Genomic DNA, 57,671 nt, shown 5'->3' on the forward strand with positions numbered 1-57,671 from the left:
TCCAGCTAAAAGTTACTAATTAGTATTGGCAGGGCCTCCGGCGACGGATGTTTCTCATTGCCTGCCGCAGGCTTATGCACAGGCGATCCTGTGACTCGCTGCGAGAACATCCCTGGCTCAGAAGGTCACAGTTCCACCTGTGCCTGGGAAATAGGCGTATGTCTGTAGGTATATAAACAATTTCAAGCAGCGCTATGATTGCAGAATTACACCGACTTTCCCCCTCGGTGTCGCCGAAAGCCGTTGGCGCAAATAACGTGACCGAAACATGAATGCCGAATCAGCGCCCAAGCTCCCTGGGTACAACCTCATTAGTCTCTATCGCGAACAGAGTTTTGCTCCAGTAAACAAAGCCTCCCCGTGGCAAAAGGTTGTGACTGAGGTAAAATAGCCCATCTTTTGTCGGCGGCATCTCATACTTGTATGACTCCACAGCGGATCTACCTCTTAAGCACAGCCTTTTTTGCTGCTTGCTGCTGCCCCGCCGCCGGCTCGCATTCTCCCGGAAACAGGCAGATAACAATAACCCCGCCTGCCGGACTTAGCCTTAAACCCTACACCCAGAGGAATACTCGTCATGAGTCTTGCTGATTCCGTTCTAGCCATAAACAATGATCTGCCTATCCGCACCGACAAGCCGGTTCACAGCGGAAAAGTGCGCAGTGTCTACTGGTTGACCGAGGCCGACAGCGCCAGATTGATCCGCGAAAAGGGCTATGATGTGCCCGCCGATACTCCGCTGGCGATCATGGTGATCTCGGATCGTATCTCCGCCTTCGATTGCATCTTCCACGGCGAAGAGGGCCTCAAAGGGATCCCGGGCAAAGGGGCGGCACTCAACGCCATCTCCAACCACTGGTTCAGCCTGTTCAAGGAAAAGGGGCTGGCCGACAGCCATATTCTCGACATTCCCCATCCTTTTGTTTGGATAGTGCAAAAGGCTCGCCCGATAAAGGTGGAAGCCATTATTCGCCGCTATATTACCGGCTCCATGTGGCGCGCCTATCAAAAGGGTGAGCGGGTATTTTGCGGCATCACGCTGCCGGAAGGATTACAAAAGGATCAGCAGTTACCCGAGTTACTGATCACCCCATCGACCAAGGGGATACTCAAGGGGATCCCAGGGATACCGGAGCAGGATGATGTCAACATCAGCCGCGCAGATATCGAAGCTAACTTCGAGGCCTTCGGCTTTGAAAAGCCTGAAGATATCGATCTGTACGAAAAGCTGCTCAAACAGGGATTCGAAGTCATTTCCGAGGCGCTGGCACAGCAAGATCAGATCTTTGTCGATACCAAGTTCGAATTTGGCTATGTCACTGACAAACAAGGCCAATCCAAGCTTATCTATATGGATGAAGTGGGAACCCCAGACTCTTCACGTATTTGGGATGGCAGCGCCTACCGTGACGGCAAGATCCTCGAGAACTCCAAAGAAGGTTTCCGTCAGTTCCTGCTCAACCACTTCCCGGATCCGGATATCCTGTTGAACAAGGACAGAATGCCGGAACGTGAAGCCCTGGCCCGCGACAACGACCTGCCACTGGAGGCCATGATGAATGTCTCGCGTACCTACACAGGTATTGCCGAGAAAGTCACCGGAGCCAAGATTACTCTCTCGGATAATCCCAAGGCAGAAATTATCCGGGTACTCAAGGAACAATACGACCTGGTGAACTAAGGCATTCTGCCGCGGCTGCGACTCAGGCCTAATCCCATTAAGCATAAAGCCCCGACAGGGGCTTTATTTGTTCAATGATTGGAATTTTAGCCGAATCGGCTCCCGCGAATATCTCCCCTGAACGCCAAATTTGTACCTGGCCAAGACTGGCTTAAACTTAAAGAAGTGGCCAAGGCCGAGTAAAAGGAGATGCATCATGCGTACCCGACAAATCCTCTGTCCGGTCGACTTCTCTGAAGAATCCGAACACGCCCTGGAATATGCCATAGAGTTGGCGGCGCTCTATAAAGTAAAACTGAGGCTGCTGCATGTGATAAGCAAAGCCTATGGCGAAGACATTACCACTCTCCCCCATCACGAAGAGAACTTCGGCATAGTGGCCTTGACCCAAGCGCAGCTGCAACAACATATGCAGGCCTATGCTTCGGAAAAAATCCAAGCTCTGTTGCAACAGTTGCATCCAAAGCAGCAGCTCGAGGTGCTTATCCGCCGCGGCAGCGCTGCCGGCCAAGTCCTCGAAGAGGCCGAGAGCGCCAATGTCGGCATGATAGTGATCGGCTGCCATCAACGCACTGCGCTGGCCCATTGGCTGCTGCCCAGTGTCGCCGAGGAGATTATCAACAAGGCCAAGTGCCCTGTGATGGTAGTGAAGTAGTCTTATCGGCTCAGAGCTTCACTTCACTGTAGGTAGTCCAGGCCAGTAAATTACCCATCTGCGGCACTATCCAAACCGCTGTTTTGTGATCCTGATAGACCCGGAAGTAGTAGATCTCCTCATCACGGATATCGTCTTTACGGATCTCGCGGTAGAAGTGCATCGCTGAGTCACTGACATTGTCCGGCTTGATGAGCTCTTTCTGGTTCACTTTCACCTGGAACACATCCACCAAGGTGCCGGAGATCTCGGTGCGGTACTGGTGAAAATGGCCCCGTAGTTGATACTTTATCGGTGTGGTGATGCAATCCTGATCGGTAACACAGGCCGATGAATAAAACTGCCCCGAGTCTTTACTGTCGTAAACCAGCGATAGGCTGAGATCGGTACGCACCAAGAGTTCACCGGCAACCGGGAAATAGATATCCGCATGGTAGTTGTGCTCCACCAACTCGGCATTGTCTACCGCTGGCGGCAGAATAATACGGTTGTAGCGGATCCGTCGCTCCATCTCCTTACTCAGGGGCACAAACTCCTTCATGCTGAGACCGGCAGGTTTGGGATCTATGGCGGTGATATTGATGATACCATCGCCGTCACAGCCGGTTTCATCAGCGCTGGGACAGATGGCAAAAGAATAATTACGGCCATCCGAGGCGGCATAAGCGCTGAAATGCTTCAATCCGGGGATAAGATTTCCCTCAGGCGCCAGATGCTTTTGCCACATGGAAGGATGCAGTTGCTTGGCCTCATCACTGTAAAACAACTGCGCCGAGGCCAGCGTGCCCCCTACATTCAAGGGCAACTGCTTGTCGGCCCGCCAATGGCTCACCTGCTTGACCATCTGATGATAATCGCTGTAATACCAGAAGAAGCCCACCAGCCCCAACAGCAATAAAATCCCCAGGAGTTTTATTTTCAGAGACACACTCACCAAGGCAGTGCGGATGGCTTCACCATCTGAGATAGCCAGCATATGCACATGGGACTGCTCGGAAATATTTAGCTGATAGCCACGGCGAGCAACCGTCTTGAGTTGAATTTCGGGATAGGGTTCCAGCTTCTTTCTAAGAATACTAATGCACTGAGTCAGTGAGGTCAGCGCCACCACCCGCTCCGGCCACCCTACGGAAAGCAATTCTTCTTTTCCGAATACGGTTCCCGGGGCCGACAACAGGTGAGACAATACCTGAGCCTCAGAAAACGACAGGACGATTTCTGAACCATCGCGTTGATCCAGCAAGTGTTTTGCCTTGGTATCCAACGCCAAATAGGGAGTCAGCTGTTGCATTGTCACTCCGAAAAGTCACTCCATAAAATTTGACAGCTCCCGTTAATGGAAGCTTTAGGATAGACTATGAGTTTAACCTGAGTGCAACAGATAGAATGTGACAGCTATATCAATTAACAATTTGTTTTTGTTAAACAAAAAATATCTAATACAGCAGACTCCAATAGCAAATTTACAGTGGCCGACGTTGAAAACTGTAGCGGCACAGCCAAGATAACAACAACAGCCAGCCAAAGAGTATTCCCAGCAACCAAGGCCAGGTCGGTCCCCCTATGACCAAGCCCAAAAAACTTTGATTGAGCAAGCGAAACACACTGGCCGGATTCAGCAGCATCAGCCATTGCAGGCTCTCCTGACCAAGGTTATCGGCCGCCACCACAGCCAATACCAGCAAAGCCAAATCATAGAGCAGCACCAACAGCAACCAAAGCAGCATCAGCAGCGCCAGCGCCTGAGCCTTCTGCTTAACCTGCATACTGATCCAATAGCCTAAAAGCATAAACACCAACCCCAGTAACCAAGCGCTGGCCAGTAAGAGGGCAAGGGCCGCGGGCAACTCTACGCTACGGTATTCCTGAGCCAGCAGCGGCAGCAGCCCCAGAGGCAAGCCAAACCCCAGCAGCAAAGCCAGCAACAGGGCGCCGCCCTGCCCCATCAGCTTGCCGGCCAGCCACTGACTACGGCTCAAAGGGTAAGTCAGCAGTAATAACAGGGTGCCTGCTTCGGCCTCCCCCACCACGGCATCGAAACTCAATAGCAGCGCCAGCAGCGGCACCAGAAAAACGCTTAAGGTTAAAAGAGAGTTGAACAACTGCGGCAACGCCTGCCAACGAAATTCACCGCCTAAGGCCCCGGCACCGAAAATAACCGCAGCCGCCAACAGGGCAAACAAACAGCAAGCCGTTTGCAACCAGCGGCTCCGCAGACAATCTTTGAACTCTTTGGCGGCAACGATAAATAACGGGTTGGAGCGCTTGAACTTGAGCGCTTCATTTTCTCTGACCAATTGCATCAGGCGGCCTCCCCGAATCTTTTAGGCGCGACATTCCGACGATTTGAGTCAGACGGTGCCATAAAATGATGAAACAGTTCACCGAGCGAGGCCGGAGGCAACTGAAAGTCAAAGCAGCGGTATTGCTCCGTCAGTACGGCTATCGCCTCCGGCACGCTGGCCTTAGCCAGTTTCAACCGGCCAGCGGAAAAACTCGGCCCCAGCACAGGATCGCCACTGAGTTCCAGCCGAGATGGCAATAGGATCTCCTGTGGTAAGTCTGCCTCTTGCCTCAGGTTATCCAGGCTTCCCAGCGCCCGCATCCGGCCATTTGCCAGCATGAGCGCCAAGTCAAGATGCGGCTCAACCAAAGCCAGTTCATGGGTGCAAACCACTATGGTGCAGCCCCGCTGTTTCAGCGCCGCCAATTGGGCATACATAAGCGCCGAGGCCGAGGGGTCCAGACCCACTGTCGGTTCATCGAGCAATAGTAATCTGGGGCGGCTCAGTAGCGCCTGCGCCAACCCAAGTCGCTGTCTCTGGCCCTTGGAACACTGTCCCAACCTGCGTTTCACCAAACCATCCAGTTCAAACTCGACCAACAGCTCTTTGACTCTGTCTGCTCCTATGCCTTTGAGCCCGGCGAAATAATTCAGCAGTTCGCCCAAGGGCATATTGTCATAGAAACTGACGTTCTCCGGCAGATACCCCACCTGCATTGGGCTTTCACCGGCAGCCTTACCGAGAATCTTCAGCTCGCCACCGGCGGGTTTCAGTAGCCCCAGCAGCAGTTTGATCAGGGTCGATTTGCCGGCACCATTGTGACCCAGCAGCGCCAGCAACTTGCCCTGGGGCAGCTGCAAACTGATATTCTCCAGCACAGGCCTGTCGCCACGGACATAGGCCAATTGCCGACAATCAATGCTGGGCATAGCGCTTCTCCTCATCACTCAGTTGCGAATTGGTTGTTATTTCTTGCTTCGTCTGAATATCAATGGGCTGCAGCAAAGGAAAACTGTCACGAATGCCGATATCCTCGGCCAATGCCAACTGGCGCTGCAGCCAGCGCAGCAAGAGCACCACAGGGCTGTCCATCAACCATCTGGCCTCTGGGTAGATCCAAAACAGCCTGTCCAGGGCATCGTTGGGCAGATAGGGAGTATCACCTATGCCATCACCATCGAGATCCCAGCCCTGATAGCTGCTCCAATAGTTGCCCTGTCCCTGAAGACTCCACTCCTGCGATTTACTGCCGACATAACGTACCTGAGTCAGATTGTTTTCTATGTTGTTGCGCCACAGGCTATTACCTTCACCGCCCAGCGCGACACTAATGCCGGTATCGCTGTCACTGAAATAGTTATGACTGATACGGTTGTCGGCGGCGCCATAGATAAACAGCCCCTTGCCTTCACTGGCGATGGAGGGGTCGCCTTTGGGGTTGTGAATAGTCGTCACCCGGTTATGGTGCACCTCGCTCTGCTGGGTCACATTGAGCAAGATACCAAAATCGATTGCGGCGCTGACTTGATTATGTTCCAGGGTGATCCCCTTGGAACTCATCAACGCATAACCTCCCAGTAACCATTTGGCACTGTTATTCCAGGCGCTGTCATTGCGGGTATACATATAGTGAATACCATATTGCTGGCGGCTGAATTGATTGTGGCTGACCCGGCTGGCGTCGACGTTTTCCAGATAGATACCGTCGCGCACCGACGCTATCTGATTGTGGTGCAGTTCCGGGGCCTCAACATACTTGAGAAAGATGCCGTCACCTCTGTCCAGCAGATAACGCTTGTCGTCTCCATTTATGCGGCAGTTTTCCACTACCGGGTGTTTAAGCTGCTCGCCATGAATGCCAAAACCAGGCCCCGACAGTTCAAGCTGCAGCAAGAAGACATCATCGGCGCCCGGCAACAGACGCACCCCGGAATCATGTTCATAGAGATCGCTGCCCCAGTTACGTATTTCAAGCCCCTGCAAGCGCACACCTGCAGCCTTGATGGTCACGGCGCTGCCTTTACCACCGGCATCAATTATGGTGCCGGGCTCGCCGACAATAGCGATCGCCTTATCGATTATCAGCGGCCCCTGATATTCAGCGGCAGAGAGAGTCAGTACCTCGCCTTCACTCAGTGCATCTATACGTGCCTGCAGCGGGTTTTGGCTGCCAAGGCAGCCAAACGAGAGCAACATCAGGGCCAGCAGGGTGCGTAACATCAACCTCAGTTGGCTCCTTCCAGCAGTTCCAGGGTGATCTCCTCATAGGCCAGTACCCTACCCCCCCAGGCCTCGGCAAAGGCCTGCGCCGCTTCCTTGGTTGAAAATGGTGCAACCGCCGGTCCCATCACTCCCTTCTTGCTGGTGCCATAGACATACCAAGCTGTGGTGGCATCGATAAAGGCGTTGTCATCCGGCTGTTCCCAGTCGGTAGTGCCCATGTCATGGACAAACATAGCCTTGATTCGGCGCTGGTTTTCCGGTTGCAACGCAAAGCTGAACATGTCACGGCTGGAGCAGAACTTGGGCACGGCATCACTGTCTTTGAGCATAAGTTGCCCCTTGGGCCCAGGGTATTTGGTGATCATCATGCCGCACATATGGCACTTGTCATGCTGTTCCAGATGCTGTGCGTGAATGTCCTGATTGTGGCTCTGCGCCGGAGAGCATCCGGACAGCCCCATTAACAGGATGGGAATAGCGATAGCCAAAAGTGTCTTTTTCATCTTTCTCTCCAATCAATAGATTCAACACCTCGCCGGGGCCTTGCAGGGACAACCCATTAAGCGAGGGTTGAAAAAAATCATTCGAGTCGGCTGCGGGCGTTGGCAATGGCATATTGCAACGCCTCACGATCCAACTGCTGATTATTACTGTCGAGCAGCAGCTGCCAATGGCCTATAGCCTCGGCATATCTTTGGTTAAGGAAGGCATCATTGGCCAGCAACAGCCGGGTGCCAGGATCGGCGTTATCCAGCGCCAGGGCCTGTTCGACCCATTCTTGAGATTCCGGTAGCCACTGGCGTTGATCTCGGTAATAGGCGGCTTCGGCCAACTGCCCCAGTAAGGCGGCGCTCTTGCCCTGAAGCTGCAACTGCTGCTTCAAGGTGGCCACCGCATCCAGATACATGCCACCGCGCACATAGGCCTGGGCCAACTGTTGTATCAGGTCGCTGTCTTGTGGCGCATCGGCACTGGCGCGTCTGAGCCGGACAATCTCGGCGGCCAGCAGATAGTCTATGCTGTCGTCGGCCTCGGCCAACTGCCAATCCTGGTAACGGCCGGTATAGGAGTAAGTCCCAAGACTCAGACCTATGATCAGCAGCGGCAGCAAGCTCCAGTGCCATAGAGCCGGTACGACCCTGTCTCCGCGGCAGGTTTGCCACTGATAAAGGGCAAACAGACTCATAAATGCCAGACTCAGCAGGGCCAGTCCCAACCAGAGCAGGTTAGCCATAACGCCTCCTGTCAACCGTGTCCAGGCATTGGGTGCTTACTGTCTTTACCCGGCTGCTCGACCTTGACCAACTCGACTTCAAACACCAGAGTGGCCTGCGGCGGGATCACCCCGGGTGCCTGCTCGCCATAGGCCAGCTTGGCAGGGATAACGAAGCGGAACTTGGAGCCTTCAGGCATTAGTCTCAGGCCCTCTTCCCAGCCAGGGATCACTGTCATCAGCGCAAAACGGCCTGCGGCCTTATTGGTACTGCTGTCCTCAAATACTGTGCCGTCGATAAGCTTGCCGACATAGTTGACTGTCACCACATCTTCAGGATTGGGCTTCTTGCCCTTGCCCATGCTCAGCACTTCGTACTGCAGGCCACTGTCGGTAACCTTAACGCCGGACTTTTTCTTGTTCTCGGCCAGGAAAGCTTCGCCGGCCTTGAGGTTGTCCTCAGCCAGTTTATCGAAACGGGCCTCTCTTTCTTCATTGAGGGCGATGGCTCTTTGGTTGAGCAGATCCAGTATCTGTTCATCTGTCAGTTGCTGCTTGTCTTTAAGAGCATCGGTAAAGCCGGTAATCAGCAGCTCCATATTGACTTCGGCGCCCAGCTCCAACTGTTGGTAAACCTGGCCCGAAATATAGTTGCCCACTGAGGCACCCAGAGCGTAGGAGGTCTTGTCTGTCTCTGTCTTCAAGTCGGCCGCCAGCGCGGGCAAGCTCAGACAAAGAGAGAGGGAAATCGTAGTAGCAAGTTTTTGTAATTTCATGGTTTTCATCCTGCAATTTCTAAATTCAATGCCCAAATAATTTATTCTCAAGGACGCTCTATCGGTCGTCCCGAGATACGCCAGCCATAGATACCATCCGGCATCTGCCTGACATCGGTATAACCCAGTTTCATCACCTCTCTGGCGGCCACATTACTGGCAGTACAGAGGCGGTTGGCACAGTAAAACACCATGGTGGTGTCCTTGTTTTCCGGCAACAAAGTTTTCCAGTTATTGACGTTGAAGTAGATGGCGCCGGGAATGAAACCATCACCCCATATCTCCAGGGTGTTGACGTCATAGAAGATCACCCCTGGCTGGCTGAGCAGCATCTCGGCCTCACGCATGGAGATCTGGTTGAGTACCTCTTCGTGGTAGGGAGCCGGAACCAGATCTCCGCCACCGCCGGCCAGCACAGTCGGTGCCGCAACCATAAATGCCAGTGGCAGCAGGGACTGTTTCAGCGCCTGTTTCAATGAGAGTCGAACTCGCATCTTTATCCTCCATTAAGGGCTCCGGACAAGCGCCCGGAGCCACTATTACCCGTTACAGCGAAGCTGTCTTGGTGCCCTTGCCATCGGCAATGGCTTCAGCCTGAGTCACGTAAGTAACTGCTGCATCCATACGTTTGCGGGCGTAGCGAGGAGCGTGAACGCCCCAGGAACCGTCTTTACGTACGAATTCAACAATGTCGCGAGCCTTGTCGGTCAGCAGCAGAACTTGTGTCTTGTCTTCGATAGACAGCTTGTTCTTGGCAACTTTGCGATCGATTCGCTTGAGCGCATCTTCCACTTTAGCCAGGCTGTCTTTGACAGGAGTCTGCCACTTCATGACCTTGCCATAGATCTCTTTCTGATCCTTGAAGTGCAGGCCCTTGCTCAGCTCGGACTGGAACTGGCTGTGGCAACCCTTACGCTCAACCACATCGTGGTCAGAGATAGAGGTACGGGCACAGGTCCACATCAGGTCGAGATAGCCATGACCATTCTCATCCTGAGCCACGGTCCAACCTTTGGTGGTAGACTTACGAGGTTGACCTTCAGGTGGATTCAACGTCTTGCGATCCGGGCTGACATCAATCTTCCACAGGTGAGACTTACGCACTGCGTCGAAACCGGCCATATCCGGGTATTGAATCGCGGTGAAGTTTTCACAGCTACCCATGTTCGGCATGTGACAGCTGGTACAGCTGTTCTTGGCGTGAGTGCTGGTGTTGGCAGCCATTTCGGCCTGAACCTGGTGACAATCAACACAATCTTTCTTGATTGCAGGCTTGGTATAACCGGATTTCCAGTCGTTACCTGTTACTTCGTGTGGATCGTGACAGGTAGAACAGCGCATGCCCTTGTCATAGTGAGAAGACATGAACATCTGTGAACCTTCAGTACCACAAGATGGACAAGAAGACTTCATCTTGACGTTGAAAGCATATTCCAGCTTTTCTTTGCCTTTTTCAGTCTCGGCCAGCTCGTCGATATAGTTGAAACGCTGGTGACAACGTTCACAGTTGGAAGGCATGCCGCCGCCGTTACCACCGTCCAGGTGACCACCGGCGCCGTGACACTCTTCACAAGCAATACCGCGGCTGATGGTGTGTTCCTGCAGCTTCTTGGGATCGCCAAGAGCATCCAGGTATTCCTGCTTGTTCTTGAAGTCAAACTTGAAGCTGTGGCAAACCTCGCAGTAAGAACTGGCAGGCTGGAACAGGAACTCTTTCTTGTACTTGGCACCGTAGGAGGTCATGCCCCACTGGTGAGAACCACTGGCGCCGAAGTCTTCCATCTTGGTGGGGAAGTCAGGGATAACCTTTTGGATCTTCTTGGCCATTTCCGGAGTCAACCATTCGGCCCAACCACGGGAAAACTGGTTACCACCGGCAACCATGGTACCTGTACCGTCTTTCAGCAGACCGCCTTCAATATGGTAGGAACCACGCACCAGGAAGCTATCGATATAGCCATACTTGGTTCTCGGCGTACCCACAGTGGCGTAGATAGCATCCGGAGTGATACCGTCCGGTAATATGGAAGCATCAGAACCATAAAGCTTTTTCTTTAAGTCATTATCCACTTCCGGATGTTCACCGGGGAAACGTATGGTCTTGGCGTGACGGGAGCGCTGCCATTTCTCATACTGCACCGCGTGACACTCACCGCACTTCTCAGGGCCAACAAACTTATTGGGGAAGTCGAGAATAGACTTGGCCGCCAAACGATATTGCACCGCAGAGGGACGCCCCACCCGCTTGCTGTACTTCTGGCCATTACCTTGGTCCATGTATTCTTCACCGCGGTCACTGACCTTATACATACCAATGAGGCGGCCTTCTTCCTGATACTTGAACACAGGGTGATTCTGGAACAGGTAATCGAACAGTTCTTTTTCCTGAACGATATAATCCTGCAGTGTCTTGACGCCGTTTACCTTTTCCATGCCGTTGGGATTAGCGATCACTTTTTGTGCCGACTCTCCCATCTGCTTATTGCCGTGACCTGGTTTATCTGCCGCGAGCGCACCAGCCCCGCTGACGGCAGTTAAACAAAACAACATACTGAGTGTTGTCCTTTGTTGCCATCGTCTCATCATATACTCCTGAATTTGTCGTCGGTTATTTCACAAACGAACTTGTTATTGCCGGCTTGACCGGTCACGACTCATTCTTCATATGTGCAAGGACAAAAATCTGCGCCAGAGCACAGCCCGCCCCAGCTTGAGAACTCAAGAAAGCAACACCTTATATTTTCCTTTTAAAACAGTAGCTTTAATATTTAACAGTAAAATTATTCAGTTCTTTTTTTGAGCGTTTTATTTCTCAAAAAACCTCAAAACCCCTGCTGAAAATTGAAAAATGCCGCGCCGGCAAATACAGGCAAATAAAGGCGTGACAGATCACAGAGCCAAAGGAGTAATAACCCTAGTCTCAGTGCCATAGATCCATTTCCGGGAAATCCCGGCATAACAAGAGAGCGGCCATGTTTTCCATCACCATGTTGCCCGAACTGGGACACTTCCTGCTGATCCTGAGCGGCAGTTGTGCCTTGTTTGGCACCTTGCTTGCGCTGCTCAAGTATCGCGACCCTCGGCTAGAATGGCCGCTGCAACCGCTGCTGCTGGGGCAAGCGTTAGGGCTGACCGGCGCCGTACTCATGCTGGCACTGGCGTTTATCCTCAACGACTTCTCTGTGGCTTATGTGGCCAACAACTCCAACTCGGCCCTGCCGCTGTTTTATAAAGTGGCCGCGGTTTGGGGTAGCCATGAAGGGTCTTTGCTGTTTTGGATGACAGTAATGGCATTATGGGCCTGGCTGGGACTACAGAGGCGCTCGCAAGATCACAACTATCTGTTGATGCTGCACGGCAGTTGTTCGGCGATTCTCAGCGGCTTTATCTTCTTTATGTTGCTGTATGCCAACCCCTTTGCCCGCCTGCTACCGGAAGTGCCGATAGAGGGACGCGATCTCAGCCCCATGCTGCAGGACATAGGCCTTATCCTGCACCCGCCGCTGCTGTTTCTTGGCTATGCAGGCCTTGGGATCTGTTTTTGTATCGCGCTGGCATTGCTTGTCAGCCAAAAGTTCAGCGCCGCCCGCCTTGACAGGCTCAAGCGCCATCTGCTGTTAACCTGGGTGTTTCTCACTGCAGGTAACGCCCTGGGCTCCTGGTGGGCCTATAACGAATTGGGCTGGGGCGGTTGGTGGTTCTGGGATCCGGTGGAAAATGCTGCCTTTATTCCCTGGCTGGTGACCACAGGCGCGCTGCACTGCCTGCAGATCAAAAACCACAATCCCTTGGCCCAGCTCTCAGCCCTGGCGCTGGTGCTGCTGGGCTTCAGCCTGTGTCTGCTGGGCACCTTTATTGTGCGCTCCGGCATTATTCAGTCTGTACATGCCTTTGCTGCCGATCCCGAGCGTGGGATGATCATTCTGTTGTTGTTGCTGCTCTACGGTGGCGCCGGTTTCAGCCTGTTTGGCCTCAGATGTCGCCATCACTGGCAGCCGGGCAAGCTGACACCACTTGGCCGGGACGGTCAGCTGTTGCTAGGTAGCCTGATCTTGCTGACCATGGCGCTGACTACCCTGCTGGGCACCCTTTACCCGCTTTTCTATCAGGCACTTGGCCTAGGAAGCCTGTCGGTAGGGGCGCCCTACTTCAACACCCTGTTCGTGCCCATGTTGGCACTGCTGCTCTTACCCATGGCAATAAGCACCCTGCCCCATATGGCGCCGGGGCGCCTAGCTCTGTTGGCCCTGATCACTATAGCTGCGACCGCACTGGCACTATTTTTCAAAGGCAGGCTCACCCCCTGGATGCTGGCGGGCGGTGCCATGAGCCTGTTTCTGCTCTGCACTCTGCTGCTTTATCTGTTGCCACTGGGTGACACTGCCGGCAAACGCCGCAATATTCCCATGCTGCTGGCTCACACCGGCCTTCTTGTCAGCATCATAGGCGCAACCGGAGTCAGCTGTTTTGAGCAGCACTCGCTGCTGCGTATGGGGCCGGGCCAAGGCAGTATTCTGGGTGACTACACCTTTATCTATGAGCAAACCCGCTTGCTGGACAAGCCGGCCTATCGCGGAGAGCAGGCGGTAATTCGGGTTGAGCACAATGAGCAACTGCTTACTTACCTCTATCCGGAGCGGCAGGAATTCAACTCCAACGGCATGTCGCTGTCCCAGGCGGCCATCTACCGTGGGGCCTTTGGCGATCTCTATGTCTCCATGGGCACCCAACTGAGCGACGAAGAATTTTTGGTGCGCCTCAGCATCAAGCCACTGGTGAGTTGGATCTGGCTCGGCGGTGCCTTGATGGCCATTGGTGGCCTACTGGCCCTAGGTAGCCGACGTCAACGCCTGCCGAAAACCGATTTATTAACCGCCTCAGGGAGACTTCAACATGATTAAGCTAATGCTGCTTGGATTATGGCTCAGCTTTGCTTGCGCCGAAGCCCAGGCGACCGACATGGATATCGCCCGCCTCAGCATAGATATTTCCAAGGAGTTGCGCTGCCCCATGGCCACCAACCAAAACCTGTTTGAGTCGGAAACCGCCATTGCCAGTGAGCTCAAGGCACAGATCTACTTGATGCTGCAGCAGGGCAAGAGCCGGGAGCAGATCCTCGACTTTATGGTGGAACGCTATGGCGAGCAGATCCGTTATCAACCCTCGCTGAACGCAGGCACAGCACTGCTATGGCTGGGACCTGTCATCTTGTTACTGGTATTGCCCGGCATGCTGCTGTTTTTCGGCCGCAGCAACAATCCATCCCCACACGATCAGGAGAATCCATCTTGAGATCTTACTTGCTTCTATGTCTCGCCCTGTTGCTGCCGCTATCGGCCCAAGGGGGCATAATGCAGCACAAGGCTTATCACACAGGGGAACCTGTACCAAACAAGCCTATGATTATGCGTGAATTTGTTGAAATGCAGCACGCCAGAAAGGTAGCAAAGGTGACCTTTGCCGATCTACAGGGTAATCCCAAAACCTTGGCTGAATATCAAGGACGTTTGGTGCTGCTGAATCTCTGGGCCAGCTGGTGCCCGCCCTGCCTGCGTGAGATGCCGGCACTGGCCAAGCTGCGCAGTAAACTGCAGGGCAGCAGTATTCAGATAGTGCCGCTGTCGATAGATGAAGATCCGGCTGCGGTAACCCCTTTTCTGGCCAAGCATGAGCTCAAGCTGGATGACAGCTGGATAGACAGCAAGAAAGAGATAGAGAAGATCATGCCGGCCAATGTGGTTCCGGCGACTTATATTTTTGATCCCAATGGTAACTTAGTCGGTTTTATCCGTGGCTATCTGGACTGGGATGACCCGGATATCGCCGACTATCTGTTGCGCTTTGCCGCCAAGTATCAAACGCTGGCCCAAAGTAAAGCGCTGCAGTAAATAGTGCAACCGTCCCGGAGCATCTCCCCAAGTCACTCCGGGCCACCTTAGGCAAATCTCTCCGCCATACTTTTTGCCCGCTTTCCCGTCACGCACGCCTCTTTTGTCGGGAAAGCCTTTTTCTCAGAAATGATCGAAACTCACTTCCACCGGAACCCCCTCAATCGCCAAAGGCAGATGCTGATGCAAAGCAAGCGTAACCTTGAGTGCCGGTTTGTCCCCATCAAAAGGACCGGACAGCTGCTTGGGCACCTTGCCCACTAACTGGGTCGGCTCTTTAATTTCGGCGCGGATTAAGGTGCCATTGGGCAGTTTAACGCTGGCCAACTGCCCCTGAGCAACATAGTCAAGATACTCGGGCGCCAGATAGCATACCACCACAGGCTGTGCCCGCCCCGACAGCCAAAGCATAGGCTGCTGCTCGGCTATGGTTTCCCCTTGTTGTACCAAAACATCGGCTACCCGGCCGGCAAACGGCGCCTGTATGGTCAACTGCCGCCGTTTGGCCTGCAGTTCTGCCAGCTTTAACAGCAGGCTGTTGCGACTCTGGGCTATCACCCCCGCCTCCCGCTCCTGCTGCTGCAACTGCCTTTGCTGCAACAACTCGGCCCTGGCCTGCTCCAGGGCCATTCTGGCACTGGTATGGGCTTGCATCACCGCCGCCATATCCGCAGTGGGAACAACCCCCTGTTTACGAAATGACTCAAACTGTGACAATAATTCATCCTGACGCTTTACTCCCTGTTCAGCTACCAATATCCGCTGCTGCAATTGTCCCAAAATAGCCTGATCCTGTTCCTGCGATGCTGGTGTCAGCTCGGTTAACTGGCGCTGCAACTCTTCAATACTGGCGTCCAGACCGGCATCGGCTATGCGACCAAGCACCTGACCTTGCTCCACCTCAGAGCCCGGCTGCACCGAAAGCTCCAATAATCGCCCCTTCTGCATAGCCCGCATCTCCAGCGGCTCTGAAGTCAAGATTCCCGGCGCCAGCACAAATAAACTCGGACGCAGCAACACCCAAAGCAGCAAGACCACAGGGGCGATAACCAACAACAGCAGCAGATACCAACGCCATTTCATTCCGCCCCGTTTCGCCGGGGCATAATCCACCTTTAAACCTTGATCCCGTGTAGGTTGTTGCGCCTTGGCGGCCGCTTGGTAAGTCACTTTCACTAAAATTTTCTCCCACGTTTCAGCACCCACCAAGGAGCCATGGAACTCTCTTCATGTGCGCGTCTAACCGCTTCATTAATCAAAGCAAACAAGCTGACACTGCGCATAAACAAGGCATAGAAAGGATAAAGGGGCAACCAGAGCAGCAGCCTTAAATCTTGCCGCGGCCGCTCGGAAATCGCCAACAACACCAGCAGATAGAAAAACAGCAAAAAAGCCAAATAGGCCAAATAGATAGTCAGCGTAATTGTTGCCAAAAACTGCCAGGGGTACGCCAGCGCTACCCCTAAGCCGTAAAGCAGAATGACAAAGGGCATCAGCACGTTTTGCATAACACCGTAGATCAGCGTAAAGACGAAGGTAGCGCCTCCCAGAAGCCTTGGGGAAAAAGCAGGCCAGTGCTTGCGAAAGTAGAGAAACAAGAGATCCCCATCCCAACGCAACCTTTGCCAGACAAGGCTCTTGAGATCCATGGGTGCATCGGTATGCCCAATCGCCAGCGTAGCAAAGGGAATGCGCCAATTGGGGTGACGACCGAAGTACTGTTTTAATCTCAACGTCAGATCCAGATCCTCGGCAGTATGAGTATCCCAGCCGCCTATTTTGATCAGCACGTCGCGACGAAAGGCGCCGAAGGCCCCAGAGATATTATTGAGCAGATTCCAGTGTCCAAGGCCCGTCTTGCCCCCCTGCATGGAGATCAAATATTCTATCGCCTGCATCCGGGTCCACAGCGAATCATTGACATTTCGTACCCGCAAAGCGCCGCCGACGGCCGGCACATTGGGATCGACGAACAGGGGCACGATTTGAGAAACCATATCATTGTCGAACGAGGTATCGGCATCGGCATTAATCACCAACTCACCGCTGGCTCTGGCCAGACCGGCATTTGAAGTCGAAACCCGCCCGCCACGTTGCCACTTTGGCAGCACAATAATCTCCCGCCCAGGGCGACGACATTCAGCTGCGGCGGCTTTGGCAACTGCAAAAGTTTCGGCGTTTTGTACCGCGCCATCAACCACGGCAATGATCTCTATCTCCCCTGGATAGTCCTGTTCAACCAGGGTGACTATGGTTTGCCGCACCGCTTCTTTCTCGGCGTAGCAAGCAATGATGCAACTGACCTTGGGCCGATAAGCCTTTTCAGCCTTGGGACAACGGAATGTTCGCCAGTGCCAACCGATGACGCCTGAAACCACAATTAACATCAATGGTATTTCATAGAGGAAAATCATCGGCACCAGCCAGAGAAATAGACTGACGTCTGTGGCAAGCTTGTGCCAAATATCCAGACTCATAAACGCCAGAGTATTGAACTCACTCACCGTCCAATACCTCTGCCTGTTGCAGACGACTGGCCAACCAGGATTCAACTTCAGTACCAAGCTGCTGATCCGGCAGGCTGATCGCCTTGAACCTGAGTCTCAGCTCCCCTTCAGGCACGCTGTCATTGAGCCGCTGCAGTTTTTGCTTCAATGCAGGTAACTGTGACTCGCCGGTGTAAGGCAATAGTAATAAGACCCCTTGATCATCATGGCTATTACAGGCGTCCGTTACCCGCACCAGACTCAATAAGCGCTGCTTGAGCGCATCAAGCAAGGCTAGAGCGCGGGTTTCTCCGCTGCTGGCCAGATCCGGCGCCAACGCCTCCAGCTCCAATACCAGCAACAGATGCTCATGACCATGACGCAGCGCCAGCTGATTGTGCCATTGCAGCAACCAGAGGAAATGGGCCCGACTCATCTGTTCGCCAAGCGCGGCAAACAGTTGTTGCTGTACGCCATGGCGCACCAATTCTCTTCCCTGCTCCGCCAATTCATAGTCAGCAATACGATGTATGCTCAACTCGTCCGGTTGATGCCCATTACCACAGTGCAAACAAACTGCCTCGACTTTAGCTTCCAAAAACAAGCTATTACAACTATTACAATGCTGGTTTTCTATCGGTCGGTCATAATCGACACCTATATGCCGCAGCCGCTGCAAACAGTTGGGACAACAGAGTCCGCCACTGCGACTGAATGCTTGCTGATTGTCCACATGACCACAGTTAAAACAGTGCAAACTGGTCTGCATATCTATTTCTATGCTGCGGCACTGGGGACAGAGATCGATATAGTTGAGGTGCCCTGAATGACACTTGCAGCACAGTCTAATCCTGTCTCTCAACTTGGTGGATGCCAGCCAATGCCGGTTCATTAATTTATTTAATAGGATCTGACTTTCCTTCGCTGAACCAGTCAATAGCTGCAGCAGTGGATACTCATAAAGATGTGGTTTTTCCGGCGTAGCCACAGGTTGCAAGCGATACTCAGGAAATAACCACATAAAACTCAACAGCCGATAACTGACATCATCCTGGCTGGGTAACTTAATTAAGCTCTTCCTTTGCCAATAATTTTCAAGCTCTTGTTTAAAGTCAGACTGAAATAAACCATTGGCCAGGTATTCAGATAGAGGGCTTGGCGTTACTACCTTAATCATGGCCATAAAAGTAGATGGCTGTTGCCTCAACAGAATAAGCGCTTGGTCCTGAACTTCAGTCGGCAGGTTCAGGCAGATAGCATCATAAGCAAGACCGGTATCCAAGAATGCAAAAACATCATTAAACACTTCAAAATCATTGCTATATAATTCTTCACTTCTATCACCGACCCAACAAGGAATGGCCTGCGCCTCAACATGGATATCTGCTCTGGTAATAGACATATAAATCCCGACAATGACAAACCCGCCAATGAGAGATGTAAAAAATTATTGGCGAAGTTTTTACGAATTGATTAGATATAGCTGAACTTCAATAATTGGAGATTATATAGACAATGAAAAAAAACGCCAATATTTTGACAAAAAACCGAATTTGCCAATTCTTCAAATCAAACTATCTTACAAATAATTATATTTAAAAATAAATTTATAAAACGTAATCAATTTAAAAAAGCAACATACTTACTTTTACTCCTCAAAAGTATCAAGCTGTATCTATTAATTCAGTTTCAAAACCATCCACTTTTATATCCTGTTGTTTGCCACTGATGGGATCAATAAAGCGCAACCGACAAGCCATAAGTTTGAGGGGCTTATTGAAATTGTCTTCGCTCCTGGGCTGCAACTCAGGGTAAAACCTGTCGTTCAGCAGTGGCATTCCAAGACTCTGCATATGCAGCCTGAGTTGGTGAGTCTTGCCGGTAATTGGACTCAGATTGAACAGCCCCATATCGCCATTAACGGCGATGAGACTGATTTCCGAGTGACTGTTGGCCTCCCCCTCGGCCAAGCGCATGATAAAACTGGGCTCGCCCTTGATGAGGCGATTTTTCACTGTCCAGTGCAGCGGCAGGCTAAGTTCACCAGTTGCCAATCCCGCCTGAAGCTCTGGCGTCAGCCGCGCCAGCGCCTGGTAGTCCTTGCGTATCTGGCCTTCACGGAACAGCGCATGATAGGCATGCCGGGTTTCGGGATCTGTGGACATCAGCATGACTCCGGCCGTTTCTCTGTCCAGCCTGTGCGCCGGCGCTATGGTTTCTATTCCGGTGCGGCGCCTTAACCTGTGCACCAGGCACTCGTTGACATAGTTGCCGCTGGGAGTCACAGGCAAAAAGTGCGGTTTGAACACCAGAATGCTGTGTTCGTCCTGAAACAAGATCCGCTCTTCAAAAGGGATCCGGGTTTCTTTGGGGACTTCACGGTAATAGTAGACCCTGGCGGTAGGCCGATAAGGGGTATCAGCCTGGATAAGCTCACCATTTTGCCAATGCACCTTGCCGGTTGCGACCCGCTCACGCCAAACATCGGCATCAATGCGGCTGAAATGGTCGATAAGAAAGGCCAAAACAGTGGCTTTGTCGGTCACATCCCTTGGCAAGACTACATAGGAGGGCTGTGCGGCTCTGTCTGTTTGACTCATAACTCTTCCGGCAAAATAAAAAATGGCGACTCGGGCCGCCATTCTACTCTATCTGCCTCAGATTATTCGAGGCGAGTACACTCAAAGCTGCTGCTGAACATGGGACTTAATCAACTTGAGCACAAAGTCCATGGTCTTGTGGCAATCAGGTTGATTCAACAGCAGCTGTTTGTCCTTGTTGTATAAGGGCAAAACTTCCAACCAACGCTGACTCACCCAAGCGGCATCATCCAGATGCACTTCTGATGAGTAGAGCCCGCGCAAGTCCGGGTTGACCTCATAAAACTGCTCCAGCGCCGCGCTGATAAGGGTGAACTCGCCCCGAATAGGCTCCTCGGCCCAGTTGGGACAATCCATTACCTCGGCCAGCCAGCGGCCATCTTTTTCCTGTTTGGCGGACAGGACTTTGACCCTTTGCTTGCCTTCCAGGGTGATACTCAGCGAGTCATCTTCCAGCTGATTGAAGTCGATGAGCTCGCAGCGAGTGGCAATGGGGAAACTGGGCGGCATGGCAACGCTGTTACGCATTCCGAAAGCCAGCGGATATTTCCCCTTCAGGACATCGGCCACCATGCTCAGGGTAATGGGGTCAAGGATCCTGATCTCAAGCCGTCCACCTGGCAACAACAAGGCATCATAGGTCAGTAACGCCATTTCCTGTGTATGCATAGCAACCTCCTTCCCCTCGGGGAGTGAGCAACCGAAAGCGAACCTGAGGTTCAACATTCGTTTTAAAGTCTAGCAGTTGCTGAAATTTCATCCATTGGCAATTTAGGCTAGTCCTTAGGTCTGCTAATGAGTTAGACAGGCATTGAGTGGGTTTTGTTGCAAGCGTATTTACAGAAGCTCCAACCTTTGGGCTATTTTGCCGCCGAGAAATACCTCGGCAAATTCGTCAGCCAATCTGTTACTGATATCGGCGGCGCGGCGCCAATATTGAATTCGACTGGCACTATCCAAGGTTTCAAAGTCCTTGCGATCTGGAATTTTGCCATAGGGTAACGAAGCGACAAACTCCTCAGTGGGCGCCAACAGCAAGGCATTGTGATAACGGCGCTTGGCCCGGCGCCATGGCAAGGATTTATCGAACCATCCCGGCGCCATATGGGGATAAAAATGCGGATACAGGGTCAACCCCGGCGCCTGTGACAGCGGCAGGTCGAAATGGTAATCGGTGATGCCGCCATCATAGAAGTGCCCGCTGGTCACACCGCTGATTTCGGTTACCGGTGACAGCAGCAGTGGAATAGAACCTGTAGCCAGCAATACGGCTTCGATATTGTCACTGCTGAGCAAGGCGCTGTCTCCCGGGAGATCTTTCAACTGAGCGAAGGGAGAACCCTCTATGGCAGAGGCAAATACCAGACGCTCAAAGTGCCACCCCAAGGTGCGGCGACTGACAAGGTTGGTCATGGCGGTAGCGCCCAGACCTGCCGCCAGCGCCAACTTGCTGCCGGCCCGGTTCAAGTGACGAGCGCGGCACACCACTATGTGACTGCGAATATGCGGCTGTTTGAGGATCTCTTCGGTGCCGCTGGTGCCTAAAATCCCGCTGACTATACCGCGGACCTGGCGGCTGACCTCTTCCCGACTCGGACGGGTTTCATAGCGCTGGCCTATGTAGAGCTGTTCCAGCCTTTGATAAGCCGCCAGCGGATCTGCCTGAGCCAGACAGGCCAAACGCCAGGCGCCGGATGAAGCACCAAAAGTGTAGAGCGGAGTCTGCCTCTGTTTGAAAAACTCACCAAACAGGTATTTATCTAGCCCGGCAATCCCCAGCCATTTGGGACCACCGGATGCCGCCAATAGTTGAGTAAAATGCTCAGGATTTAATCCCTGTTCCATCAATGTCTGATGGGCGTCTGTACCGGCAAGAAATCGCAAGTTAGCCAAAAAGTCACTCCCTGAGCCGCAAAAGTCACAGGCAAGATACCGCAGCCTTGCACGGCAGCCAAGTTTGACTCAGTATTTCCCTCTCCTCCCGACGGCTCCGAAAACGGCCGGGATAGCCCTTGTTTAAATGTCCAAGAAAATGTTCGAAAGACAGATTTGAAAGTAGAGATAGTCATAAATAGGCTGTTAACTCAAAAACCACTGTATAAATAAAAGCAAAACAGCCAATTAACCCCCCAAATAAACCCAATATCAGCACCATATCGCCAAAATAGGCAGCTCCCCAAACAACCAAGTTCAGGGAAAGATTTTCTCGAAAAAACCAAATGTTTCTAGAACGCTGCGCTCTGAGTTATCACTTTTACGTCTAAATGCATCAATTGTAACAATGCTAATATCCGCGCAATAAAAATGCTGTTTTGAATCATTCAAGAGGTCGTATGCGCTTAGCTCTTATTTCACTGGCAGTAGCGAGTCAACTGACTGTTCCTGCCGTCTTTGCTGCCGAAGAGCAGCCCAGTATCGAAACCATCTCGGTCATAGGTTCACGTATCGCCCTGCGGACCGCCACCGACAGCGTGGCACCGGTCGATATCATTACGGCCGAACAACTTGAAGCCACTGGCATGACGGAAACCGCCAAGGCGCTGCAGTTTGCCGCACCCAGCTACAGCTTCCCCTTCTCCTCGGTCACCGATGGCTCAGATGCCGTGCGTCCCGCCAGTCTGCGCGGCCTATCACCGGACCATACCCTGGTGCTGGTTAACGGCAAACGCCGTCATGGCTCGGCACTGGTCCACCTCTCAGGGACTGTGGGCAAGGGCTCGTCCAACGTCGACTTGAACGCCATCCCTATGACGGCCATCAAACGCATCGAAATTCTCCGTGATGGCGCTTCGGCCCAGTATGGCTCTGACGCCATCGCCGGGGTGATCAACGTAGTGCTCAAAGACAACAGTGAAGGTGGCATGGTATCGGCCCAAGCCGGTCAAACCTATCAGGGTGATGGCGAGCAGTGGCGTGTCGGCCTCAACCACGGCCTCAGCATAGGTGACACTGGCTTTGTGAATCTGTCGCTGGAAGCGCATCACAAGAACAGCACCAATCGCGCCGGTTTGGATCCGCGCCAGCAATATCCATTGCTGGCCGATGGCAGCCCGGATCCCCGCGAAGAAACCGTTAACCGCAAGAATCACCATGTGGGTGACGCCGAATATGACAACCTGGGGTTGTTTCTCAATGCCGCTCAGGAGTTTGCCAATGACAGCAAACTGTACGCCTTCGGTGGCTTGAGCCAGCGCGAGACCCGCTCAGGCGCCTTCTTCCGCCGTCCACTGGATAGCCGCAATGTTGCCGAAATCTATCCCGATGGTTTCCTGCCGCAGATAACGCCCAAGATCACAGATCAGTCTCTGCTGCTGGGTTATGAATTTAACCTGGGCGAGTGGCAGTTGGATGCCTCGGCCGGATACGGCAAGAACCGCTTTAAGTACCGGGTTGAGAACACACTCAACGCCTCTTTGGGCCCCGGCAGTCAAACCGAATTCGACGCAGGCACCCTGTCCACCGAAGAGTGGAACCTGACTCTGGATGCCTCACGTTACTTCGACTTTTACAATGACTCAGAGCTCCTGGTCGCTGTAGGCACCGCCTGGCGCCAGAACGCTTATCAGGTGGAAGCCGGAGAGCAAGCCTCTTATGTCAATGGCGGTTATCAGAACAAGGCCGGCGGCAGCCAAGGCTTTGGCGGCTTTACCCCAGAATCGGCGGTAGATGAGGATAGAGACAACATAGGTGTCTATCTCGAGGTGGAAAACCAACTGACCGACGACTTCTACTGGGCCGCCGCGGTGCGCTATGAAGACTATTCCGACTTTGGTGACAACACCAGTTGGAAGCTGGCGACCAGATACGATCTGACCGACAACCTGGCACTCAGAGCCACTGCCAACACCGGCTTTCGCGCCCCCAGCGTGCAGCAGTTGTACTTCACCAATATCTCGACCCTGTTCAACCCGGATCCCGTGACAGGCCAGCTGGTACCGACCGAATCGGGCACCTTCAACAACCTGTCTTCCGTGACCCAGGCGCTGCAGGTAGGCAAGCTGCAACCCGAGTTGTCAGAGTCCTTCAGCCTGGGTTTGGTGTACACCAATGATTCCGGTCTGGCGGTGACTCTGGATGCCTATCAGATCAGCATAGATGACAGAATCGTGCTCTCCAGCTCACTGACACCGGCCGACTCCCAGGTGGTGGCAGATGCACTGGCCGGTACCAACGCCGAGTCGGCACGCTTCTTTATCAATGCCGTAGATAGCCGCACCCGAGGTGTGGATCTGGTGGTGACCCAGGACTTTGATCTCGGCAGCTACGGCGATCTGCGCGCCAGCCTGGCCTATGCCTATAACGACACGGAAATCCGCGATATCCATCTGCCAAACCTTCTGGATGGCCTGGAAGATCAGCTGTTTGACCGTATAGAGCAGACCCGGATGACCAAGGCCAATCCAAAGAACACAGGTAACTTGGGGCTGACCCACAGCCTGGGCGACTTCAAGACCAACCTGCGCCTGAGTTACTTTGGCCCCTACACCATAGGTTACTCCCGTGAAGACGTGGAGTACGACGGTAAGTTCACCGTGGATCTGTCGCTGACCTATGCGGCCACAGATAACCTGAGCTTCACCGCCGGGGTGCAGAACCTGTTCGATACCTATCCGGAAAAACGTCCGGATGACAACAACTTCAACGGGATCTTCGTCTACCCCTTGACCAACACACCTTTTGGTTTCAACGGCGGTTACTACTTCCTCGAAGCCAGATACAGCTACTGATTTACCGGAAAACACATTTGCAGGGAAACATATTTGCAGGGAAACACAGGGGCCGGCGATATCGCTGGCCTTTGTGCTTTTTGGCGCTGATGCCCCCTAATATCGGCCGCTTGGCAGCTCAGCCTGTCAGGCGCCTGCTGCTTCTCAAAGAGATCAAACTTCCAACAGGAATGCTATTATACTGAGCCAACCCCTTTCCCCAGAAGATACAAAATGATAGTGGATACTCTGGCCAACCGTGGCCATTACCGAGTGCTGGGCCCACGTATTCAGGCAGCCCTGGATTACCTGGCCGCAACAGACTTCAGCCAACTGGCCCCCGGCAGCTATGAACTGGATGGTAAAAAGCTGTTTGCCATAGTCAACGATTACCACACCAAGCCCAGAGAAACCGAGCCATTCGAGGTACATAGACGCTATCTGGACGTGCAGTATGTGGTCAGTGGTGAAGAGGAGTTTGGCTACCTGCCGCTGGGAGCCCAAACGCCCAGTCGCCCCTATCATGAGGCGCACGACTATGCCGAGTTTGATTATCAATCCAACCGCGAAGCCGCGGCATTTATCCCTTTGAAGGCCGGCATGTTTGCCATCTTCTTCCCCGGAGACATGCATATGCCGGGCACGCTGGCCAAGGCCGTTGCTGTCCGCAAGGTAGTCGTAAAAGTACTGTTGGATTAGAAGAGCACTTGCAGTAAAACGCCCGCGATTGCGGGCGTTTTTGGGTCAGTGGTTTACTTATCGTTCTGGGTTGTGGGCTTGCAAAGCATCTCCTCGGCGCCATAACCCCAGGTCACCCTGGCCTCGCCCTGATGCTCCCAGAAGCTGTAGTCACCGCCCTGATACTTGGCGCCGCTGCCGCTAGGCACACTGAACATCAAAATGCTTCTGTCGCCGCGCTCGGCAATCATGGTTGCCGGCTCTGTCTCGAAGAAAGTAGTCACCAACTCATTGGCCGGGTTGCCGTCACAGGCAAAGAATACCGGGCCGCTAGACGCCACCAAATGATAACGGGCCTGCAGTTCTACTATCCGTCTTTGATATGAGTCCTTGGTACATTGCAGCTTGTCTTCATTCTTCCAACATTCGTTACGGCCCTTGATCCAGCCGCGCTGCTCGGCCTTGAGCAGGGGTGGCTGTTCATTGACCGCCTTGTCACTGGCCTTGGCATAAACTTCGGCCAGCTGCTGATCCAGCTTGGCAAGCTCGGGTTCCTGACAAATAAGCATCTCTATACTGGAAGCCCGCTCGCCCAAGGCGTTGCAATCAAATGTCGGCAGTTCCCGCTCTGTTGCCTGGGGCGAGGTTGAGCCATCACCTGTAGCCAATGCGGCGGCAACATCCTGGCTGTTATCCAGTGCCTGCTGCCCGCAGCCACTGAGCGTCGCCGCGGCGACCAACGCCAGTACAAGTCCTGCCTGTGAAACTGTCCCGAAACTCATTTTTGCTCCTTAATCTTCTCGCTAGATCTACTCGCGGCTGCCAAAGCCTTTGCGCAAACTAATGCCTAAGCCTAGTCTAAAACCCGTCGCCTGTCCGCTGACTGAATTAAATGTCAGATCAATGAGTTGACTATTAAGCCTTATCGACAAAATCCTGCAATGCCTGCAGATTGGCAATTTTCAGCAAGGCGCCCTGTTTTATGACCAGGCCCTTGTCGATAAGCTCTTTTACCGCCCTGCGATAGACCCGGCCAGAGGTGCCGAATCGCTCCGCCTCCTGATCCGGGCTGCCACAGGAACCCAGCATCACCTCTTCGTGTTGACGCCTGAGCAGATCGAAAGCGATGTTATAGCTGATGGGGTGCAAGAGCCTATTGGTGTAGATGTCCAGCGAGTCCTGATAATCCCAGGCCAGGGCGCTGGCAAAAAAGAGGGTAAATTCGGGTTGTTGCAGCAGCATCTGCCTGACTTTCTTCAGGCATAACTGGCGGATTTCCATCGGCTCTTCGGCCACCACACTCCACTGACAACTGGCGGCGGTAAAGAACTCCATCTCACCGAAAAGGTGCCAGTCGCAATCCAGCTCCCCCAATTGAAACCTGCGACCGTTGACGGCGCAGATATTCATCGACACCCGGCCTTCGGGCACCAGGCACATATGGGTCAACTCCCGTCCCTGAGACAAGAGATCTTCACCGGCCTGCAGCAATTGGCTCTGGCCGCAGCACTCGAGCATGGCGTCGCAAAACGCCTGGTGAGACTGCTTTAGATGCGCACTGAAACGCCCGGTGCTGTATGGTTGCAGCTGCATAACAACAAGATCCCGTAAAGATGATGGCTCATGCTAGCCCATCAGCCTTACGGGCACAAACTTCAACAGCATAGCGCCTCCAGCGCCGCCAAAGACGCCAACTTTTCCCCCTGCATCATGGCGCTATCTGCGTCGACATACTGGTTGATGCCCTGTTGCACATCTTCACCATACAAGACCACATTGTTGAGCACCGCGGCCACTTCCAGGCCTCTCAGGCGGCCAAGCGTCAGCAGCGCAGCAGTTTCCATGTCGGCCCCCAAGACTCCGAGTCGATGCCAATGACGGCAAATCTCCAGCTCATCATCCCGGTAAAAACTGTCGTGTGAACGCACTATGCCGGAGTGGAAGCGGCAATCCCGGCGCTGCAAATAGGCCGCCATGGCATTGATAAGCTGCCGACTCGCCAGCGCCGGATAGCCGGGCGGCGCATAACAGCCGGAGCCACCGTCATCGCGCACTGCGGCCTCCACCAGAATCAATTCGCCCAAGGCTATCTGCGGTTGCAGCGCGCCGGCGGATCCGACCCGAATGACACGGCGGGCGCCACACTGATACAACTCTTCCAGGGCGATGATCGCCGATGGTGCGCCTATCCCTGTGCTGCAAACTGTGACAGCCACGCCTTGGTAAAATCCGCCCATGCTGCGAAACTCACGGTTCTCCGCCAGCAACCGGCCATCGTCCAACAACGCGGCAATCCGATTGACCCTTTGTGGCTCACCACAGAGGATAACCCGCTCACTCACCTGCGCCGGAGACAGACAGATATGCGGCTGTTTATCGGCACTCATCAGCAAGCCTCCGCCGGACGACTGCCATTGTCTTTGGCGGTACGCATCCACTGACGGGTGCCGTTGGCGGCAATAAACAGCAGGATGATGTATTCAATCGATAGGGCATAAACCCCTTGGGCGGCATAGATGCCGACACTGACCACATTGATAAGTACCCAGAGGATCCAGTTCTCGACATATTTTCGGGTCATCAGAATTTGCGCCACCACAGACAGCACTGTCATCACTGAATCCCAGAAGGGGAAGGCATCCGGCTCCAGCACAGGCTGGGCCAGCCCGGCACCAAACAGGTTGAGCGTATCGACACTGACCTGGGCAAAGAGAGCAAATACCGGGTCGATATAGACAGTCATCAGGCCGATGCCCAGCACTGAAACCGCCGCGGTAAAGGCCAGTTTCTGCTTCGACAGCCAACGCACCTTAAGGGTGTCGCCGGTTTGCTGATCCGGCCGGGTCCAGGCATACCAGCCATAGAGATTGGCGCAGAAGAAAAACAGCTGCAGCAGCAAAATGCCGTAGAGCTGTATTTGATAAAAAATAATCGCAAACAGAGTTACATTAACCAATCCAAACAAATAGTTAATCGTTTTTTCCTGGCTGGCGAACCAGATACAGAGCAAACCAAATACTGTGCCCACGGCTTCAATCCATGACATGGCATAGCCACTGCCAATAGGAATGTTCACCAGGGTATTATTGATATCAAACCAGGCGGCAATATCCATCATCTATTCCTTGCATTATTGTGTTTTGCGCCCATGTAAGCAGATGGCAAAGCTCAAGTTAAGGACATTTGTCCACCTTGGCTGATTTAAGTCACAGCACACAATTATTTGATCTCTTCAGCACGGCGTCCATGCCGGTCACAGAGGTTCACAATAGAGTTTTTCCACTTTTGGGATTCGCTTTTTTCGATTCGGCAACATTGGGCGCCATGTAACATTTTGGTTAATTCACTCAAGTCAGATGTGACTCAGTTCACTTTCCCCTGTTAGGTATCCCGCCATTATTCGGACATACCTTGGAAGCACTTACCCAGCTATGAAAGATATAAAACGACTGGACTATGAATTAATGCAGGTGCTTATCGCCATAGATGAGCATAGAAATTGCCAAAATGCAGCCCATGCATTGAGGATTAGCAATTCTGCTATGAGCAGGTACCTCAAGCAGCTCAGAGAAATTTTTGATGACACCCTGTACATCCGCCGTGCCAGTGGTTTTATTCCCACCCATAAAGCAAGTCAATTACTGCCCATGATTAGGGAGTTGTGTCAGCGCTATCAGGAGTTGGAAAATCAGTTCACCGAGTATCAACCGGCCAAATCACGGGAGCACTTTGTTATTTCCGTTTACGATGACTTCAGTCCGATTATTCACAAAATACTCAATAATAAGGTGCGCCCTTTCGCTCCAGATATGAGTTTTGATATTCGAATTCTTTCCCACGAATACACCACAGAACTGGAAAACGGCAATATAGATATTGCCGTAATGTCAGAAAGTTACACCGGCGCCCATTTACAGGGCAATCTATTTGCCGAAGTGAAAAACTTGTATTTATTGGGCAACCGTAAACATCCTTTCTTGCAGGATAATGTGCAGGTGACTTTGGAAGACCTGTTCAAATACCCTTATTATGAGATGGATAATTTCTGCGATTTACCCGAACCTTTAATTGTCTCGGCAGCCAGACGGCGCAACCAGGATTGTGTCATTGCCGGCTCTACCGGGAGTCTGGCCAGCCTCGCCTGTGTACTGCTGGATATGCCTTACTACTCCATATCCTGCAATCTATTTACCACAGATTATATCGCCAGCTTTCCCAATCTTATTTATAGAAAACTGCCCCTCGAAATAAGTCAGACGCTTTTAAGCGAAATAAACACCAACAGAGATATAGGCCATTATGTCGTGGTCAGTGATCTAAATAAATCACAGGCCAGAGACTGGCTTAAGGAGGTATTGATCAGAGAGCTGAAAAGCGAATGGAATAGGGGAAGGTGCAAATAAGTCCTCGTGGCCTTCTCTTTTGTAGAGAGCGGCTTACACAGCAATTGGCGTTCAAGGCATCTGACTGAAGGCATGCCGGGGCCTGTCAAAGTCGGATAACGCAGAAAGCCGATTACTGTGAAAGCCCCGAAGGGCACACATGAGGCTTGTTCGCACCTTCCCAGGAAAACCCAACTCATAACAAAAAGTCTCCCGGAATGAACAATGGCAAGAGTTCGCTCTTGTCAGGGGGAGCTATTACCTAAGGGATAACAAGATGAAACCAAAAATACTGAATATGGCCACATATTCGGCAGGGTTGGCTGCGCTCCTTTGTCTGCTGGGACAAGGGGTTCAGGCGGCAGACAGCTGCCTGAATTGTCACAGTGATCAAGCCAAATTACAGACGCTGATAAAGCAACATCAGTTGGAAAAAGAGTCGCTCTCCGTCGAGCAACAATCTCTGCAACTTTTGGTAAGCCAAACAGATATGGGCAGCCATGCCGAACTCGGCTGTCGCGACTGCCACAGCAAGGCCGACAAACCAGGGGGCAGAGCCTGGCACCCAGGCGTTCTGGCCGATCCCAGTGCCGATGGCGGCAGTGTCTGTGGCGACTGCCATGGTGAGGAGATGATTACCAACTTCCGCCACTCACTGCACTTCACTGTCAATGGTGTCGCCAAGGGCTTGATGGAAAGATTGCAGCAGACCCCAGAGCGGGCCCAGTTGTTTGAACAGATGCACAACGGTGAAGAAGGCTGTGCCAGTTGCCACGCAACTTGCGGCCAGTGCCATGTCAGTGCTCCCGACTTCGCCGGTGGCGGCCTTTTGAACAAGCACGCCTTTATCGGTACACCGGATCCGGTCAAAACCTGTGAAACCTGTCACTATGAAAATGCCGAGCAGCACAAAGAGCAAGATGTGCACGTCACCAAGCACAATATGAGCTGTATCGACTGTCACAGTGCCCAGCAGGAATTCCACGGTCGGGACATCAAGCAGATCCCCGAAGGCAGACTCTACAGCGAAGGCCCGGACAGCAACAAAACCGGCCCTTACGAGCAGACTCAGAAACGCGACATTATCGTGGTGAAATGTGAAGACTGCCACCAGGATAAAGTCGCCGATCACACCGAACTTCTGAGCGGTAAGGCATCGCCCATAGATCACAATGCCAAGCTGAAGTGTACCGCCTGCCACACCCAGCCCTACAGCAACTGCTTCGGTTGCCACCAGGACGACACCTTGTCTGTGGGCAACTGGCAGAGTCTCAAGACAGCCGAGACTCCGGAGCAGAACATCAAGCTGGGGCTCAGCATAGCCAATGATAAAAACAGCAAGCTGATCCCGCTGAGCCATTCGGCCGGGATCAGTATCGATGCCGGGGTCAAGGTGGATCTCAAAGATCCGGCCACCAAATCCTATTGGGTGCCCTTTTCTACTCACTTTACCGCCAAGAACCCTCTGGCGACCAAGCAGGCACGCGAAAGTGGGCGCATGTGTGAAAACTGCCACAACACTGATGAGGATATCTTCCTCAAAGAAAGTGACGTTCATCTGGGAGAGACAGATCCCGTCTCCGAAAGCCAATGGATAGTCCCTAAAGAACGTTTACCCAAACACTGAGCCCAGGAGCCGAATATGAAACATAAGATGATAATCAGTTTACTGCTGTGCGGTCTTGGCAGTATGCAATACGCGCAGGCCCAGGAAGGCGCCTTTCAGACCTCAGGAGTGATCATGGGGCTGAGCAACTATCTGTGGCGCGGCCTGACCATCAGCGACGACAAACCCTCACTGCAGGCCGATATCATGTTGGAACATGAGACAGGTTTCTATGCCGGGGTCTCCTTTGAAACCTATAGGTATCAAGGCGATGAAGGCATAGAAAAAGACTATGAAATCGACTACTACGCGGGTTACTACCTGACGGTCAACGACGAATTGGGCTTTGGCTTCAATGCCATGCGTTACACCTATGGCGACAGTCACTCCAATCTCGAATACACACTGTCCATGGACTACAACAGCTTAAACTTGGCGCTCAACTATGATCAGGACTTTGAAACCTGGTACAGCGAGGCCAATTATGCGCTGCCGCTGGCACAATATGGCGAGCTGGTGATCCATGGCGGCTATTACTTCGATGCCGAAACCATGGGCTTTGAAGATAAGGGGGAACTGCAAGACAGCGCCTACGATCTGGCGCTGCGCTACAGCTATCCCCTGTTGTCACAGTTGGATCTGCTGCTGGAAGCCAGTTATCAGGAGTTTGAGCACGACCACTATATGATAGGACTCGCGTTCAACTTCTAATCAAACTAGTTAACGACTAATTCCTCACCATAATAATAATTAGCAACTCCCAAACTCTTGCCCCGCCCCTGCAGCGGGGCTTTTTTTAGGTTCATACTAGCCTTCCGGGTAATGCACCGGCTTGATCAGACACATGGCGAGCATTTTCTCGGCGCAATAGGCGGCGCGCAGATAGTCCCGCGCTTTAGCTCCCTTAAGGTTGTGACTCAGCGTCATCAGCCCGAGACGCTCGGCCCTTTGCGCCAATGTTGGCCTTGGTGTCGGCAGGCCATCGGCCAGCTCATCCAGCACCCCATGCAGGGTTTGCTGCATCAGGCCAAGGCGCGGCTGCGGCGCCTGGGGTGCTGACGGCTCGGCCAGCGCCTGCGCGAGTAGTTGCTGGTCGCCGGATTGGGGCAAGGTATCGAAAAAGAGGCTGAACCAGTTATTGAGCAGCAGGGACACAGGCCGCAGGTATAAGTGGCTGGCGGTGCGCTCGATGCGCGCCACTATCAGCTCGGGTACCCGCTCGCCCAGCAACTCCAGATTGGTCACGGCTCTTTGACTCAACTTGTTGTAAGGCAGCGAGAAACTCAGCAGCGCCCGCTCCCTGTCCCAATAGTGCAATTCCATACACTGACTGGCCTGATTGAAACCACTCAGGTAGAGACCGCTCGGCCGGAAACACAGGTACTCCTGTTGCCAGTCTATTTCGTCGGCAACAGAGAGACTCACTGGCTCCAGCGGTTTGGTCGCTGGGTAGACCCGGGTATCCTGCAAACGCCGCAGGCGCCCCCAGGCATTGAGTTCGGCCTGAGCCAGGGTTTGGGTCTTACCCTGCCACCCCAAGGCCGACGGCGCGCCTGCCAGCATGGGCAGACCGCGAAATACACTGGCATAATCCAGCTGCTGCTCGGCTTTGGGGCGGCTCTCGGCCAGGGTGATAAAACGCCCCTGCTCATCCTGCAATACCTGAGTCACACCATGGGCGCCCCCTTCGCTCTGCCAAGGAAAAGCGCCCAGCCCCAGCACCTGATCCGGCGCTTGTTGATAGGGTCTTTGCGTCTGTGGCTGGCTGCCTTCCAGAGCCGCCAAGGAGCGGGCCAGACAGCTGAGCAGCAATTTTCTATCCCTGACGCCTTGGCCCGAGACATATTTCTCCAGCGTGCCATGCAGCTGTTTCAAAGCGGTCAGTGGCAGATTTTGTCTGTCCATGGGCACCAGCAGGAGTTCCAGCTCTACCAGGGACGAGGGTCGCAACCTCTCGATGCCGAGCTCAGTCATCTGCTCCAGCAACTTAAGGCAACGGCTCTTTAACTGATCGCGGCTCTGCTGCCCCAGGTACTGCAACTGCGCCTGCTCATCGAGCAGCCATTGCGGCCATTCAAAGGCGATGGCCTGCTCACGGCAATAGAGCCAGACGGCGAGCAGCGCATAACACTGCGCCTCTTCGGTGCAGATAATATCCTGCAGTCCCTGTACACGCCGAAAATACAGCTGCTGCCCCTGCAGTACGACGCAGACTGTGCCTTGCGAAAGCTTAATATCCGCCGCCCAGCGGCGCTGACTCTGCTGGTACAGGCGGCGAACCTGAGCCTTGCCGGCATCATTCAAAAGCTCGGCCAGATGGAGTTCCACCCGGGGCGGCTCTTCGGCGCGAGTCTCAGGGGATGCAGGCTGCTCCAGCAGATAAAGCGCCGCAGCCACTATGTGTTTACACAGGCCGGAGGCGCCGCAATCACAGCGACTGGCGAGCGGGTTATCCCAATCCAGCAGCCCCTTTTGCCCTTCAAACTCAAAGCCATAATCCAGCATCTGCGGCTGGCTTTTCTCCAACGCCTTGCGGGCCCGGCGCACCAAACCTGCACTGCCGAGGCTGGTGAGTATGGTTTCATTCATCGGCGTAGCCCCATAGTCAGCGCCAGCCATTCGGCAAAGTTATCCGGGCTGAGTGAGCCTATCTCCATCCCCAGGCGCTGCAGGTTATCGGTGCTAAAAGTGCTATAGAAAGGCTCGGCATCGTGATTCATGGCGGTCATCCCCAGCATCTTGATACCACTGTCTATCATCCCCTGGGCCTGGGCCAGCAAGGCCTGCATCGAACCGCCCTCTTCAAAGTCGGACACGGTTGCCACCACAGAGCGCCCCGGCTCGGAGCAGAGTTGCTGACAATAGCGCCAGGCCTGGGAGATTAGGGTACCGCCGCCCAACTGGCAATTCAGCAACACTGACACGGGATCTTGGGCCTGCTCACTCAAATCCACCACTTGGGTGTCGAACACCACCAGCGACAACTTCACCGCTGGCAAGCGGGTCAGGATCCCGGCGATCACTGCCGAGTAAATCAGCGAAGTCGCCATGGAGCCGGACTGATCTATGCAGAGCACTATGTGCCAGGGCAGTTGGTGCTGCTGACGGGCATGAAAATAGACCCGCTCGAAACAGACCTTCTCGCCATCAAAATGCTTGAGGTTGCGGCGAATACTGGTCTGCCAGTCCAGATTGGCCAGCCGTTTCACCGGACTGTGGGCCTGGCGGTTGAGCCTGCCACTCAAGTTGTTGATATAGGTCGGCCGCAGGCGACGCAGCAACTCCTCGACCACTCCCTGAATAATCCGCTCTACCTGTTGCCGAATGGCCGGCTTGTGATGGGCATTGAGTTTCAGCAACTGCTTCAGCACCCCCATACTGGGAGTGATCTTTTCCAGCACCTGCGGCTGCTGCAACACCTGATGCAACCCAAAGCGCTCGACCGCATCTGACTGCAGCCTGTCGTTGACCGAACGGGGAAACAGGGTCTCCGCCGCCTCCAGCCAGTTGGTCACTGCCAACTCGCTTTCCCCCAAGCCAGCGCTTACCTTGAAGCCACGCTGCAGCAGGCCCTCCTGATAGAGCTGCTGCAACACCTCATCCTGTTGCTGTTGCCGGGAGCTGAGACGGGTATCAAGCGCGTTGGCATAGCGCCCCAACACCAGACGCCAGCGCGGCTTCAGTTGCTCATCCATTGACTCAATCCTTGTTGCTCCAGGTCACTGCGCAGCTGCCGCTCCAGCGCCAGCCCCTGTTGAAAGTCCTGTTCAGATATCCCGTATTGCAACCAATTCAGGCCATTATCCCACTGATTCAGCTGCAGCAAACGGCGGCAGAGCTCATCCACCTCTCTGGCATCCAGCGCGCAGAACAAGCCCCTCATGGCCGGTAGCTTATCGATAAACTGTGCCTCACTCAGCTCACTGAGCCAGTGATTCAGCATGGGCAACAGGCCATGGTCTTGCCGCAACCAGTGCGGCACCACCTTAAGCAGCGCCTCAATCACAGGGAAGGGATCGTTTTGCAGCTGCAACTGTTGCAGCAGTGGCGCCGGGTCCAACTTGTCCAGCTCGATAGCCAAGGCCTGCAGGACAAAATAGAGCACGGGTCGATGGGCGTTATGGCTTGTCAACCAGCGCAGTCTGTCACGCCAGGGAGACTCGAGCTCGTCCTGATGCAAGACTGCTACGCTCTGCAGATCCAACAGTAACTTCAGCGCCTCTTGATCGCTCAGGCGGTTGATTGCCGGTAAATGAAAGCCGACCTGATGCCATAGGGCTTTTTGGTAAGCCAGCAGCTCAATATCGGCAAACAGTGGATGATGCGCTGCCGCCAGCAAGGTCATAAAGCTATTGGCCAGTTGCTGAATGTCGCTGCATTGGCTTATCTGCTGCGCAATGGCATGGGCGCTCAGCTCTTCCGGCATCCCCAGATGCAGTGCCAACACCAGTTTTTCCACCAGTTGCTGCAAATCTTCCTGGGGCAACTCACTGAGCCGCCGTTTCACCACCAGCTCGAGACGCAGCCCCAGGCTGGATTTCTCGGCCAGAGCCACTTCCACCGCCGGAGTCCAATGATAGTTCCAATGTTCGTGGCGATGGTTGAACTTCAATTGCCGGATGACCGGCATACCATTTTGCGGCCTGGCAAAACCACTGCCCACAAACAGCAGCCGACACAGGAGGCGACGGCGCTCAATATGCTTGTCCGTCATGGCGTAGAGATCGAAGTGGCAGCGTCCAGGTTTATCCGTCTGCAATCTGGCCTTGCGACATAGCGCCAACACCTCTTCCACCAGCGGTAAACTGGGTTGGTCGGCCGGTAACTGCCCCAGGGCATCGCCGCTGAGCACCTTTTGCCAGGGTTCGAGTGTCGATGCCGACAGCTGCTGTTTAATCAGGCAGCTGCCCAGAGAATCCAGCAGATCATAGCTGCCGGGGCGCGCCAAGCCACGCAAACTACAGAGGGCCTGCAGATGCTCAAAGCAGTTTTTCTTATAGATCAGCGGCAATTGCGGCATCTGCTCCAAGAGGTAGAGCAACCAATCATCGGCGTTCAATTGCCGCTGCTGAAACTGCCAGCGACAGAAGGCCGGATAAGGCATACCGGCGCCGTAGCCTTTGCGGGCGTCCAGCAAGGCGTCACTGAAACGGATCACAAAGCTGTCTTGCGTGTCATCGACGACGATCGCCTCGGCCTCGTCGGCAAAGTTAATCAACGCCGGGGTATGAAAACCACCTGTGAGCACGGCCACTCGCTCATAGCGGCGGCGGGCCGCCTTGATATGGGCCCGCATCTGGGTTTCACGGGCCAGATCGCCCATCTCTTCCAGGATGTCTGTGCCAAAGCAGGCACGACTGGCGGCGCAGAACAGTAATACCTGGGTAAAGAAGCTCTCGGCCGAGGCGAAATTTTGTTGTTCAAACAAACGCTGCCAGAGTTCGTCGGCATCCCGGCAGCCCAGTTGTTGCTGTAGGCGGCGGCTGTAGTCCGAGCTTAAAAAGCGGCTATCACTCCAGCGGTTGCTTACACCACCCTCCTGCGCCTTTTCATCCAGATCGATGAAGATCACCTCAATGCCCTGCGCCGTCGCCCAGCGCAGCGCCTGCCATTCGGGGCTGTTTTCGGCCAGAGGGTAGTAGCTGCCACTCTGATAGATGGCAATGGGCGGCACCACAGTATCACGCTGCAGTAGTGACAGATGGCGGATAAAACTGCCGGGGGCTTCTATTAACACAGCCTGGGGCTGCTGGCGCTGCAACTGCTCCAGCGCCATGGCGGCGCAGGCGGGGCTGTGATGCCGCAGCGGCAACCAGCACACCCCGGGATCGGCCGCGGCGGCCTTGAGGAGTTCGCCAAACTCCTCTCTAAGGAGCATCACCTCATCCACAGCGCTTTTCCTGCCTGGAAGAAGGCTTGCCAGCCCTGGCGCTCTCGGGCGACCACATCCATGTAATGAGCTAGCTTCTTCACATCGTCGGCCTTGTCCTTGATTAGCGTGCCGTGCATCTGCTGCACCAACTGGGCGGCACTCATGGGCTCTTGCCAATAGAGGCTGTGCAGGGCGCAGCCATGCACTATATTAACCGCCTCGGCCGTGGACAGAGTGGCATCCATCGCCTGCGGGCCGACGGTACTGCGAAGGTCGTGAAATACCCGCACCAGCAAGTCCACCAGCGCTTCATCCAACTGCACCTGTTGGCCGCTGTCCGCCAGACGTTGGCTCACCTGAGCCAAAATCAGCTGGCGCTCCAGCAGAGGATCGCTGAGCACAGGCACTGTCTCGAAGTTGAAACGGCGCTTGAGCGCGCTGGACATCTCGTTGACCCCACGATCCAGCAGGTTGGCGGTGGCTATCAGGTTGAAGCCGGGCTTGGCCTGAATCGAGACGCCCAGCTCGGGGATACTGAGGCTTTTTTCCGACATCAGCGAGATCAGCACATCCTGCACCTCCTGCGGGCAGCGGGTGATCTCTTCGATACGCACCAGCTTACCCTGCTCCATCGCCTGATAGACGGGGCTTTTCAGCAGGGCTTCCAGACTGGGGCCACCAGACAGCAACAGGGCAAAGTTCCAGCTGTACTTGAGCTGCTCCTCCGTAGTACCTGCTGTTCCCTGAATGAGATACTCACTGCTGCCGCTGATGGCGGCGCTCAACAGCTCAGAAAGCATCGACTTGGCGGTACCGGGTTCACCGACCAGCATCAGGCCGTTGTTGCCCATCAGGCTGACAATGGCCCGCTCCACCAGGGCATCTTCCCCGTAGTATTTGCGGCTGATATCAAGCGCCGCATCGCCGCAGATAAAACGTCGCACCGCCCCGGCCGACATGGCCCAGCCCGGCGGAATAACCCCCTTGTCGGCCGCCATCAAGCGTTGCAATTCATCCTGATAACGCTGCTCGGCATGAGCCCGAATGACTTGTTCCATCCTGTTTGCTTCTCCTTATTGGCTGCCACCAGTAAGAAAGCAGCCTAATCCATCCGTTATCGACCTTTACCAGGGCAGTTTCGATTCCCAGTCCGGATCTGCCACACACTTGTCGCCGACTTCACGATAGTCAACGGCGATGGCATTGAGCAGGTTGACCGGCACCTCGGCCAACGGCAGTTGACGGTAGCGGGCATAACGGCCGCGGGGATTGGTCCGCTCCATGACCTTGATGTCATAGATGGCGGCGGCCTCGTTTTCTTCCGGCACGCAGTTACCGCTGAAGCCGAACTCCACTCTCAACCCCAGGGTATCGAAACGCTTGAAGTAGTGATCAAAGAAACCGCCGTCTTCCGCTTCACCGCGCTGATAACCTTTCTTGGTCAACAGGCCACGCAGGGTATAGCAGTCGGTCATCCGGCCGCGCAGGTCATTGAGTGCCTCCTGGCCTTCAGTCAACGTCACTTCGGCACTTCGCAGTTGCTCGAACAGCGGCTTGACCTTGTAATCCTTGAGATGTGAACGCCAGGCATCCAGCGCTGCCTCCGGTAACAGGTTACCGCTCACCAGGCGTATACTCGCCGCAGCGGGCAGTTGCAGCTCTTCATCGTCAATATCGATAAAGACACCGTCTTCCGTGGGTCTGAAGGTTTGCCATTGACCATCAATCTCCACCTGCCAGAGGGTGCGCTGCAACAGGCGATACATGACCGGATGCTGATGCAGGTATTGCTGCCAGTCTGCGGCGAGCCAATGCCGCTCTGTAACCATGGCCTCATACAATCTGGCACTTTGCTGTTCAACCACCTGCTTGAGTTCTTTCTTGCAGTTGCTGAACCATTTTTTCACTTCGGCAATATCGCCTTCGTTGTCTGTCTGCCGAGGTTGTGGCAGGCTCTTGAGCAGCTTGCCCTCTTCGTTGAGCAATCTCAGCTTGAGGTCGTCCCCGAGTGCCAGCGCCAAAGTACGGCTGCCGAATTCAAACGGGCTGGGCTGGGTCAGATGTTCGAGCCCGGCCGTCTGCACAGTGCGATCCGCCAGCTCATCCTGAGTCCAGCCGTTACGGGCCGCAATTTGACTGACTTGCGCCCGCGCCAACTCCTGCACCGAGTTGGTACGATAACGCCGCGAAATACTCAGCAGAAACTGAATCGCCACAGGATCGTCCGAGTTGGCCAAGGCCTGCAACATGGCCTCTATCTGTGCCCGCCGCTCATAGCGCTTCTTCATAAAGGGTTGGATCATGCCCAGCAGGGTTTGCGCATCGCCGCCAGCGATCAGGGCCAACATCCCCTTGTCTTTGATGGCCGAGCCCTGGAGCTCATTCTTTTTCTCGGCAAAGCAGGCCTGAAACGCATCCTCAAGGGTCTTGTGTTGATACTCCTGACCCCAGTCGTATTTGGCCCAATGCTGATAAGATTGAAAGGTCTGCTGCTGATGCGCCTTGGCATATTCCAATGCCTCATCATCCGAAGGACCACTTGTATCCTGGGCGATAAATGCCGCCAGAATAAAATGCCCCAGGCGCTGACGGCTTTCACTATCCAGCAGCGACAGATAGTGACTCAGCAATGGGTTGCCCTGAGGCTGCTTGAGTTTCACCGCCAAGACTACCCACCAGAACACAAGTTCGGGTTCGACCGGGCTGCCGTCTTCAAAACGGCATGCGAGCAGCGATTCACGCGGGAACCAATCCATGGACTTGGGTGGCGCCTTTTTAAGGCCGGCCTTGGCTTCAGCCAGCAGCGCTTCCTTGCCGAGAAACTGGCTGATATCGGCGCCGGTTTGCAACAAGGCTTCCAGCAACACTACCCGGGTTGGCATATCTTTCTCTTTATTCAGCGCCTGGCTCAATGCCTCCTGCGCCGAAGCCGCCTTGAGACGACCCAGCCAAGTGGCGGCCAGCACCCGGTTATCCTTGCTGCCGGAGGCCAGCTCGGGAGTGATAAGGCTGATATCGGCGCCGTGGCGTTCGGCGCAGTACTGAGCCGCCGCCTGTATAGCTTTGCGGCCATTGAAGGCATGTTCATGAACCTTCCTTTGCCAGTGTTGCGGCAGCTTGGGAAATTCGGCCAGAATCGCCAAGGTCTGTATCAATACCTGATTGGCATCGTGTCGATAGGTTCCATTGAGCACCCGGCCATTGAGACCATGCTCTATATAGTCGGGGTTTTCGGCAAAGAAGGGCCAGATCAGCAGTTGTTCACAGGCGGCCGGCAACCAGTCATCTTCCCGGCCTTCGTAGCCAAACAGGGCTTCAATCAAGGCCGCGGCGGGTTGATTCTCTTGGTTGCACAGGCTCAAGAGTTGTCGTAAATCCGTCATCCCCTGCAGACTTCTCAGAATATGTTCCTGACCCAGCATATGCTCCCAGGAATGGCAGGAGAGCTCATGGCGTTCCATCCGCAAAATCAGCCTTAGACAGGCCTTGGGGTGTTCGTCGAGATCGGCGTGGCTGATCAGAGAATAAAACCCTGGCAGAGATGATTGCCGGCCTCTTTCGAGGTCCATCAGCGCCGCTTGCAGCTTGGTACTGCTGATCTGCTGCCACTGCTGCAGACTTTTCCGGTAGTCGGCCAAAAAACTTTTTAGGTAGCTGGGGGCATCTGGGTGCTCCGCTGCAGCAATATCTTCTTCGAACTCTTTGATCTCTTTAGCCAACTGCTTTTCACACAGACCGAGCCATTCTTCAGGCACTTTGACGTTATTATCAATGGCCGCAACGGCCGGAATGTCCCAGCTGAACGGCTCACTCTGTTGCTGCCGGGTCGTGTTATCCAGCATTTTCGCCAGTGCCGTTTTCACCGTGGCGGATTTCTCTTCACTGTGCCAGCGCTGCAGCAAGGGCGTCGCTTCAGGATAGCGGCCGGCCACAACCAGCCAGTGGCCACGGGTAGCCGCCTTGGCCGCCGGAAATTCCCGCTCCAGAAACGCCAGCAGCTCTTGTTGCGAGCTCTTTTTCAGCAGTTTCAGGGCCTCTTCACGGACAGTCGCCGAACCATCGGCGGCCAACGCCATGACCAGCGGCAGCTGCGCCGGTGACAGGGTCTGACAGGCTTTATTAAGCAAAGCACAAAAGGTTTCACGGCCGCTGAAATGCAACTGTTTCAACAGCTGCAGATATTCAGGATCTTCACTGAGCTTGAGCCAGTCGGTTCTCTTCCTCAGCGCGGTGCGGAAAGTATCGTGATAATAAGAGTCAGAACCTTCAAGAATAAAGGCTTCCAGCTCATGGGGCGGGTGTTCATATTGCGCGACCAGCGAGGCCAGATAGTCACGACTGGGCAGATCTTTGCCCGCCAAACGGCAACCGTAATACTCTTCCGCCAACTCTTTGAACAGCATCAGCACGCCATTGAGCCAACCGCTCGAGCTGTTTTGCACGCTGTAGATGCTTATGTCGGGGTTGCAGGCATGACACACCAAGCCGAGACGGCGCATAACGGCCGCTTCATTACAGGCACCGGTTGCCACAAACCGGTTAATGGCATCACGGGCCTGAACCAAGCGTTCATCATTTTGTCCGTAACCATAGGAAACACCCGGCCGCGCCAGTGTTTCTCCGGCACTGAGCTGCTGGAGCTGCGACAGACACGCCACAGGTTCACCGCTCAAAATATACTGACTGACGGCTTGTGCCAAACCGGTTTGCTGCTCGTCGATAATCCGGCAAGCGTCTAGCAGTAACTTGTCTGTATTGGGGCGGGTGAGGGCTTCAAGCTTGTTTTTTAATACGTCCAACATCTCTCATATTCCTTGAGTCATTAGCAAATATCTCTTCCTTCCCCCAATAGCAGACATTCAGTAAACACCTGCTTAAGCCGGCGGCCGAGCCTCCTTTTCGGACGAGGAAGGGCAATTCTAACGGAAACGCAAAAATAATATCGCTTATAAAACACTCAGTTACAGTTCGATGCCACCAAGTGTGATCTGCCCTCCCCCGGGATGACGCCATATTACCCATAGAGTGCGATTGATTGGCCAAAGCCGCCAGCGGCTTTGGTCACGCCAACAGCAAAATCAGTGATATCCGGCAAGGGGTCATGGTCAATGTCTCAAACCTTGTTTAAAAAACAAGCTAGCTAAAGATTGCAAATAAAAGTTACCAATGGTAACTTTGCGCTTGTTACCATGAGTAACTTATTCAGCAAAGTGTCGGTGAATGTTGTTTCAAGGGTATCTGTTTCAAGAGCATCCGTTTCGAGGCCGTCCGTTTCAAGGACAGGCAAAGCAGCCGACCGGCACAGCTTGGTATTTTTTTGCCGTTGCGCCCTAGCCGTAAACGGCCAATAACAGCAACAGGAGTTTTAGTGTGGAAAGGTTAACCAAGTGCACTCTGGACAATGCCGATGAACTGGCCAAACCCATATTGCAGGAGATCAAGAGTCGTTACGGCATGATCCCCAACTTCTATTCGGCTCTGGGCATAAATGGTGCGGTCATGAAGGGCTATCTGGAGTTTGAGGCCAATCTGGAAGAACACAGTCTGCTGAGCCTGGCCCAACGGGAGATGATCTCTCTGGCGGTTGCCAACTATAATGGCTGCGAATACTGTGTCAGCGGCCATAGTTTTTCCGGGAAACGTGCCGGACTCAGCCCCGATGCCTGTATCAAGGCGCAGCAAGGCAAGGCCGATAACAGCGAAGATCAGCTGCTGCTGGATGTCGCCCTGGCACTACTGCAACACAGAGGCAAGTTGCCTGACTCCTTGCTAACGGCCTGTCTGGATGCCGGGATCAGTGAGGCCAAGGTGATGCAGGTCTGCGCCTGGAGTGGTCTGAATAACTTCAGCAACTGGGTCAACAATACAGTGCAGCCGAAAATCGACTTTCCAAAGGTTCCACTGCAACCCTATACTGAGTGACAAAAGAGAAGCGACAATGCGATGCATTGCCGCTTTTTCAATTTAAATTCAATCAGCTATCTGTGGGGGATACGTGAAGAAGAGAATGTTCAAAGATCAACGCCGGGAACAGTTGCTTGAAGTTGCCTGTGAGATTGTCCGCGAAGCCGGTACCGATGCGCTGACCTTGAACACTCTGGCTCAAAGAGCAGGAGTAACCAAGCCTTTGACCTATCGCCACTTCACCACCCGACAAGGATTGTTGGCACAGATGTACCGCCACTACGACAGTCAATTTGTCGAGGCGGTGAAACAAGCCGAAGCGGAGCAAAAAACCTCACTGGCAGAGCTATGCACTCTGGTCTGCCGTGCCTATCTGGACTGCGCCGTACGCTGCGGCCCCGAGTATGAGGCGATAGTTGCGGCGCTGCGCGGCTATCCCGAGTATCAGAATATCACCACAGATATTCGCGACTTCTTCACCGATTTCTACAGCGAACTCTTTGCCGATTACCTCAATTTGCCAACCCCACAAAGTAAACTGCTGTGCTGGGCCATACATGGCGCCATCAATGAAGTCGCCAGTGCCGTGGCCTGCGGCCATGCCACACCACAAGAAACAATAACCAGGCTAAGCCAACTGCTGCAACGCATGCTCGGCGCCGATAAGATCTGAACCCTGTAATTGGTGTTCAAAGCCGCAGCAAAAAGCAGTTCCCCGGCATACTTTCCTTTTAAAAGCGGGCATCCCTGCCCTGGCCTACCGTAAAGCGGCAGGCCTTAGACGCAGGCCAGGTAGGCAGTCCGGCCATAACCCAAAGCGGCTCTCATCTTCCACTCAAGGCGCGTCATCGTCCCATCAATCCAAGGTTTCCAGCTCCTCGTCACTCTTGAGATACAGGGCTCGATACAGGGTTGGCAATACCAGCAGAGTCAATGCGGTTGAGCTCAGCAGGCCACCTATCACCACCACGGCCAGCGGCTTTTGGATCTCACTGCCGGCACCGGTTGACATCAAGATGGGGATTAGCCCCAGCGCCGAAGTCAGCGCCGTCATCAACACAGGGCGCAGACGGCCGACAGTGCCTTCAAACACCGCCTGATCCAACGACTCGCCGCTGTTGCGGCGCTGATTGATTGAATCCACCAACACCACGCCATTGAGCACCGCCACCCCAAACAGAGTGATAAAGCCGATAGAGCTGGGCACAGACAGATAGGTGCCACTGAGCCAAAGCGCCAGCACGCCGCCAATCAATGCCAATGGCACATTGGCCATGATCAGTGCCACCTGCTTGATAGAGCCAAAAGAGAAGTACAGCAACAAGGCAATCAGCGCTACAGAGATAGGCACCACCATACTCAACCTTTGTTGGGCCCGCTGCTGGTTCTCATACTGACCGCCCACCATCACGGTATAGCCGGGCGGTAGTTGTACTTCGGGCACCAGGTTGTAGATATCTTGCACCACGGAACCCATGTCCCGGCCGGAGACGTTAGCCTGCACCACCACTCGCCGCTGCACATCGTCACGGCGAATATTGGGCGGCGCCATCTCTATGCTGACATCGGCCACTTCGCCCAAACGCACCTGAGCCCCATTGGTGGCCACCAGACGCAGATCGGCTATCGCATCCGGACTCTGGCGGAAACGGCTGGCCAGACGCAGGTTGATATCGTAGCGGGCGTTGCCGTCGATCACCTGACCGGCACTGCTGCCGCCTATGCCTGTGCTCACCAGCGACATCACCTCATCGACGCTGATGCCGTAACGTCCCAGAATCGCGTTGTTGGGCCGCACCACCAATTGCGCCTCGCCGGTGATCTGCTCAAGAGACACATCCACGGCGCCGGGCACCTGGGCCACCAGTTTCGACAGTTGCTCGCCTTTTTCCGCCAGCACATCGAGATCCGGACCAAACAGCTTGATGGCCAACTGTGCCTTGACCCCGGACAGGAGTTCATCGACCCGGGTCGCGATCGGTTGGGAAAAGGTCAACAACAATCCGGGGAAGACACTGAGTTTCTGCTCCATCAGGCGTTGCAGTTCGGCGCGGCTGTCTGCAGAAGCCCACTCATCCAACGGCTTGAGACCGATATAGATTTCAATATTGCTCACAGGCTCAGGGTCACCGCCCAGCTCAGGTGCCCCTATGCGTGACAGGGCATACTCCACCTCGGGAAACTCCAGCAGCAGAGCCTCAAGTTTGGGCGCCACATCCAGAGAGGTCTCCAAACTCGCGGTGGGTGCCAGGGTGACCCGCAAGTTGATGGTGCCCTCTTCCAGTTCAGGCACAAATTCCGTACCCAACCTTGGCAGCAGTGACAGGCTCATGCCCAACATGACTACTGCCACCAGCCCCACTTTGCCAGGCGAGGTCAATACCTTTTGCAGCAGCGGGCGGTAGGCCCGCTCAAGCGGTGCCAATACTGGGCTTTGCCGGAAAGTCACCCCCTTGCGGAACAGATAAACGGCCAGCGCCGGCACCACCAGCAGTGCCACCAACAGCGCCGAGATCATCGCGAGGATGATGCTCACCGCCATCGGCTGAAACAGCTTGCCTTCGACCCCTTGCAGGGCAAACAGCGGCGCAAACACCACTATGATGATCGCCGTGGCAAAGAACACCGGGCTGCACACCTCTTTGGCGGCCTGCCATACCCGCATGGCAATCGAACCTCTGTGATGATCTTCCTCACCATGATAAGGGTCTTCCTCGCCATCGCTGCGCTGCCGCGCCTGGTCTTGATGGCGCCTATCCGGTTCACTCAGATGTTTGAAGATGTTCTCCACCATCACCACCGAACCATCCACCAGCATACCTATGGCGATCGCCAAACCACCGAGCGACATCAGGTTGGCCGACATTCCCAGATAGCTCATCACCAGCAATGCCAACAAAATGGAGACTGGAATTGACAGCAATACCAGCAAGGTGGCCCGTACGTTGACCAGGAACAGTGCCAGGATCACCACGATAAACACAAAGGCCAGCAACAGGGCATCACGCACTGTGGTCACCGCCTTGGTTACCAAGTCAGCCTGATCGTAGAACACCTCGAAGGTGACCCCCTCGGGCAGCGCCTGGCTGATCAACTGCTCGCGCTCGGCGATATCATCAATGGTGGCCTTGGTGTTGGCGCCCATCCTCTTAAGCACCACCCCGGCAACCACTTCGCCCAGAGCCTTGGCTTCGCCGTGGTCGTCCCGACGGGTCATGGTGACGGCGCCGACTCGAATTTCACTGCCAAAACCCACCTCGGCCAAGTCAGCAACTGTAACCGGCGTGCCCTGGTATTCACTCACCGGAATGCGGCCTATGGCGTCCAGCCCGGCCTGGCCCGCAGGCAACAGACCATAGCCGCGTACCACGAGTTGCTCCTGACCATTGGGCATAAACCAACCGCCGGCATTGCGGTTGTTGGCATTCAGCGCCTGCTCCAGCTGTGACATCGACAGGCCATAGGCCAACAGCCGATTGGGATCGACCCTGACCTGATACTGACGCACATCACCACCGAAAGAGAGCACATCGGTCACGCCGCCAACCGGCATCAGCAGCAACTTCACCAGATAGTCATTGAGACTGCGCAGCTCATCGGCGCCGATATTACTGTCCGGCTCGGCTCGCAGAATATACTGATAAATCTGCCCAAGACCCGAGGTGTTGGGGCCGATTTCCGGCACCCCAACTCCGTCCGGGATCATCTCCTTGGCGGTGGCCAGCTGTTCAAACACCTGCTGGCGGGCAAAGTAGATATCTGTGCCTTCCTCAAACACCACAGTCACTATGGAAAGTCCGGTGCGGGAGAGTGAACGTACTTCTGTCACTGCAGGCAGTGAGTACATGCTGGACTCCACCGGATAAGAGATGAGTTTTTCCACCTCTTCGGCCGCCAGCCCCTCGGCCTCGGTATTGACAGTAACCTGCACATTGGTCACATCGGGAAAGGCATCCAGATTAAGCTTTGGCAGGGCAAACACCCCCACCACCAAAACAACAATCAAGGCCAGCAACACCAGAAAGCGGTTGCGGATAGCCCAATCTATTAACGATTGCAGCATAGTGCTTTCCTCAATGGTTGTGGATGTCGAAGCCGGACTTGGCCAACTCGGATGCCAGGAAGAAGGCGCCGGCGGTAACGACCCGGGTTCCGGGCTCTATGCCGGATACCAGGTTCATGCCGCGCTCACTGGCCAGCAGTTGCACCTCTTTGGCCTCAAAACCATCATCATCTTCGATAAACACCTGCCAATCGCCATCGCCACTGCGGCTCAATGCCGCATCCGGCAGCATCACACCTTCGCCGCGGGGATCGGGCAAAAACAGTTCGGCAAACTGACCTGCATGCCAACGCACCTGAGTGTTATCCAGCCGCGCCAGCACCCGCTCGGTGCGGGTCACGTTGGACAACTCATGGGAGCGCCCTATCACGCTGGCGCTGACACTGCGATCGCCAATCCGCACCAGAGTCTCGCTGCCTTCACTCAAGCCTTCGGCCTGCGCCGGAGTCAACTCGGCGGCCACCCACAGCGAACGCTCATCGGTCAGTTGCAGCAGTTGGCTACCGGCGCCGAGCAACTGTCCGAGGCGCACCTCATCCTGCTGCACCCGACCATCTATGGGTGCCAACAGCTGATACTGGCCTATCTCCTGGGGACGGCTTTCCAGCGCCTTTATCTGTTGATCCGTCATCTGCAGCGACTTGAGAATGGCGCGTTTTAGACTGACATCGACCTGGGTCTGCAACCTGCGACTGGCACTGACGGCACTCTCGCTCATGCGACTGACCCGGCTCCACTCGGCGGCGGCATTGATATAGTCGGCCTGAGCCTGGGCCACGGCGGCGCCACCCAAGGTCAGCAAGGGCTCACCCGCCTTTACCTCTTGCCCCGGCACCACATGCCGTTCCAACACCCGCACTTCCAGCTGCGGCGTCAGCACCACAGTACGCTCGCGATCCACCAGCAAGGTGGCATTGGCGAAAGCGTTGAGGCTAAAGCCACCGACGCTGACCTCTTGGATCTGAATGCCAGCCAGTTGGCGTTGTTCACTTGAGAGCTGCAGCGCCTGATGCTCATCTTCATGTCCATCTTCGGCGGCGACAGTCAGGGGGCTGGACAGCCCCAACATCAGCGCCAGTAAAGCGGCCTGCAGCCGTGGGTATTGTAGAGTCTTGTTCATTGTCCGGAACCTTAGTCTGTATGGGGCTGTCATTGGACATTCTCCTGGGATACGGCTATTTTCGGCAGTGCGCCGGGCAGTTGCCCCGAAGCGCCCATCCACTCGAGCCAACTTTGATAGAGGGCGGCTTCCAGTTCGAGACCGGCTTGAAAACTGCTGGCCAATTGCCGCCGACTGGTCAAATAATCGCTGGTGCTGAGATCACCGCTGCGCCAGCGTTGCCCCAAAAGCTCGGCCGCCTTGCGACCGGCCACCAAGGCTTGCTGTTGCCAGTCGAGCCAACTCTGCTTCAATCTGGGTAAGCTGTAGTTGAACTGTTGCTGTTGCTGTTTGAGCGCCATCTCAATGCTTTGGTACTGGGCGCTGGCGGCGGTGACCGCCTCCATTGCCGCCTTAATCGACTCGCTGTAGTCGTTACGCAACTGCAGCGGCACAGAGACCCCAATCCCCAGCTTGTTGTCGGAACCTTCCCTCTCGGCGTTAAGGCTGATATTGGGGTCGGCCGCCGCCTGGGCCTTGGCTTGATTGACTTGCAGCCGCGCCAACTCCAGTTGCAACCCGGCGCTGGTCAGTGTCGGCATGGGCACCTCGGTTGCGGGCAACTCTAGCCGGTCGGCGAAGCTGCCAAAGGGCAGCTCTGCCCGGCCAAAACGCGCCAGAATACGGGTATCGGCATCCAGCAGCGCCTTCTGGGCCAGCGCCAATTCACTGATGGCACTGGCCTGTTCCAACTCCATCAGATTCAGTTCCGTCTGGGACAAATCACCGACCTCGGCTCTTTGCCTGGCTATCTGCAACTGCTGCTCACCATAGTTTTGCTGCGCCCGCACGAACATCAACTTCTTCTGTGCCAGGCTCTGATCGACCAGGGCCTGCAACACCTCGGCATACAAGCGGGAACGTTCGATAGCGATATCACTCTCCAGCAACATCAACTGTGTCAGTGCCAATGCGCTGGCCGCGGCGCGCTTATCGCCCCAGTCAATGGTTTGGCTGAGTGACAGGCTGTAGGTGTCATCTTCCGGGGCATTTTGATAACTCAAGCCCAGCTCTGGGTTGTAGATGGCGCGATCGGCGCCCTTTGCCAGATACTGGGCCTCGCGGATCCTCGCTTCCTGAGCCTGAAACTCGGGTAAGGTTTTCATTCGCTGCATCAGTTGCTCGAGCCAAGCCAATGACACTTCAGACTCGGTGCCGCCAACGAGATAGGAAGTATCCGGCTTATCGGCGGCAAAAGCCGGTTGTGAGGCTAGCGCTCCCAGCCCCAATAGACTCATGGAGACTATAAATTTCAACATAAACTTTCCTTGGGAAAGACCTATATGGCCGCAATAAAATCATGTGGCCAAAGGGTAAACCTTAGAGTTAAATCTAAAGTCAATGGTTAATGCTTTGCTTGTTGAATCGAATACTGATCTAGAGTGCTGCGGCTATATCAGCCAAAGCGCATGAGATGAGTTAAATAGTCAGGATTAAAGCGGTTAAAGGCTCTGACTGCAGACAGCTCAAGGCAAGCGCCATGGAATACAGGCAAACTGTGCCTGGACACCACAAACACTGAAATCAGTCAATCAAGCTATTGGGGGGCGGTAATCCGGGGTGGAGAAATAGGGTTGGAAAGCGGACTCCAGACTCTGGGGCCTGGGATGCATCAAGGGAGTCGGGCTCTGCGCCAGAGTCACAGGCAAAGACAGGTGACCACCATGACATTGACAGTCGAGACAGAGATCAAACTGTTGGGATTCAGTATGAGAATGCAGATGACTGTGAGTAACACTGGAAATATCCATCCCGGATGATGTCTCTGACTCACAGGTACAATCGATACACTGGCTGATCACTGTGACTTCGGTGACAAACTTGAGATGAGGATGGTTACTCTCTTCCTCAGCCGGATTGCCCAGATGCAACTGATGCGCGCCAAGATTAGCGGCGCAAAATTGCAGCACCACCAAGGCGATAAGCATATGAGTCAATTTTCGGACAAATACAGTCAAGGATAATTCCGGTTAAGGGTAAAATGGCCCGTGCCCAAATAGACCTACAGGCCAAGATAAAGTTCAGTTATTTAAACACGCAATGCTTGGCGTAATCGGCCGCTTCATTGGCGCTCCAATCACCCTTGGGCTTTTCATCCATCTGCTTACACCAGGCTTCACTGCCCACTTCAGGGGCACAAGCGCTCAATCCAGCGGCAAAAGCCAGCGCCAGAGATGCTGCAAAAATTTTGGATAATGACATCGAAATTTCCTTATCTGAGTTACCTAATCGCCACAGAATAGCAGAATAACCGACTTTACCCTATAGGCGGTTTTGACAACTAGCAGGCCGAACGCTTGGCTATCCAACGAATAGCCTCGTCTTTATGTTCCAGCGGATACCAGGCCAGTTCAGCGCTGACAAAGGGCCCCAACAAGCGTACCGCATTGCCGACCCAGTCAGGGCCACCAACAAATACCAAAGCATCAAATGGAGGCAGTTGCACTTCACCGGCTCCCGAGAGTGAGGCCATCTCCCAGCCTTCCAACAATACATCTGCCTCTATGTAAAGACAGACCTGGCCCCACTCCTGACGGTAACTCTTGATGGCGGGACGCAGATATGTGCGGTAATCCTCGGCAGTGATACGGCCACTGGCAAACAAGCTGATCACGCCTTTGGCAATATCCGGAATTTGACACAACATAAGCAAAGCTCCATTGAACCTTCGATACCTGCTTATGGCACGGTATCTGATGACTATGGGTTATCCCGTACAGGAAGTTTAGTCTTACAAGACTCTACGCATTGTGGAGGAAGTAAACGCTTCCATGGGATGGTAATATAGCGACTGCCTCAAAAAACAGCTATTTTGCCATGATAAAGATCTCAAACCGTGTCCAAGTTTCAGAAAATGAAATCGAATGGCAATTTGTCCGTTCCAGTGGCGCCGGGGGCCAGCACCTGAATAAGGTCTCCACTGCGGCGCAGCTCATCTTCGACATCAAGACCTCATCGCTGCCGGACTTCTACAAGGAAAAGCTGCTAACCAAGACAGATCACCGCATTACTCAAAGCGGCAAGATCATTATCAAATGCCAACAAAGCCGCAGCCAGGACACCAACCGCCAAACTGCACTACAACAGTTTATCGAACTGGTCGCTTCGGTGAGCGAAGTGGCCAAGAAACGTATTCCTACCAAGGCCACCCGCGCCAGCCAAAGGCGCCGGGTCGACAGCAAAAAGCAGCGTGGTGAAGTGAAATCGCTGCGGCAGAACAAGATCCGCTTCTGATAAGACCAGTCTTGCCGCCGGAATAGACAATAATTGCTGGCAACTGAAAGGAATGTGCAGCGATTGTGCGGCTATTGGTCGACAAATTCGACAGCTTTTGCTGAAATCAGGGAGGCACAAATTCAAGTGCGGACTCTCCCTCAAGGCAAGGAAAACAATATGAGCAATCAGGCAAAAATACTCTTGGTGAATGGCCCCAATCTCAACCTGCTTGGTCGCAGAGAGCCGGAACATTACGGCCAGCTGACGCTGGAGCAACTGGTGCAGGGATTGCAGGACAAGGCGCTTGCCGCCGGAGTAAAACTGGAACATATTCAGTCCAATGCCGAATACCAGCTCATAGAAGCTATCCACAACACAGATGCCGGATTTGTGATCATCAACCCGGCCGCCTTTACCCACACCAGCGTGGCACTCAGAGATGCGCTGTTGGGGGTCGCCATTCCTTTCATTGAAGTGCACCTTTCCAATGTGCATGCCAGGGAGCCGTTTCGCCATCATTCCTTTTTTTCCGACAAGGCCAAGGGAGTGATAGTTGGACTGGGGCCAAAGGGTTATGAATTTGCCCTGGAAGCCGCCATAGAGGCGCTCAAACAAGGCTGAGCAGAGGAAGGTCCTGTCACCCTTTAGTACCGAGAATGACGATGGACATACGTAAAATCAAAAAACTGATCGAATTGGTGCAGGAATCCGGCATCAATGAGCTGGAAATTACCGAAGGCCAGGAAGCCGTGCGTATCCGCCGTTTTGGCCCACAACACCCCCAGGCCAGTTTCAGTATTGGTAATGACAGCGTGCAAGTGCTGGCGCCTGTGGCCGGTACCTTTTTACGCAGCGCCGGCGACCATGCCCAGCCACTGGTAGAGGTGGGCACAGAAGTTGAGCCGGGCACAGTACTGGGCTATGTGCAGGCGATGAAAGCCCTTAATCCGGTCAAGGCAGAACAGAGCGGCACAGTTAAAGCCATACTGGCACAAAATGGTGAAGCGGTAGGACTACAGCAAACCCTGTTTGTGTTGGACTAACTTTCCTCAATTTCAGCTTCACCCCATATTGCGGCTGAGTTGGCGCCGCTGCGTATATAAGGACTCCAACTGAGAGCTGATCTCCAACAATTGCTGCCGCTGCAGTTGCTGAGATTCGCTCAAAGCCTCGACGGACATCTCGGCCGCCAGTTTGGGAGCCAAATGCAGTATCTGCTGCTCAGCCTGAGTGACTGATTCTTGCTGTACTTCCTTGATAAACAAGAGCCTGAAGCAATCAAAAAATACAGATAACAACAGACCATCATCTATCTGTGTTTGGCTAAAACGGGGATCATCAGGCCGATAACTGATGGCTGCTACCAAGTTACACAGGGTGGTCAAAGAGGTAGCCCCACCGGACAACTCACAAACCGCAGGGCGGGTTGCCAGGGCCTTAGCCAAATGCTCTGCAAATTCGGCCTTCTGCCACTGAGCTCCCAAAGCATGAATAACACTCACCCCAGACTCCTCTTACCGAAACAATCTTGCAGGCATAGGTATGAGATTAAAATCCTCTGTCAGCTGCAGCAAAAAGTCCCTGGCCAGCAATGCAACTGCAAAATAAAACTCAGTTTGCGCATGCTCGGCAGCCAACTCAAGGCAGCGCTCCGCCCAAGGAAGAAGATGCTGTTGCAGTAATACCTGAGTAAAACGCACTAATCTCTGGTTATCCGGCTCTGCAGCCAAGCGTCCAAAACTGGCATCCAACACGCTAAAGAACAGGCCGATATGATCGACAGGATCCCTTGCAGGTAGCTGCAAACTGACATCATGAGCCTGATAAAAATCCATCAACGCCAGAGTGCTTCTGTCGTTCAACACTTGCTCTTCACCCAAATAAACAGAACCATAAGGTACGGCTTTAGGTTCACCGGGACCGAAGAACAGTTGTCCATAGTCAAGTTGCAGATCCAGAAATTGAGTCTCGTCCCATTGCTGCAAATAGTTGGCCAGCGCTTCCCTACCGATCCGGTTACCGTCTCGACCAGCCAGTTCAGGCCAAGTCTCGGCAACTTGGTTGACCTTTAATTCGGTGATCAACTCAGATTTAGGGTAACCGTAAAGCAGATGATGCAGAAGACGTGCCATCCCTTGATATTGAATTAAAACTATATTAGACAAAGACTTAGACATCTTATCTCCTGATGGACAAAACAGGCGCCCATGGGCGCCTGTTTTCCAGTTACACCTCAGTAGGGTTAAGCACCTTGCCGGCACCACTTCCCGCAGGTTGACCATGGCGGTTTGCCTTAATGATCAGGTTAGGGGAAGTAATCGATTCACTGGGCAAGGGGGCGATATGACCATCACCGTCACCATACTTGGCGCGCAAGTTGTCCATGGTATCAAAGTCCAGTGCTCGCATTGGGCAGGACTCAACGCAGACAGGTTGGCGCCCTTCAGCCAAGCGTTCATGACAACCATCGCATTTGGTCATCACTTTACGCTCTCTGTCTATCTGTGGTGCGTCATACGGACAAGCTCTGGCACAGCTTTCACAGCCAATACACAGAGACTCTTCGACATGTACCAAACCATCTTCACGACGCTTGTGCATAGCGCCGGTTGGACAGGCTTTGACGCACACAGGTTCACTGCAATGGTTACAGCCAATGGACATATAATAAGCAAATACATCCTGACTATAGGTCTGGGTATTGGGATCCACAGACCAGCTACCACCACAATATTCATAAACCCGGCGCCAGGTAACGCCTTTCAGGCTGGGGACGCCGTTTGCCAAAGGTTTATTATTGGCGCGCAGCAAATCCCCCTGACGGTCTTTGCAAGATACATGACAGGCCTTGCAACCAGTGCACTTGGTGGTATCGACATAAAAGCCGTATTGAGTAGATTGATTCATTTACAAGTGCTCCCTTACGCTTTTTTGATGAGCTGAACACGGTTGGTGTGTTGAGGGTTCCCCTTGGCCACCGGGCTTGGGATATAACGAGTCAGAGTATTGATGGCCCCACCGACATCGATCACTTTTCCGGACAGTCCAATACGGCCGTTGGCATCAGCCAGGTACCAGGCCCCTTGCCCCAATGCCACAACGCCTGGCGCCACTCGAGGAGTGACCCGAACCTTGACCTCAATGGATCCCCGCTCGTTGTACATCTCGACCACATCACCGGCTGTCAACTGATAGGCGGCAGCGTCGATGGGGTTAATCCACACGGCATCTTCCACAGCCTCACGTAACCAAGGCACGTTGTGGTAGCTGGAGTGGGTGCGCCCCTTGGTGTGATAACCGGCAAGTTGCAGCGGGAAGCCTGCATCTATGGCGTCCTGATCCTCATAACCATCCCAAGTCACCGTGTACTGAGGAATGGCTGTAATGGAGTCACCTTTTACCTTGTTCTGCTCCCAGTTTTTGGCGCGCCAAGCCAGCTCTGCAGAATAGATCTCTATCTTGCCTGAAGGCGTAGATAGCGCTTTACCACCATTGACATAGCTATCCAAAGCAACATATTTGTCACCCATATTCTTGCGGAATACCCCTATCTTCTGGGCTTCTTTATAGCTGGCTGGGAATGCCGGACTGACACCTAGGTTAGCGCTGGCACTCTTGGTTTTCTGATAAAGTTCTTCCAACCAATCAGCTTCGGTTTTGCCTTCAGTGAACAGCTGACCAACACCCATTTTCTCTGCGATCATGGCAGCGGCTTCATACATGGACTTGCAATCCCACATAGGTTTTACTGCAGCAGACATGGCGGTCAAATACCCAAGCGAACCTGAGGCATATGAGTCATTCACCAAGTCATTGGACTCCAGCCAACTGGTATCGGGCAGTATGATATCGGCAAACTTGGCCCCTGGAGTCATCCAGCAATCGCAGGAAACGATAAACAAGTCTTCAGCATCACGTAAAATACGCGCTGTGTTATTGATTTCAGCGTGCTGGTTCAGCAAAGAACTATCCGAGGCACTGAACACAAAGTGAATATTGCTGCCCAGTTTCTCATCAGGATCCGCAGTTCCGCGAATACCGTGAGTGCGTGCGGTAAAATTCTCACCGTTTTCAATCGCTTCGGTCCAAGTAAAGAAGGAGATAGCTTCCTTAACCGGGTTGGAACCCGTGGGAATACCTGCACGTGACATGCTGCTCATATAAGGCAGTTCACCATTGGACGCCCCCAGAGTACCCAGCTTACCTGTCAGTACAGAAAGCATATACAGGGCACGCATGCTCTGTTCACCGTTGGCCTGGCGGTTAACCCCGGCGCCGGCCACGATATAGGGAGCCTTGGCATTCATCAGATCTTCGGCCACCTGACGGATATAAGCAGCGCTGATGCCGGTAATTTTCTCGGCCCATTCAGGCGTGCGCGCGCCTTGATCGGCAAACTTACCAACCCCCATGATGTAATCATGGTAGTTATCGCTGCTGTCCATACAGGCCGCATATTCTTGCTTCCTGGCATCTCCACTGGCAGCGAACAATGCTTTTTGTTTCTCAATGGAGGCCGCGTCATACCCCACTGCATATTCATTGATAAAACCAAGTGAATTGGCATCTACCCAACCAGTGCTGATCATCTCGAAAGCAACAGCTTCGGCAAACGCTGCATCGGTTCCGGGACGAATAGGCAACCACATGGACTCTTTGCCCAACATAGAGTCGGTATAGCGAGGATCTATCATCACCACTTTAAGGCCATTATTCTTCATCAAGGCCTGCAGGTAGTCGTACCCTTCACCCGATCCGGATTGACGAATTTCACTGGGGTTGTAACCAAAGCCCATGAAAAAGTCACTGTGTTCCAGAGTTATGGTCGACGAGCCTTGAGTACTTCCGGTCCCGAAAGTGTGTTTGGCCGCTTCCATCTGCTGAGCCCAAGAGTAGTTGCCATAAGCGTTAAGGCAACCACCTACCAGGTTAAACAAACGGTTAAAACAGGCATTGGAAGCAAAACCATAATAAGCGCCTGAGCCATAGCTACGGAATACAGCCTTGTTACCATATTGGTTAATCACCCGCTGCAAATTATCTGCGATGGTTTGAGTTGCTTCATCCCAAGTGATCGGAACAAACTTGGCTTCTCCCCTTTCACCCACTCGCTTCATTGGTGTTTTCAGGCGATCCGGTGCATATGCACGTTGGCGCAACGAACGACCACGGGCACAGGCACGAATTTGATGAAGACCGTAGACATCTTCTACCTCATGATCTGTTTCTACCCGGGTAATAATGCCATCACGACTGAACACTTTAATCGGACAGTTGGAGCCACAGTTAACCAAGCAGGATGACCAGTTGATCTGCTCTTCACTGACAGGTGGCTTTGGCGGGACAACATTGGCGTCATCAGAGCTGGAATTACAGCCAGACACTGTTGCAGCGCAACCCAGGGCGGCACTCATTTTCAAGAAACTTCTGCGTTCCATTATATTTATCCTCACGATTTAAGTTTGCTCAAGGCAACAGGTAGCTGAAAGAGAACATCAGCTGGTGGGCGTTATAGTTATGATTCAATACGCCCAAAGTAGTCAGGCCGGTGACGGCATCAATACCGACATCGCTGCCATCGGTATCGAAGTAACGCTCGTACCGGTACGACACTTTCAGAGCCATGGCATCATTCAAGTGGTAGCGGCCGTATAGCTCAACACTGTGGTTAAAACTGTAATAGTCATCGTACTGAGCGCTTCCAATACAGGTTTCCCCCTCTGAATCGGCAAATTGATAGTCAGCCCCCAAGGTCAGACGCTCGTCCAGCAAACCGCTGTAGGCGATGCCTGCCCCTAGGTTAATAAAGCTGTCATCAATGTCGCTGTACCAAGTCGCGCTTTGGTCGCCACTCTGTTTCGATGCGATCCACTGCTGGCCGACGAAACCGTAAACACTCAGTTGTTTGCTCAACTGCATTGTCAGGTTCAGGTCATAGCCGTAATCACGGGACTCAGTAAGGCCAATGACTGTTTCTTGATAATCATCAAAGGCATAGTGACTGTTCAGGTCCAGCGTCATCCAGCTCAGCGGTGTGTACTGCAACCCAAGTTCCATTGCGGTCCGGCGTCGATCAGCCAGGTGATACTTACGCAACAGGCTCTGGGTTTCACTGGAGGTCAGCTCGGCCGCCTCATAGCGGCTGCCATCCCGTTCACCAAAACTGGCTTTCAGATCAAGCTTCAGCGGAGTGAAAAGCTGCATGCCCAGCTTGGCCCACAGGTTATGGTCGCGGGTTTCTTCCCGCTCACCATAGCTGCGCTCAAGCTGTTTGAAGT

Annotated in this window: 50 protein-coding genes (1 of these 50 running past the window's edge); 15 read left to right on the forward strand and 35 right to left on the reverse strand. The window is 53.9% G+C overall.

Translation table 11 applies throughout. From position 1 onward, the window contains the following. Positions 1 to 577 precede the first annotated feature (577 nt). Both ACMHXE_RS02485 and ACMHXE_RS02490 read left to right on the forward strand, forming a co-directional pair. Positions 578 to 1,681, forward strand: coding sequence for a phosphoribosylaminoimidazolesuccinocarboxamide synthase (locus ACMHXE_RS02485; RefSeq protein ID WP_071239147.1), 1,104 nt, complete (start codon positions 578 to 580; stop codon positions 1,679 to 1,681). 196 nt (positions 1,682 to 1,877) lie between these two features. Continuing rightward, the gene (locus ACMHXE_RS02490; RefSeq protein ID WP_071239148.1) at positions 1,878 to 2,336 is read left to right on the forward strand and encodes a universal stress protein; all 459 of its coding nucleotides are present in this window, start codon (positions 1,878 to 1,880) and stop codon (positions 2,334 to 2,336) included. A 10-nt stretch (positions 2,337 to 2,346) separates the two neighbouring features. On the opposite strand, the gene ACMHXE_RS02495 is transcribed toward ACMHXE_RS02490, so the two are convergent. From ACMHXE_RS02495 to ACMHXE_RS02535, 9 genes are all read right to left on the reverse strand, one after another. After that, the gene (locus ACMHXE_RS02495) at positions 2,347 to 3,627 is read right to left on the reverse strand and encodes a winged helix-turn-helix domain-containing protein (protein WP_101057561.1); all 1,281 of its coding nucleotides are present in this window, start codon (positions 3,625 to 3,627) and stop codon (positions 2,347 to 2,349) included. 172 nt (positions 3,628 to 3,799) lie between these two features. Next, positions 3,800 to 4,639, reverse strand: a complete 840-nt coding sequence (locus ACMHXE_RS02500) for an ABC transporter permease subunit (RefSeq protein WP_234501135.1) — start codon at positions 4,637 to 4,639, stop codon at positions 3,800 to 3,802. Next, positions 4,639 to 5,550, reverse strand: a complete 912-nt coding sequence (locus ACMHXE_RS02505; RefSeq protein ID WP_101057557.1) for an ATP-binding cassette domain-containing protein — start codon at positions 5,548 to 5,550, stop codon at positions 4,639 to 4,641. The genes ACMHXE_RS02500 and ACMHXE_RS02505 overlap by 1 nt, the downstream gene beginning before the upstream one ends. Next, entirely contained in the window at positions 5,537 to 6,841 is a 1,305-nt protein-coding gene (nosD, locus tag ACMHXE_RS02510) for a nitrous oxide reductase family maturation protein NosD (RefSeq protein ID WP_226564963.1), read from the reverse strand. The genes ACMHXE_RS02505 and nosD overlap by 14 nt, the downstream gene beginning before the upstream one ends. 5 nt (positions 6,842 to 6,846) lie before the next feature. Next, positions 6,847 to 7,347: a nitrous oxide reductase accessory protein NosL gene (locus tag ACMHXE_RS02515; protein WP_101057553.1), complete on the reverse strand. Its 501-nt coding sequence runs from the start codon at positions 7,345 to 7,347 to the stop codon at positions 6,847 to 6,849. Between the two features lie 77 nt (positions 7,348 to 7,424). Next, positions 7,425 to 8,078, reverse strand: a complete 654-nt coding sequence (locus ACMHXE_RS02520) for a nitrite reductase (RefSeq protein ID WP_412486839.1) — start codon at positions 8,076 to 8,078, stop codon at positions 7,425 to 7,427. A gap of 11 nt (positions 8,079 to 8,089) precedes the next feature. Further along, positions 8,090 to 8,842: an FKBP-type peptidyl-prolyl cis-trans isomerase gene (locus ACMHXE_RS02525; protein WP_165565673.1), complete on the reverse strand. Its 753-nt coding sequence runs from the start codon at positions 8,840 to 8,842 to the stop codon at positions 8,090 to 8,092. Between the two features lie 38 nt (positions 8,843 to 8,880). After that, positions 8,881 to 9,267, reverse strand: a complete 387-nt coding sequence (locus ACMHXE_RS02530; RefSeq protein ID WP_224868116.1) for a rhodanese-like domain-containing protein — start codon at positions 9,265 to 9,267, stop codon at positions 8,881 to 8,883. A 112-nt stretch (positions 9,268 to 9,379) separates the two neighbouring features. After that, positions 9,380 to 11,416 (reverse strand): multiheme c-type cytochrome, encoded by a 2,037-nt coding sequence (locus tag ACMHXE_RS02535; protein WP_165565674.1) that lies wholly within the window; start codon positions 11,414 to 11,416, stop codon positions 9,380 to 9,382. Positions 11,417 to 11,805: 389 nt separating this feature from the next. Here ACMHXE_RS02535 and ACMHXE_RS02540 point away from each other — a divergent pair, with 389 nt between their 5' ends. Genes ACMHXE_RS02540 through ACMHXE_RS02550 form a run of 3 tightly spaced genes read left to right on the forward strand, consistent with a single transcriptional unit; the run spans position 11,806 to position 14,721 of the window. Beyond that, complete coding sequence (locus ACMHXE_RS02540) at positions 11,806 to 13,734, forward strand: heme lyase CcmF/NrfE family subunit (protein WP_101057543.1); 1,929 nt, start codon at positions 11,806 to 11,808, stop codon at positions 13,732 to 13,734. Continuing rightward, positions 13,727 to 14,125, forward strand: a complete 399-nt coding sequence (locus tag ACMHXE_RS02545) for a cytochrome c-type biogenesis protein CcmH (RefSeq protein WP_071475497.1) — start codon at positions 13,727 to 13,729, stop codon at positions 14,123 to 14,125. Before ACMHXE_RS02540 ends, ACMHXE_RS02545 begins: the two co-directional genes overlap by 8 nt. After that, on the forward strand, positions 14,122 to 14,721 hold the full coding sequence (locus tag ACMHXE_RS02550; protein ID WP_226564961.1) for a TlpA family protein disulfide reductase: 600 nt from the start codon (positions 14,122 to 14,124) through the stop codon (positions 14,719 to 14,721). Before ACMHXE_RS02545 ends, ACMHXE_RS02550 begins: the two co-directional genes overlap by 4 nt. A gap of 123 nt (positions 14,722 to 14,844) precedes the next feature. Here ACMHXE_RS02550 and ACMHXE_RS02555 read toward each other — a convergent pair whose 3' ends face one another. The 6 genes from ACMHXE_RS02555 to ACMHXE_RS02580 all read right to left on the reverse strand — a co-directional run bounded on the left by ACMHXE_RS02555 (position 14,845) and on the right by ACMHXE_RS02580 (position 21,700). Next, positions 14,845 to 15,897, reverse strand: a complete 1,053-nt coding sequence (locus tag ACMHXE_RS02555; protein WP_335917360.1) for an HlyD family secretion protein — start codon at positions 15,895 to 15,897, stop codon at positions 14,845 to 14,847. Continuing rightward, complete coding sequence (locus tag ACMHXE_RS02560) at positions 15,897 to 17,225, reverse strand: glycosyltransferase (protein WP_335917361.1); 1,329 nt, start codon at positions 17,223 to 17,225, stop codon at positions 15,897 to 15,899. Before ACMHXE_RS02560 ends, ACMHXE_RS02555 begins: the two co-directional genes overlap by 1 nt. Next, complete coding sequence (locus ACMHXE_RS02565; protein WP_335917362.1) at positions 17,218 to 18,609, reverse strand: hypothetical protein; 1,392 nt, start codon at positions 18,607 to 18,609, stop codon at positions 17,218 to 17,220. Before ACMHXE_RS02565 ends, ACMHXE_RS02560 begins: the two co-directional genes overlap by 8 nt. 262 nt (positions 18,610 to 18,871) lie before the next feature. Continuing rightward, positions 18,872 to 19,807, reverse strand: a complete 936-nt coding sequence (locus ACMHXE_RS02570) for a pseudouridine synthase (RefSeq protein WP_413731285.1) — start codon at positions 19,805 to 19,807, stop codon at positions 18,872 to 18,874. A gap of 81 nt (positions 19,808 to 19,888) precedes the next feature. Continuing rightward, a complete protein-coding gene (locus ACMHXE_RS02575; protein ID WP_025009287.1) occupies positions 19,889 to 20,476 on the reverse strand; it encodes an LON peptidase substrate-binding domain-containing protein in 588 nt (195 codons plus the stop codon). 168 nt (positions 20,477 to 20,644) lie between these two features. Next, positions 20,645 to 21,700 (reverse strand): alpha/beta hydrolase, encoded by a 1,056-nt coding sequence (locus ACMHXE_RS02580; RefSeq protein ID WP_413731286.1) that lies wholly within the window; start codon positions 21,698 to 21,700, stop codon positions 20,645 to 20,647. 440 nt (positions 21,701 to 22,140) lie between these two features. Between ACMHXE_RS02580 and ACMHXE_RS02585 the strand changes: the two genes are divergently transcribed. Continuing rightward, positions 22,141 to 24,534, forward strand: coding sequence for a TonB-dependent receptor plug domain-containing protein (locus ACMHXE_RS02585; protein WP_413731288.1), 2,394 nt, complete (start codon positions 22,141 to 22,143; stop codon positions 24,532 to 24,534). Between the two features lie 213 nt (positions 24,535 to 24,747). Then, the gene (locus ACMHXE_RS02590) at positions 24,748 to 25,212 is read left to right on the forward strand and encodes a YhcH/YjgK/YiaL family protein (RefSeq protein WP_054745014.1); all 465 of its coding nucleotides are present in this window, start codon (positions 24,748 to 24,750) and stop codon (positions 25,210 to 25,212) included. Positions 25,213 to 25,265: 53 nt separating this feature from the next. Here the strand turns inward: ACMHXE_RS02590 and ACMHXE_RS02595 are convergent, their stop codons facing one another. The 4 genes from ACMHXE_RS02595 to pnuC form a co-directional block, all read right to left on the reverse strand. Next, complete coding sequence (locus ACMHXE_RS02595) at positions 25,266 to 25,973, reverse strand: MliC family protein (protein ID WP_413731290.1); 708 nt, start codon at positions 25,971 to 25,973, stop codon at positions 25,266 to 25,268. A 133-nt stretch (positions 25,974 to 26,106) separates the two neighbouring features. Next, entirely contained in the window at positions 26,107 to 26,784 is a 678-nt protein-coding gene (locus ACMHXE_RS02600; protein ID WP_413731292.1) for a Crp/Fnr family transcriptional regulator, read from the reverse strand. A 62-nt stretch (positions 26,785 to 26,846) separates the two neighbouring features. After that, complete coding sequence (locus tag ACMHXE_RS02605) at positions 26,847 to 27,578, reverse strand: nucleoside phosphorylase (protein WP_146509693.1); 732 nt, start codon at positions 27,576 to 27,578, stop codon at positions 26,847 to 26,849. Then, positions 27,578 to 28,309: a nicotinamide riboside transporter PnuC gene (pnuC, locus tag ACMHXE_RS02610; protein WP_269149838.1), complete on the reverse strand. Its 732-nt coding sequence runs from the start codon at positions 28,307 to 28,309 to the stop codon at positions 27,578 to 27,580. The genes ACMHXE_RS02605 and pnuC overlap by 1 nt, the downstream gene beginning before the upstream one ends. 313 nt (positions 28,310 to 28,622) lie before the next feature. Between pnuC and ACMHXE_RS02615 the strand changes: the two genes are divergently transcribed. From ACMHXE_RS02615 to ACMHXE_RS02625, 3 genes are all read left to right on the forward strand, one after another. Beyond that, entirely contained in the window at positions 28,623 to 29,594 is a 972-nt protein-coding gene (locus tag ACMHXE_RS02615) for a LysR family transcriptional regulator (protein ID WP_101056755.1), read from the forward strand. Positions 29,595 to 29,850: 256 nt separating this feature from the next. Continuing rightward, on the forward strand, positions 29,851 to 31,200 hold the full coding sequence (locus tag ACMHXE_RS02620) for a hypothetical protein (protein ID WP_101056756.1): 1,350 nt from the start codon (positions 29,851 to 29,853) through the stop codon (positions 31,198 to 31,200). A gap of 15 nt (positions 31,201 to 31,215) precedes the next feature. Further along, the gene (locus ACMHXE_RS02625) at positions 31,216 to 31,890 is read left to right on the forward strand and encodes a TorF family putative porin (RefSeq protein ID WP_165565690.1); all 675 of its coding nucleotides are present in this window, start codon (positions 31,216 to 31,218) and stop codon (positions 31,888 to 31,890) included. Between the two features lie 96 nt (positions 31,891 to 31,986). Here ACMHXE_RS02625 and ACMHXE_RS02630 read toward each other — a convergent pair whose 3' ends face one another. The 5 genes from ACMHXE_RS02630 to ACMHXE_RS02650 form a co-directional block, all read right to left on the reverse strand. Then, positions 31,987 to 33,798 carry an SWIM zinc finger family protein gene (locus ACMHXE_RS02630; RefSeq protein WP_413731294.1) on the reverse strand — a complete coding sequence of 604 codons (1,812 nt, stop codon included), beginning with the start codon at positions 33,796 to 33,798 and terminating at the stop codon, positions 31,987 to 31,989. Next, complete coding sequence (locus tag ACMHXE_RS02635) at positions 33,765 to 34,874, reverse strand: VWA domain-containing protein (RefSeq protein ID WP_234555287.1); 1,110 nt, start codon at positions 34,872 to 34,874, stop codon at positions 33,765 to 33,767. Before ACMHXE_RS02635 ends, ACMHXE_RS02630 begins: the two co-directional genes overlap by 34 nt. Further along, positions 34,859 to 37,069: a DUF5682 family protein gene (locus ACMHXE_RS02640; RefSeq protein ID WP_412502358.1), complete on the reverse strand. Its 2,211-nt coding sequence runs from the start codon at positions 37,067 to 37,069 to the stop codon at positions 34,859 to 34,861. Before ACMHXE_RS02640 ends, ACMHXE_RS02635 begins: the two co-directional genes overlap by 16 nt. Beyond that, positions 37,057 to 38,109, reverse strand: a complete 1,053-nt coding sequence (locus ACMHXE_RS02645) for an AAA family ATPase (RefSeq protein WP_025886825.1) — start codon at positions 38,107 to 38,109, stop codon at positions 37,057 to 37,059. The genes ACMHXE_RS02640 and ACMHXE_RS02645 overlap by 13 nt, the downstream gene beginning before the upstream one ends. Before the next feature lie 66 nt (positions 38,110 to 38,175). Beyond that, positions 38,176 to 41,853 carry a DUF4132 domain-containing protein gene (locus ACMHXE_RS02650; RefSeq protein WP_413731297.1) on the reverse strand — a complete coding sequence of 1,226 codons (3,678 nt, stop codon included), beginning with the start codon at positions 41,851 to 41,853 and terminating at the stop codon, positions 38,176 to 38,178. Between the two features lie 568 nt (positions 41,854 to 42,421). On the opposite strand from ACMHXE_RS02650, the gene ACMHXE_RS02655 reads away from it, so the two are divergent. Together ACMHXE_RS02655 and ACMHXE_RS02660 are read left to right on the forward strand one after the other, a co-directional pair. Further along, on the forward strand, positions 42,422 to 42,973 hold the full coding sequence (locus tag ACMHXE_RS02655) for a carboxymuconolactone decarboxylase family protein (protein ID WP_165565695.1): 552 nt from the start codon (positions 42,422 to 42,424) through the stop codon (positions 42,971 to 42,973). Between the two features lie 73 nt (positions 42,974 to 43,046). After that, positions 43,047 to 43,628 carry a TetR/AcrR family transcriptional regulator gene (locus ACMHXE_RS02660; protein ID WP_208634720.1) on the forward strand — a complete coding sequence of 194 codons (582 nt, stop codon included), beginning with the start codon at positions 43,047 to 43,049 and terminating at the stop codon, positions 43,626 to 43,628. A gap of 183 nt (positions 43,629 to 43,811) precedes the next feature. On the opposite strand, the gene ACMHXE_RS02665 is transcribed toward ACMHXE_RS02660, so the two are convergent. From ACMHXE_RS02665 to ACMHXE_RS02690, 6 genes are all read right to left on the reverse strand, one after another. Beyond that, positions 43,812 to 47,018 (reverse strand): efflux RND transporter permease subunit, encoded by a 3,207-nt coding sequence (locus ACMHXE_RS02665; protein WP_413731299.1) that lies wholly within the window; start codon positions 47,016 to 47,018, stop codon positions 43,812 to 43,814. A gap of 10 nt (positions 47,019 to 47,028) precedes the next feature. Beyond that, a complete protein-coding gene (locus ACMHXE_RS02670) occupies positions 47,029 to 48,087 on the reverse strand; it encodes an efflux RND transporter periplasmic adaptor subunit (RefSeq protein WP_226564672.1) in 1,059 nt (352 codons plus the stop codon). A gap of 80 nt (positions 48,088 to 48,167) precedes the next feature. Then, entirely contained in the window at positions 48,168 to 49,436 is a 1,269-nt protein-coding gene (locus ACMHXE_RS02675; protein ID WP_101056485.1) for a TolC family protein, read from the reverse strand. A 273-nt stretch (positions 49,437 to 49,709) separates the two neighbouring features. Then, on the reverse strand, positions 49,710 to 50,105 hold the full coding sequence (locus tag ACMHXE_RS02680) for a hypothetical protein (protein ID WP_165566083.1): 396 nt from the start codon (positions 50,103 to 50,105) through the stop codon (positions 49,710 to 49,712). Positions 50,106 to 50,202: 97 nt separating this feature from the next. Further along, entirely contained in the window at positions 50,203 to 50,379 is a 177-nt protein-coding gene (locus tag ACMHXE_RS02685; RefSeq protein WP_039034819.1) for a DUF3012 domain-containing protein, read from the reverse strand. Between the two features lie 79 nt (positions 50,380 to 50,458). Beyond that, entirely contained in the window at positions 50,459 to 50,824 is a 366-nt protein-coding gene (locus tag ACMHXE_RS02690) for an STAS/SEC14 domain-containing protein (RefSeq protein WP_025009267.1), read from the reverse strand. Positions 50,825 to 50,994: 170 nt separating this feature from the next. Between ACMHXE_RS02690 and arfB the strand changes: the two genes are divergently transcribed. The 3 genes from arfB (at position 50,995) to ACMHXE_RS02705 (ending at position 52,436) form a co-directional block, all read left to right on the forward strand. After that, entirely contained in the window at positions 50,995 to 51,411 is a 417-nt protein-coding gene (gene arfB, locus ACMHXE_RS02695; protein ID WP_101056484.1) for an alternative ribosome rescue aminoacyl-tRNA hydrolase ArfB, read from the forward strand. 159 nt (positions 51,412 to 51,570) lie between these two features. Then, positions 51,571 to 52,014: a type II 3-dehydroquinate dehydratase gene (gene aroQ, locus ACMHXE_RS02700; protein WP_101056483.1), complete on the forward strand. Its 444-nt coding sequence runs from the start codon at positions 51,571 to 51,573 to the stop codon at positions 52,012 to 52,014. A gap of 41 nt (positions 52,015 to 52,055) precedes the next feature. Continuing rightward, the gene (locus ACMHXE_RS02705; protein ID WP_101056482.1) at positions 52,056 to 52,436 is read left to right on the forward strand and encodes an acetyl-CoA carboxylase biotin carboxyl carrier protein; all 381 of its coding nucleotides are present in this window, start codon (positions 52,056 to 52,058) and stop codon (positions 52,434 to 52,436) included. A gap of 18 nt (positions 52,437 to 52,454) precedes the next feature. Here the strand turns inward: ACMHXE_RS02705 and ACMHXE_RS02710 are convergent, their stop codons facing one another. The 5 genes in view from ACMHXE_RS02710 to ACMHXE_RS02730 are tightly spaced (at most 49 nt apart) and all read right to left on the reverse strand, a layout consistent with a single transcriptional unit that may run on beyond the window. Further along, complete coding sequence (locus ACMHXE_RS02710; RefSeq protein ID WP_101056481.1) at positions 52,455 to 52,895, reverse strand: hypothetical protein; 441 nt, start codon at positions 52,893 to 52,895, stop codon at positions 52,455 to 52,457. A 12-nt stretch (positions 52,896 to 52,907) separates the two neighbouring features. Continuing rightward, positions 52,908 to 53,570, reverse strand: coding sequence for a molecular chaperone (locus tag ACMHXE_RS02715; protein ID WP_101056480.1), 663 nt, complete (start codon positions 53,568 to 53,570; stop codon positions 52,908 to 52,910). A 49-nt stretch (positions 53,571 to 53,619) separates the two neighbouring features. Then, positions 53,620 to 54,300, reverse strand: coding sequence for a DMSO/selenate family reductase complex B subunit (locus ACMHXE_RS02720; RefSeq protein WP_039034824.1), 681 nt, complete (start codon positions 54,298 to 54,300; stop codon positions 53,620 to 53,622). A 14-nt stretch (positions 54,301 to 54,314) separates the two neighbouring features. Continuing rightward, positions 54,315 to 56,831, reverse strand: coding sequence for a DMSO/selenate family reductase complex A subunit (locus ACMHXE_RS02725; RefSeq protein ID WP_165565699.1), 2,517 nt, complete (start codon positions 56,829 to 56,831; stop codon positions 54,315 to 54,317). A gap of 28 nt (positions 56,832 to 56,859) precedes the next feature. Beyond that, positions 56,860 to 57,671 carry the end of an MtrB/PioB family decaheme-associated outer membrane protein gene (locus ACMHXE_RS02730; RefSeq protein ID WP_165565700.1) on the reverse strand. 1,183 nt of this gene lie beyond the right edge of the window, so the window shows 812 of its 1,995 coding nt (coding positions 1,184-1,995); its start codon lies beyond the right edge, outside the window; its stop codon occupies positions 56,860 to 56,862.

Origin of the sequence: Shewanella sp. BJSY2023SW007, from assembly GCF_047314525.1 — a bacterium.
Taxonomy (GTDB): domain Bacteria; phylum Pseudomonadota; class Gammaproteobacteria; order Enterobacterales; family Shewanellaceae; genus Shewanella; species Shewanella chilikensis.

Coding starts and splice junctions, on each gene's coding strand:
- ACMHXE_RS02485 (WP_071239147.1), top strand. CDS start 578: ATGAGTCTTGCTGATTCCGTTCTAGCCATAAACAATGATCTGCCTATC.
- ACMHXE_RS02535 (WP_165565674.1), bottom strand. CDS start 11,416: ATGAGACGATGGCAACAAAGGACAACACTCAGTATGTTGTTTTGTTTA.
- ACMHXE_RS02570 (WP_413731285.1), bottom strand. CDS start 19,807: ATGAGTCAAACAGACAGAGCCGCACAGCCCTCCTATGTAGTCTTGCCA.
- ACMHXE_RS02590 (WP_054745014.1), top strand. CDS start 24,748: ATGATAGTGGATACTCTGGCCAACCGTGGCCATTACCGAGTGCTGGGC.
- aroQ (WP_101056483.1), top strand. CDS start 51,571: ATGAGCAATCAGGCAAAAATACTCTTGGTGAATGGCCCCAATCTCAAC.
- ACMHXE_RS02650 (WP_413731297.1), bottom strand. CDS start 41,853: ATGTTGGACGTATTAAAAAACAAGCTTGAAGCCCTCACCCGCCCCAAT.
- ACMHXE_RS02680 (WP_165566083.1), bottom strand. CDS start 50,105: ATGCTTATCGCCTTGGTGGTGCTGCAATTTTGCGCCGCTAATCTTGGC.
- ACMHXE_RS02500 (WP_234501135.1), bottom strand. CDS start 4,639: ATGCAATTGGTCAGAGAAAATGAAGCGCTCAAGTTCAAGCGCTCCAAC.
- ACMHXE_RS02515 (WP_101057553.1), bottom strand. CDS start 7,347: ATGAAAAAGACACTTTTGGCTATCGCTATTCCCATCCTGTTAATGGGG.
- ACMHXE_RS02490 (WP_071239148.1), top strand. CDS start 1,878: ATGCGTACCCGACAAATCCTCTGTCCGGTCGACTTCTCTGAAGAATCC.
- ACMHXE_RS02530 (WP_224868116.1), bottom strand. CDS start 9,267: ATGGTTGCGGCACCGACTGTGCTGGCCGGCGGTGGCGGAGATCTGGTT.
- arfB (WP_101056484.1), top strand. CDS start 50,995: ATGATAAAGATCTCAAACCGTGTCCAAGTTTCAGAAAATGAAATCGAA.
- ACMHXE_RS02635 (WP_234555287.1), bottom strand. CDS start 34,874: ATGGATGAGCAACTGAAGCCGCGCTGGCGTCTGGTGTTGGGGCGCTAT.
- ACMHXE_RS02625 (WP_165565690.1), top strand. CDS start 31,216: ATGAAACATAAGATGATAATCAGTTTACTGCTGTGCGGTCTTGGCAGT.
- ACMHXE_RS02720 (WP_039034824.1), bottom strand. CDS start 54,300: ATGAATCAATCTACTCAATACGGCTTTTATGTCGATACCACCAAGTGC.
- nosD (WP_226564963.1), bottom strand. CDS start 6,841: ATGTTACGCACCCTGCTGGCCCTGATGTTGCTCTCGTTTGGCTGCCTT.
- ACMHXE_RS02595 (WP_413731290.1), bottom strand. CDS start 25,973: ATGAGTTTCGGGACAGTTTCACAGGCAGGACTTGTACTGGCGTTGGTC.
- ACMHXE_RS02565 (WP_335917362.1), bottom strand. CDS start 18,609: ATGTCTATTACCAGAGCAGATATCCATGTTGAGGCGCAGGCCATTCCT.
- ACMHXE_RS02600 (WP_413731292.1), bottom strand. CDS start 26,784: ATGCAGCTGCAACCATACAGCACCGGGCGTTTCAGTGCGCATCTAAAG.
- ACMHXE_RS02585 (WP_413731288.1), top strand. CDS start 22,141: ATGCGCTTAGCTCTTATTTCACTGGCAGTAGCGAGTCAACTGACTGTT.
- ACMHXE_RS02545 (WP_071475497.1), top strand. CDS start 13,727: ATGATTAAGCTAATGCTGCTTGGATTATGGCTCAGCTTTGCTTGCGCC.
- ACMHXE_RS02575 (WP_025009287.1), bottom strand. CDS start 20,476: ATGCATACACAGGAAATGGCGTTACTGACCTATGATGCCTTGTTGTTG.
- ACMHXE_RS02505 (WP_101057557.1), bottom strand. CDS start 5,550: ATGCCCAGCATTGATTGTCGGCAATTGGCCTATGTCCGTGGCGACAGG.
- ACMHXE_RS02495 (WP_101057561.1), bottom strand. CDS start 3,627: ATGCAACAGCTGACTCCCTATTTGGCGTTGGATACCAAGGCAAAACAC.
- ACMHXE_RS02615 (WP_101056755.1), top strand. CDS start 28,623: ATGAAAGATATAAAACGACTGGACTATGAATTAATGCAGGTGCTTATC.
- ACMHXE_RS02690 (WP_025009267.1), bottom strand. CDS start 50,824: ATGTTGTGTCAAATTCCGGATATTGCCAAAGGCGTGATCAGCTTGTTT.
- ACMHXE_RS02525 (WP_165565673.1), bottom strand. CDS start 8,842: ATGAAAACCATGAAATTACAAAAACTTGCTACTACGATTTCCCTCTCT.
- ACMHXE_RS02645 (WP_025886825.1), bottom strand. CDS start 38,109: ATGGAACAAGTCATTCGGGCTCATGCCGAGCAGCGTTATCAGGATGAA.
- ACMHXE_RS02620 (WP_101056756.1), top strand. CDS start 29,851: ATGAAACCAAAAATACTGAATATGGCCACATATTCGGCAGGGTTGGCT.
- ACMHXE_RS02675 (WP_101056485.1), bottom strand. CDS start 49,436: ATGTTGAAATTTATAGTCTCCATGAGTCTATTGGGGCTGGGAGCGCTA.
- ACMHXE_RS02715 (WP_101056480.1), bottom strand. CDS start 53,570: ATGTCTAAGTCTTTGTCTAATATAGTTTTAATTCAATATCAAGGGATG.
- pnuC (WP_269149838.1), bottom strand. CDS start 28,309: ATGATGGATATTGCCGCCTGGTTTGATATCAATAATACCCTGGTGAAC.
- ACMHXE_RS02705 (WP_101056482.1), top strand. CDS start 52,056: ATGGACATACGTAAAATCAAAAAACTGATCGAATTGGTGCAGGAATCC.
- ACMHXE_RS02520 (WP_412486839.1), bottom strand. CDS start 8,078: ATGGCTAACCTGCTCTGGTTGGGACTGGCCCTGCTGAGTCTGGCATTT.
- ACMHXE_RS02665 (WP_413731299.1), bottom strand. CDS start 47,018: ATGCTGCAATCGTTAATAGATTGGGCTATCCGCAACCGCTTTCTGGTG.
- ACMHXE_RS02605 (WP_146509693.1), bottom strand. CDS start 27,578: ATGAGTGCCGATAAACAGCCGCATATCTGTCTGTCTCCGGCGCAGGTG.
- ACMHXE_RS02670 (WP_226564672.1), bottom strand. CDS start 48,087: ATGTTGGGGCTGTCCAGCCCCCTGACTGTCGCCGCCGAAGATGGACAT.
- ACMHXE_RS02685 (WP_039034819.1), bottom strand. CDS start 50,379: ATGTCATTATCCAAAATTTTTGCAGCATCTCTGGCGCTGGCTTTTGCC.
- ACMHXE_RS02630 (WP_413731294.1), bottom strand. CDS start 33,798: ATGGCTGGCGCTGACTATGGGGCTACGCCGATGAATGAAACCATACTC.
- ACMHXE_RS02540 (WP_101057543.1), top strand. CDS start 11,806: ATGTTTTCCATCACCATGTTGCCCGAACTGGGACACTTCCTGCTGATC.
- ACMHXE_RS02725 (WP_165565699.1), bottom strand. CDS start 56,831: ATGGAACGCAGAAGTTTCTTGAAAATGAGTGCCGCCCTGGGTTGCGCT.